The organism is Arthrobacter sp. A5 (assembly GCF_051131705.1).
Lineage (GTDB): Bacteria > Actinomycetota > Actinomycetes > Actinomycetales > Micrococcaceae > Arthrobacter_M.
In genome coordinates this window covers 3,759,799-3,817,251 of record NZ_CP180316.1, presented here as the reverse complement: position 1 = coordinate 3,817,251, position 57,453 = coordinate 3,759,799, and the positions used below count along the sequence as shown (strand labels likewise).

Here is a 57,453-nt window from a genome sequence, read left to right as displayed (position 1 = left end):
CAGGGAGCGGGAAATCCGGCGCATCATCGCGATCGTCCACCCGGACAATCTGCCGTCCCAGAAGGTGGCGGGGAACCTCGGCCTGACTTTGGAACGACAAACGGTAGACGACGGCGGTGCCGTTCAGCTGATCTTCGGCCGGACACTGTAGTCGGGTTTGTCCCGCGGAGCGCGGCCAGCTTCCGGTCGTCGCGTCGTCCCGTCGTCCCGTCGTCGACGAACCGGCCACTTAGTCCAAGGCGTCGAGAATTGGTGCGGCGGCGGCAGCCGCCCAGGCCTGCGGGAAACAGGACATGGGGTACGGCACCGGGACGGGAGCCTGCCGCCGGGAATAGCCGGCGAACAATTCCGGGAGGCGGTAGTTAAACGCTTCCGCCGCATCCAGCAGACCACCGGCAACCCGCCGAGCCGCGTCCACATGCCCGTCCGTGCGGAGCCCGGCCACAATGATGGCAGTGTCATGGGTCCAGACGGACCCGCAGTGGTAACTCAGCGGCCAGTAGCCGGCATTCGTATTGGAGAGGGTCCGAATGCCGAAGCCGGTGAACAGATCCGGCGCCAGCAGCCGTTCGGCCACGGCACGGCTTTCGCCGGCGTTCAGCAGCCCCGTTCCCAGCAGATGGCCCATGTTGCTCGCGGCGCTGGGGACCGGACGTTTCTGGGCATCTAAAGCGAGGGCGGGGAAGCGTCCGGACTCGTCCTCGCACCAGAATTTGTCCCGGAAGCGGCGTTGAAGGTCTGTGCCCCAGGCCCGCCAGCGGGATGCGGAACGGCCGAAAGCCGTCAGCAGTGCCGAGCCCCCCATGGCCGCCTCGTACGCATAGGCCTGGACCTCGCAGAGCGCAATCGGACCGGATGCCAACGCACCATCAGGCCAGCGGACCGCGTCGGCGGAATCCTTCCAGCCCTGATTGGCCAGCCCCGTTCCGGTCGGATCGATGTATTCGAGGAAACCGTCACCGTCGGAATCCCCGTACTCCACCATCCATTCCAGCGCCGCTTCACAGGGATCCAGCAGCACTTCCACCTCATCATCGGGGAGACCGGCCTGCCATGCGTCGTGCAGCAGGCAGACCCATAGCGGCGTGGCATCCACCGTACCGTAGTACAGCGGCGGGAGATGAAGGGCCGCGCCCTGGTGCTCGCTCGGAATACTGAAACCTCCCCGCCGCAGCTCGTGCAGGATTTTCCCCGGCTCCTGCGCCGTGGCGGGATCGTCCGTGGTGCCTTGAAGCGCCGCCAGCGTCCGCAGGGTACCGGCCACCAGCGCGGGATCGCGGGTCAGCAGAAGGCGTGCCGCCCAGAGCGAGTCTCGACCGAACAAGGTGAAGTACCACGGTGCCCCGGCCGCCAGGAACGTTTCTGTGGACCCTGACCCGGCGTGTTCGCCCGGTGCTGCCGGCCTGCGGACGGACAGACGCAGTCCGGCCAGGTCCGAGGAAGCTTGCGCCACCAGCCCGACAAGCCTGTGGTCCGGTTTTTGGCCGCGGTTCTGGCCGGACTCCAGCTTCGGCTGCTGCCAGACCGGTGCCGCCGTAATGGGCGAAAGCGGATCGGTCCCGGTCAGGTGCCAGCCGAACTCCGCGGCTCCGTGCGGCGACAGCGTGATGGAATGGACGACGGCGCCGACACCTTGCGCCACCGGGTTTGCTTTTGCGGTGCCCGGGTCGGCGGCGCGCGTATCCGTCGTACTCGCCGCGCTGGTTTCCGCGGTGACGACGGCCGACGAGCTGACGCCGTCGGCCCTGCTCCAGCGGTGCGTTCCACCGCCGGTTTCGGGCCGGAGCGTCCGGGTTTTCATTCCACCCCGGACGGAGTCCATACCGGCAAGATCCGCGCCGAGGTGCAGCCCCAGTTCCATCGTGACTGCCGTTGAAAGGGCGGACGCGATACGGATGGTTTCGTGGATTCCCTGCGGCGTGACCAGCAGGGACCTAGTCACCTCGCACGGCGGCGACAGGACGGCGGGACCCGTGCCTCGGAACATGAAGCGGGCCTCGATCAGCTGGCCACCTGCCGCCGGCCTGACCTGCGCAGTGATGGCCTCCGGTTCCTGGCCGTCGATGGTCACGATGGCACAGGAGAGGATCCGTGTGTCGCCAAGGTAGGCGCCTTGCGCCGCCGTGGGACGCAGCTGTCCATCGGCACCGAGCCAGAGCTGATACGGGGCGGCGACCGCCGCTACCAGGGTGTGCAGCAGCGGCTGCCGGGAAGGGACGTCGTCGTCGTGTCTGTTGTCGCGACCGTCGTCGTGTCCGTCGTCGTGGCCGTCGCCTCCATCACCGTTCCCGTCATGGGTGCGGTCGTCGTAGCTGTCATCGGTGCTGGCCATAATTCATTCCACCACTTCCATCACGTTTTGACACTTAGGCAGTCTAACTATTAGGCTACCTAAGTATGGGAGACGAAACGCTGCATGTGCTGGCCGGCCGCTACCGGGAGAGCCTTCGCCGCGCCGTGTACCTGATCAGGTCGCTGGACGCCGAGGGGGAGCTCAGCACCGGGCAGGTCAGCACCCTGAACATCGTTGCTGAAGGGTCCGTCCGCGTCAGCGAGATCGCCCGCAAGGCCGGCGTGCGCGTTCCCAGCGCCACGGAGCAGATCATTAGGCTGGAAAACGCCGGTCTGGTCAAGCGGACCCAGGACGTGAAGGATGCGCGCGCTGTCCTGGTCAGCCTGACCGCGGCAGGCCGCGATGCTCTGGAAGCCGCTAACCATGTCCGCAACGCCTTGCTTGGCGCCGGGTTGGCGACGCTAACCCCTGCAGAGCAAGACGCGATTGCCCACGCAATTCCGGCAATGAACAAACTCAATGCGGCCATGACCGGATAGTCGGTGGCCCAGGAACCGGGCGGACGCTGGACGCAGCAGCCGGCAACCGACCGTCCGAAGCAGGGCATTTTGCAGCCCTAAATATTTTGCAGCACTACGCATAAGGAGGAACCGTGGCAGCCAACAGGGCAGCTAACACGACCCAAGGAGTTGGGGAAACAGACGCAACAGACGCAACAGCCGAAATAGAAGACACGCTGCGGGCGGAGAAAACGTCCATGCTCCAACAGCCGAAGGCTGTCTGGGCCGTGGCGCTCGCGTCCGTCTTCGCCTTCATGGGCATCGGGCTGGTGGATCCGATCCTGCCGGCGATCGCGGAAAACCTGCAGGCCACGCCAAGCCAGGTTTCTCTGCTGTTCACCAGCTACTTCCTGGTCACCGCGGTGGCCATGCTCATTACCGGGTTTGTGTCCTCGAGGATCGGCGGTAAGAAAACGTTGCTGATCGGGCTGGGCATCATCGTGGTGTTCGCCGCGCTTGCCGGAACATCCGGAGATGTGTTCACCCTTGTCGGATTCCGCGCCGGCTGGGGGTTGGGCAACGCGCTCTTCGTCGCCACGGCCCTCGCCGTCATGGTCGGCGTGGCCAGCGGCGGCAGTGCCACCGCCATCATCCTCTACGAGGCGGCCTTGGGACTGGGTCTTTCGCTCGGCCCCCTGGTGGGGGCGCTGCTGGGCGGCTGGCAGTGGCGCGCGCCGTTCTTCGGCACCGCCACCTTGATGGCCGCGGCGTTCATGGCGCTGATGATACTGCTGCCCAAGACACCCGCTCCGGCCAAGCGCACCCGGCTGCGTGACCCGCTGCTGGCCCTCGCGCACCCCGGGCTGCGGACCACGGCGGGCAGTGCCCTGTTCTACAACTACGGCTTCTTCACCATCCTGGCATTCACACCGTTCATTCTTGGCATGAATGCGTATGGGATTGGCGCTGTTTTCTTCGGCTGGGGCGTCGCGGTGGCCGTGTTCTCCGTGTTCGTTGCTCCCGTGCTGCAGCGCCGCTTTGGTCCGGTGAAGACTTTGCTGGGTTCCCTCGGCGCATTGCTGCTGGTGCTGGTGGGATTGGGCCTGGCGGCGGGACATTCCGTTCCAACGATTGTGGTGCTGGTGATCATCGGCGGTGCCCTGCTGGGCATCAACAACACTCTCTTCACCGAACTGGCCATGGAGGTCTCGGATTCGCCGCGGCCCGTGGCCAGTGCCGGATACAACTTCGTCCGCTGGCTGGGCGGCTCGATTGCCCCCTTCGCCGCGGCGAAACTGGCCGAGCACTTCGGCGCCCCGGTGATGTTCTACACCGCCGCCGCCGCACTGCTGATCGGCATGCTGATCATTGTGGGTGGCCGCAGGTACCTGGCAGCGCACGCCCCGCACGGGGTGTAGCTCCATCGGGACGGGCCGATAGGTGACGACGGCGGTCCGTTCCGTGCCCGCACACAGAACGGACCGCCGTCGTTATTCCCACTCACGCGGTCAGCGAAATCCGCCGCCGTCACTGGTGCCCTCGCATCGCCTGCCGTAGCGTTAAGGCATGGCTACAGTTGATATCACGACAGAATCATTCGGATCCACCATCGAGGGCAATGACATTGTCCTGGTCGATTTCTGGGCGTCCTGGTGCCAGCCGTGTGTGCGTTTCGCGCCGACCTACGATGCCGCGTCGCAGCAGCACGATGACGTTGTCTTCGCCAAGGTCGACACGGAGGCCGAGCAGCAGCTCGCCTCCGAGGCCAACATCACTTCGATCCCGACGCTGATGGCCTTCCGCGAAAAGGTGCTGGTCTTCTCCCAGCCTGGCGCGTTGAACGGCCCGCAGCTCGATGAGGTCATCACGGCCGTCAAGGCGCTGGACATGAAAGAGGTCCACGACCATGTGGCCCGGCAGCAGGCCGAGGCTCAGGCTCCTGCCGCTGAAGGCGACGGCGCAGCCGCCGGCGAGATCATCTAGGGCTTCCGCATCAGAATGCAGGGCCCCCGTCAGCTTCGGTCGAGCTGCACGGGCTCGGCCAGCAGTGCGCTGAGGGACTCGTTGAGGTCCTGCACGGCGATGCCTTGGCTGTGTTTGTCCAGATCCACCGCCGATTCCCACCGCTCCGTGAGCACAATGCGTTCCTCGCTGTCTTCGGTGATTTCGTAGCGCAGGCAGCCGGGCTCCGTGACGACCTGCTCGATCGCAATCTCCAACGCCAGTTTCATACGGACGTATTCGCCGTCATTGGGGACGAAGGTGGCCGTCAGATCAATGGTTTCACTCATGGAACCAGCCTAACCGGGGTTTCCGATCGCCTCTTGCCGCTGATTTGGACAAGTGCCCTGTGAATGGACAAGTGCCGTGGAAATTCCCACGGCACTTGTCCATTTCCGCGGCGTGCCGCGGAGCAGCCCCCGGGGTTAGTGCCGGCGGTGATCCTGGATCGTCATCCGCGGCCCAAATGCGGGCTTGTGGAATCCACTCAGCCCCAGCATCCGCACCACGCGCTGGCGGTGCCCGCGCCATGGTTCAAGCAGCTCGCACATGCCGGCGTCGTCCACCGGCAGCCCGGTCAGCGCCCGGCCGACGAAAGCCGCCAGATGATAGTCACCGACCGAGATGGCATCCGCGTCGCCGTGGGTCCGTTGGGTCACTTCCGCTGCCGTCCAGATGCCGATACCTGGAATGGTCTGCAGTTTGACCGCGGCCTCGGAAGCGGAGAGCGCGGACAGGCGCTCCAACGACGACGCCACGCGGGTCACGCGCATGACCGTTGCCGAGCGCTGCGGGCCCACTCCCGCCTCGTGCCAGTCCCAGGATGGGATCCGGGCCCACTGTTCCGCGGTGGGGGCGACCATCAGACCGGCAGGAACAGGGCCGTTGACCTGCGCACCTGGCGCGGGTGAGCCGAACTTCTGCACCAGATACCGGAAGCCGTGGCGGGCCTCCTTCATCGTAACCTTCTGCTCCAGCACCGCGGGGATAATGGCATCCACCATGCGGCCGGTGGCCGGCAGGCGCACTGCGCGGTTCCGCCGTCGGGCCTGGGTCACGAGGCGGGGGAGTGTTGCCTGGAAATCCGGGTGGTCGAAGCTTGTCCAGTCATCGCCGGCGCCGAGCAGAGCAGGCACGCTTGCCAGCGCTGGAGCCGCTCCCGGACCCCAGGCCCGCGCCGTCACCGCTTGTTTTCCTGCCCCTTGTGTCCCTACCCCGCTGGACGTGACCGTGAGCCGGATAGTGGCGGCCCCAGTCGGAGTGCCGAAGCCCAGCCACGCAACGCTGCCGGCGAGCATGATCGTGCGGTCCGCGGCGCCGCGCGGGAGTATCCCGAGTGTCTGGCCCAGATCGAATGGACCTTGGGGCTGCCACACCACATCCGGCGCATCGGGCTCCAGAGTGGGGGCTACGGTCATCCCTCCATGGTCGCATGCGCGGCCGGGCAGCGGCGATTTCCGCCGTGCGTCCTGCGGCACTTTCCCTTCGGGATAAAGGCCTTAACAGCGAGGGGCGTCGCGGTCGCAGGCGGAGTTTGCGATGAACGGGTGTGAAGGCCAGGGGGCTGGACGGGCCGTTCAGGCAGGCAGGCCGGCGCTGAGCCAGAGCGAGAGGACCGCCAGTGGAACGACGACGACGACGGCGGCCAGGCCAGCGAGGGCGAACCCGCCCCAGGAGATGCTGAGCCCCAGGGATTTGAGGCGTTCGTGCCAGAGCAGCGTGGCCAGCGAGGCCCACGGCGAAACGAGTGGCCCCATGTTGACGCCGATCAGCAGGGCGGCCAGCCGGACGGGTGAACCCGCCACCGGCTCCAGTGCCAGATAGGCAGGAAGATTGTTGACGCCGTTCGCCGCCAAGGCCCCGATTCCGCTGAGACGGAGCAGGGACGTGAAGCCGTCCCCGTGACCGGACACCTGCGCCAGCAGCGCGGCCAGGCCATGCGTGTGCAGGGTCTGCACCACCATAAACAGCCCGATGGTCAGCAGCAGCGGTCGCCACGGCACCATGCTCCAGCGCACGGCGGCGTGCCGGCGAACGAAGAAGAGGGCCAGCAGGAAGAGCGCGGCGATACCGGACGGGATGAACACCGGGACGCCGGAAACGAGTGCGGGCAGCAGCAGCAGCACGATCGCACCGGCCGTGACCAGCAGCGGGCGGTCGGCGTCCGTCGCTCGGGCCAGCGGACGGTATCTGCCGCGCAGGTCCCGGCGAAAAATCAGCCACAGTATGAGGACCGGAAGCAGGACGCCGACAACGGACGGCGCCCAGACCAGGGCGGCAAAACGCACCGGCGAGGTATCCAGCTGGTGCTGCGCCAGCAGGTTGGTCAGATTGGAAACCGGCAACAACAGGGAGCCGGTATTGGCCAGCCAGATGGTGGTTAGCGCGAAGGGCAGCGGCGGGATCTTGGCATGAATGGCCAGCAGCACCACCACCGGAGTCACCAGCACGGCCGTGGAATCGAGGGAGAGGAACACCGTGCTCAGGGTGGAGAGAAGGACGACGAAGAGCCACAGCACCAGCACCCTGCCCCGGCCGCCGCTGTTCAGCCCACGCAGGGCAATCCACCCGGTGAGCGCGCGGAAGACGCCGGCCGCGTCGGCCAGCTCGGTCACCAGCGTCATTGCCGTAACGAAAAGCAGGATCGGCACGGTCCGTCCGGCCAGTGCCAGGAAATCCGGCCACGGCAGCGCGCCGGAGGCGAGGCAGCCCGCACCGGCCAGAAATACGACGGCGGGGATGGCCACATTGCGCGGGATCGTCACCACGTCACCATTTCACCGCGCCCCGGCTCCGGTGAGCTCCGCGGCACGCTTCAGAACCTCGCGGCACGCCAGGATGGCCGGCCGGCGCCGGCTGGCACTGCGGGCCGACGTGAACACGGTGCGGCGCGGCTGACCGGGAAGCTCAAGCAGCCGGACCGTCGTCTTGCGCCCCGTCCAAACCAGATCGGGCATCAGGGCGACGGCGTTGCCGGACTCGATCAGACGGATCTGGGCCTGCAGGTCGGCAGTCTCGTAACGGACGTCCGGCTCGAATCCCGCCTGCCGACAGGCCTGCTCGGCCCAATGGCGGGAGGCTGCGCCGCGCGGCTCCATCACCCAGGGGAGCGGCGCCGTGTCCGCGAGGGAGCCGATCGCCTCACCGCCCGGTGCCGACGGCGGCGTGGCGAGGCGGATGGCGTCACTGGTGAGGGTGACGCGGTCGAGCTCGGGGTACCGGGGGGCGGCATGGCCGGGATACTGCTCCGCGATCACCAGATCGAAGTCCCTGGCCCATGTTTCGTAGAGGGCCGTCTCCGGCTCCTTCTGCGTCATTTCGATCCGGACGTCCGGATATTCGTGCCGCATGATGGTCAGCGCATCCGGCATCAGCGCCAGCGCCGCGGATTGAAAAACGGCCAGCCGGACGGTTCCGGTCACGTTAGTCACTGATGCCGCCAGATCCGCTTCCGCGCGTTCCAGGGTTTCGAGCAGTTCGGATGTGTGGTCGATCAGGATTTGTGCCTGCGGCGTCAGCTGCACACGGCGCCCCGATTTTCGAAGCAGCTGGACGCCGGCTTCCTTCTCCAGAAGGGCCAGCTGTTGTGAGACCGAAGACGGACTGAAGTTCAGCGCCTCCGCGACCCCTGCGAGGGTTCCCCTGATCTTCAGCTCGCGGAGCAGACGCAGGCGGCGCACGTCGAGCATCGTTGTTCTCAATCCATCGAAGAGGCTAATGATTATTGATTAGAAAAGATCGCTTTTCCTGATTTGATACTAGTCACATACTGGAGGAACGAGCACCTAAAGACACCAGCAGAAGGATCCGATTCCCGCTATGACCAGCTCAACCCAGGAAGCCGCCGTGCCCTCCTCGAACACCGCGGGCTTCCGAGCGGGCAGTTCCGCCGCAGACCCGCAGGAACTCGCGGATGAAACGGTCGCCGTCGTACGACGTTGGCTGACCGACGCCGCAAAGGTGCCGGTGGACGTCTCCGCCAGCCGGCTCGCCGGCGTCCTCAAGGACCCGAACGGGCTGGACTTCACCGTCGGCTTCGTGGACGGCGTGATCCGGCCCGAAGATCCCGCCGTGGCTGGACGTAACCTGGCGGCCCTGGCGCCGAAAGTTCCGGCCTTCCTGCCCTGGTACATGCGCGGCGCCGTCCGCCTCGGCGGGGTGATGGCTCCGGTGATGCCGCAGTTGGTCATCCCGATCGCCCGCCGGGTGCTGCGCGAGATGGTGGGACATCTGATCGTGGATGCCACCGACGCCAAGCTGGGCCCGGCCATCGCCGGGATCCGTAAGGACGGCGTGGATCTGAACGTCAACCTTCTGGGCGAGGCCGTGCTTGGCGGGCACGAGGCGCAGCGGCGGCTGGAGGGCACCCGGAAACTGTTGGCCCGGCCCGACGTGGACTACGTTTCCATCAAGGAATCGTCCACCGTGGCCCCGCACTCGCTCTGGGGCTTTGACGAGGCGGTGGAGCATGTGGTGGACACGCTGACTCCGTTGTACCGCCTTGCGGCCTCCTTCCCGAAGCCCAAGTTCATCAACCTGGACATGGAGGAGTACAAGGATCTAAGTCTGACAATTGCGGTCTTCACCCGCATTCTGGACCAGCCGGAATTCAAAAACCTGGAAGCCGGCATTGTACTCCAGGCCTACCTGCCGGATGCGCTCGGCGCCATGATGCAGCTGCAGGAATGGGCCACCGCCCGGCGCGCTCAGGGCGGCGCTCCCATCAAGGTCCGCGTCGTGAAGGGCGCCAACCTGCCGATGGAACAGGTCGAAGCGTCCATCCATGACTGGCCGCTGGCCACCTGGGGCAGTAAGCAGGATTCGGACACGAACTATAAGCGCGTCATCAACTATGCGCTGACGCCGGAGCGCATTGATGCCGTCCGGATCGGCGTCGCCGGCCACAATCTCTTTGACGTTGCCTTTGCCTGGCTGCTGGCCCAGCGGCGCGGGGTGACTGCGGGAATCGAGTTTGAAATGCTGCTCGGCATGGCCACCGGACAGGCCGAGGTGGTGCGCAAGGATGTGGGCCGTTTGCTGCTGTACACCCCGGTGGTACACCCGGTGGAGTTCGACGTCGCCATCGCCTACCTGATCCGCCGTCTGGAAGAGGGCGCCAGCCAGGACAACTTCATGTCCGCGGTCTTTGAACTCGCCGACAATGAGGCCCTGTTCGAGCGCGAGAAGCAGCGCTTCCTCGACTCGCTGGCCAGCCTCGACGACGCCGTGCCGGCGCCGAACCGCAGCCAGGACCGTAACCGGCCGGCCAGCCCCGCGCCGGCGGACGGTTTCGGGAACACCCCGGACACGGATCCGGCGCTGCCGGCCAACCGGGCCTGGGGCCGGGCCATCCTGGACCGCGTCGCGTCCTCCACGCTGGGCAAGGCGACGGTGCAGGCCGCGACCATCACCGACGCGCAGACCCTTGACACCGTGATCGAGACCGCGGTGCAGAAGGGCAAGGCGTGGGGGGCGCTCAGCGGTGCCGAGCGCGCCGCCGTCCTGCACCGCGCGGGAGATGCGCTGGAGGCCCGCCGTGCTGGCTTGATCGAGGTAATGGCCGCGGAGACGGGAAAAACCATTGACCAGGGCGACCCGGAGGTCAGCGAGGCCATAGACTTTGCGCATTTCTACGCCGAGCGCGCCAAGGAACTGGACATGGTCGACGGCGCCACCTTCGTTCCGGCGAAGGTCACCGTGGTGACGCCGCCGTGGAACTTCCCGGTGGCCATCCCCGCCGGCTCGACGCTGGCAGCGCTCGCCGCCGGGTCCGCCGTCGTTATTAAGCCCGCCACCCAGGCCCGGCGTTCCGGCGCCGTCATGGTGGAGGCGCTATGGGAAGCGGGAGTGCCCCGCGACGTGCTGGCGCTGGTGCAGCTGGGTGAGCGCGAACTGGGGCAGCAGCTGGTGGCGCATCCCAGCGTGGACCGCGTGATCCTGACCGGCGGTTACGAAACCGCCGAGCTGTTCCGGAGTTTCCGCCCGGATCTGCCGCTGCTGGCTGAGACCTCGGGCAAGAACGCCATTATCGTCACGCCGAGCGCGGATCTGGATCTCGCGGCCAAGGACGTTGTCCACTCCGCCTTCGGGCACGCCGGGCAGAAATGCTCCGCGGCCTCGCTGGTAATCCTGGTCGGCAGCGTGGCAACCTCCAAGCGCTTCCATCATCAGCTGGTCGACGCAGTCCGGTCGCTGAAGGTGGGCTACCCCGCCGACGCCACCGTGCAGATGGGCCCGATCATTGAGCCCGCGAATGGGAAACTGCTCAATGCGCTGACCACACTGGGCAAAGGTGAGAGCTGGGCCGTGAAGCCGGGACAGCTCGATGAAACCGGCCGGTTGTGGTCCCCTGGCGTGCGCTCCGGCGTGCGGCGCGGCTCCTACTTCCACCTGACCGAATTCTTCGGCCCGGTGTTGGGCGTAATGACCGCCGCCACGCTCGAAGAGGCCATCGCGATGGCGAACCAGATTGAGTACGGCCTTACCTCCGGGCTGCATTCGCTGGATTCGGCGGAAATTGGCGTGTGGCTGGACACCATCGAGGCCGGTAACCTTTACGTGAACCGCGGGATCACTGGTGCCATTGTCCGGCGCCAGCCCTTCGGCGGCTGGAAGAAGTCGGCCGTCGGTGCCGGCGGCAAGGCCGGTGGCCCGAACTACTTGATCGGTCTGGGCAGCTGGGTTCCGGCCGAGCTTGAGCCCGGGTCCAAAGAGGCGGCTGGGGCTCTGACGGCTGTCGCCGATCTGCCTCCTGTCAGCACGAAACTGTCCGCGGCCGCCAGGGCCGCCGGCAGCGCCCTTTCCACGGAGGAGGCCGCCGCGCTGGCCCTGGCCTTGCGCAGTGATGCGGCGGCCTGGGGCGAGGAGTTCGGCACCAGCAAGGATGTCTCCCAGCTCAGCGCGGAACGCAACATCTTCCGCTACCGCCCGATCCCTGTCACGGTCAGGCTGTCCGAGGGGGAGCCGCTGGTGTCCCTGCTCCGAGTGCTGGCCGCCGGCCTGCTGGCCGGATCGAAGCTCACGGTCTCCAGCGCCGTCGAGCTTCCTGTTTCCGTGACGTCCGCCCTGACAGAACTGGCGGCTGAGCACCTTACCGTGCGCATAGAGGACGACTCCGTCTGGCTGGCCCGTGCGGCACGGCTCGGCGCCGGCCGGATCAGGCTCATCGGCGGCGACAGCGCGGCCCTGAGCGCCGCCACCGGGGGGCGTCCGGACGTGGCCATTTATCCCGGTCCTGTGACGCCCGCCGGCCGGATCGAGCTCCTGCCGTTCCTGCGCGAGCAGGCCGTCAGCATCACCGCACATCGGTTCGGCACCCCGAACCGCCTCTCGGCTGCGCTGATCTGACCCGGGGGCGCCCGGACCAAATCCGCCGAGCGGCTCGGACTCTGAATTCTGGCCACGTTTTGGGAAATTGCGTCGGAAATTTCGGCGGGTCATCCGGATTGCCGGAGTGTCGTCCCCAAAGGTGGGCAGAACACGGAGCGGGGTCAGATTGCGCCCGGAGGTCCAAGGTACCCAGAGGGTAGAGTCTCGTCATGGACATCATCCTGGTTCCCGGTTTCTGGTTGGACGCCTCGTCGTGGTCGGAGGTCACCCCGGCGCTCGTCGCGGCGGGCCACCAAGTCCATCCGCTCACGTTGCCCGGGCTGGAGGCGGTGGATGCACCGCGGGCCGGGATCGGCCTGCGCGATCACATCGACGCGGTCGTGGCGAAGGTCGACGCCATCGACGGGCCGGTGGTCCTCGTCGGCCACTCCGGCGGTGGCGCCGTCATCCACGGCGTCGTCGACGCGCGCCCCGACCGTGTGGCCCGCGCTGTGTACGTGGACAGCGGTCCGCTCGGCGAGGGCGCAGCCATCAATGACTCGCTCCCGGTCGAGGGGGATGACGTGCCGCTGCCGCCGTGGGACGGCTTCGAGGAGGCCGACCTCACCGACCTGGACGACGGGCTGCGGGCCATGTTCCGCGCACGCGCCGTCCCGGAGCCCAGGCTTGTCACCTCCGACCAACAGCACCTCCACGACGAGCGCCGCTATGACGTCCCAGCCACTGTCATCGCATGCGAGTTCCCGTCCGCCGTGCTCGCCGAGCGGATCGAGGCCGGCCACCCTTACGTGGCGGAGCTCGCACGCATCCGTGAAGTGGAATACGTGGATCTGCCCACCGGGCACTGGCCCCAATTCACGAGGCCGGCGGAGCTTGGCGCGGCTCTTCTTGCCGCTGTCGACCGCCGCTCGAGGTGAAGCCTGCTGCCGGCGTCAAACTGTGACCACCTACCGGCGATTCATGCCGGGGTTCCCCGGCGTCTCGGAGGAGGACGCCGAGCTGGCCGGTGCGAAAGGCGCCAAAGCCCTGTCCGGTTAGCCCTGCGGTTGACCAGCCCATAACCTTGGAGTATGAAGTACGCCAACTCCGTCCTGGACCTGATCGGCAACACGCCCCTGGTCAGGCTGAACAAAATCACCGAAGGCCTTGCCGCCACCATCCTGGTCAAGCTGGAATACATGAACCCGGGCGGCTCCGCGAAGGACCGGATCGCGGTGAAGATGCTTGACGAAGCCGCCAAGGAGGGCCGGATTGCCCCGGGCGGGACCGTCGTCGAGCCGACCTCCGGCAACACCGGCGTGGCCATGGCGATGGTCGCCCAGCAGCGCGGCTACAACTGCGTTTTCGTGGTCCCCGACAAGGTGGGTGAGGACAAGCGCGCGGTGCTTCAGGCCTACGGCGCCGAGGTTGTGGTGACCCCGACGGCGGTGGCCGCGGACAGCCCGCAGTCCTACTACGGCGTCTCCGACCGGCTGGTCCGCGAGATTCCGGGGGCCTACAAGCCGGATCAGTTCTCCAACCGGAACGGCCCGCTGAGTCACTACGAGACCACGGGCCCTGAGATCTGGCGGGACACCGACGGCAAGGTAACGCACTTTGTCGCCGGCGTGGGCACGGGAGGAACCATTACCGGCGCCGGCCGCTATCTGCGCGAGGTCTCGGCGGACCGCGCAGAGCACGACGGCGGCGAGGTCCGGATCATCGGGGCGGACCCGGAAGGCTCGGTCTACTCGGGCGGAAGCGGGCGCCCATATTTGGTGGAGGGAGTCGGTGAGGACATCTGGCCGGCGTCCTATGATCCGGCGGTCCCGCACGAAATCATTGCGGTTTCGGACGCCGACAGCTTCGCCATGACGCGACGGCTTGCCCGCGAAGAGGGTTTGCTGGTCGGCGGCTCCAGTGGCATGGCGGTGGTGGCCGCGCTGGAAGCCGCAAAGGGGCTGGGACCCGATGACGTCGTCGTCGTTCTGCTGCCGGACAGCGGCCGCGGCTACCTGGCTAAAATCTTCAACGACAAGTGGATGCAGTCGTACGGCTTCCTCAAGATCCACGAGGAGCCGGCGATCGGTGAGGTGCTGCGGAGCAAGAACGGGCAGTTGCCGGCGCTGGTGCACATCCACCCCAACGAAACCGTCCGCGACGTGATCAACCTGATGAGCGAATACGGTGTCTCGCAGATCCCGGTGCTGACGCAGGAGCCGCCGGTGGTGATGGGTGAGGTGATCGGGGCCGTGGACGAGCGGACCCTCACCGGCAAGCTGTTCCGCGGCGAGGCCAAACTGACGGACAAGATCACCGAACACATGCAGCCGGCGCTGCCGATCATCGGTTCACTGGAGCCGATTTCCGCCGCGCGCAGCAAACTGCAGGACGTGGACGCGCTGATGGTGACCTTTGTCGGTGCGCCGGTTGGCGTGCTGACGCGGCATGATCTGCTGAACTACCTCAACGACTAAGGCAGGAACGAAGATGAGTCAAGGATTTAATACCCGCGCCGTGCACGCCGGCCAGGAGCCGGACGCCACGACGGGTGCCGTCGTGCCGCCGCTGTACCAGACCTCGACTTTCGCGCAGGACGGCATTGGCGTGCTGCGCAATGGCTACGAATATGGCCGCGGCACCAACCCGACGCGGGACTCGCTGCAGACGCAGCTCGCGGCGCTGGAGGGTGGGGAGCATGCGTTCAGCTTCGCGTCCGGGCTCGCCGCCGAGGATGCGCTGATCCGGGCCGCGTTGGTGCCGGGGGACCATATTGTGCTCGGCAACGACGTCTACGGCGGAACCTACCGGCTGATCAACAAGGTGCTGTCCGTGTGGGGGATCAGCAACGCAGCCGTGGACATGTCCGACCACGACGCGGTTCGGGCTGCCGTCGGGGCCGGCGGCCGCGACGGCAAGACCAAGATGATCTGGGTCGAGACGCCCTCCAACCCGATGATGAAGATCACCGATATCGCCGTGCTGGCACGGATCGCGGACGAGGCCGGGGCGGTGCTGGTGGTGGACAACACCTTCGCCTCCCCGTACCTGCAGACCCCGCTCGCTTTGGGAGCTGACGTCGTCGTGCATTCCACCACCAAGTACATCGGCGGCCATTCGGATGCCAGTGGCGGTGCCGTGGTGCTCAATGACGCGGCTCTGGCGGAGAAAATCGGCTTCGTGCAGTTCGCCGTCGGCGCCGTGTCCGCGCCGATGGAGGCCTGGCTGACCACCCGCGGGCTGAAGACGCTTGGCGTGCGGATGGACCGGCACTGCGAGAACGCGCAGCGGATTGCCGAGTGGCTGCTGACCCGACCCGAGGTGGAGCGCGTGCTGTACCCGGGTCTGCCCGATCATCCCGGGCACCAGCTGGCGGCAGGCCAAATGCGGAAGTTCGGCGGCATGATTTCCGTGCAGTTTGCCGGCGGGGAGGCTGCGGCACGCACCGTGGCCGAGTCCACGCGGGTGTTTACGCTGGCCGAGTCGCTGGGCGGGATCGAGTCGCTGATGAACTATCCGTCGGAGATGACGCACGCCTCGGTCAAGGGCACCGAGCTGGCCGTCCCGGAGAACCTGATCCGGCTCTCCGTCGGCATCGAGGATATTGAGGATCTGCTGGCGGATTTGGAGCAGGCCCTCAACCTGCTCTGAGCCGCCTCCTGTATCGATATCGATGGGTATGGACGGGGCGGGGGTCAGACCGAGCGCCGGTACGCGCGGAGGGCGCGCATCGCCACCCATGTCTGACCACGGCCAAAGCCGCCAGAAGCCCCAGATGGACGCCAATACGGGGCGACCTGCCTAGCCTGCCGCCCGACGATGACGACCCATTCGAAAGGGATATTAGCCGCCACATTCTGCACCCATTGCGTCGAAAGCCTCGTGTCCATGAAGGGATGCGGGGCCCGGCGCGGTGGGCAGCAGGCGTCGATTGGATGCCTGGGGACCGCACGGTGCACGCTGATTGTCGACTGGCGCACGGATGGGCACTTGGCGTGAGGGAGCTCCCTAGATCATCCAGTAGCCGGTTTCGTCACGAGAATATAACAATCTGGTCATTTTTGTATCGATTTGGCATCGGCCCCGGGGTGCTTTACCGTGGAAGAAGCCCTTCGGGGACGGCGGCACCACGAGGTGCGCCAAGAAAACGCCCGGGTCTGCCCTACACCGCACGCCGTCATGACGGCAGGCACCGGAAGTAACCTCCATACCAACAGGCTCGACGGCGACGCGAAGAAGTCCGGGGACGGGCGGAGTGCAGGTGGCCTTCGGAGCACCACTTATGAAGAACACTAAATTTGGCCGCAATGTGCGCCGTGGCGTCGCAGTTGCAGCAATCGCCGGTGCAGGCCTGGCTATTTCCGGAACGGCTGCCCAAGCGGCGCCGGAGAGTACCTGGGATGCGCTGGCCCAGTGTGAAAGCGGCGGCAATTGGAGCATTAACACTGGGAACGGCTTCTCCGGCGGCCTGCAGTTCACGCCGAGCACCTGGGCTGCCTACGGCGGAACGGGTGCACCCGAGAACGCGTCCAAGGCTCAGCAGATTGCCGTGGCCGAACGCGTTCAGGCCGGCCAGGGCTGGGGCGCTTGGCCCGGCTGCTCCGCCAAGTTAGGTCTCTCGGGTGGCGGCGGCGCGCCGGCGGCGGTTCCGGCACCTGCGCCGGTTCAGGCCCAGCCCGTTGCACCGGTCACCGTGCAGTCCGTAGCCGAGGCCCCCATTGCCCAGGCTCCGGTGGCCCCCGTGGCCCCCGTGGCTCCCGTGGCTCCCGTGGTCCAGGTTCCGGTTGCGCTGAGCGGGGAAACCTACACTGTGGCCTCCGGCGACACGCTTAGCACCATTGCAGAAAAGGTGGGCCTGGCCGGCGACTGGGAGGCCCTGTACAGCGCCAATACCGGCACGATCATCCATCCGGACCTCATCATGACAGGCCAGGTCCTGCAGCTTCCCGCTTAGCAGGCAATGCGGCATCGCCGCGGCCGTAACCATCACCACGGACGCAGCGGTGGATAAAAGTGTCCCGCCCGTCGAAAGCGCCCCGGTTCCATGAGAATCGGGGCGCTTTTGTGCCGTATTCAGGTTTCTGCCCGCTCTTGCAGCAGTCGCCGCCAGGTCTGGTTGCCGGCGTGCCGACGGCGGTAAGGGTTCAGCAACGTGGTTAATGCAAAGACGCGATGGAGGGGAATCCATGGAATCTCATGACGCGCGAAGTCAACAACCGGATCCGGGCGACTCCCTCCCGCGGTGCTACGGTCCCAGCGAAGGCCCCGTCCGGATTGTAGAAGTCCACGGCCCGGAAGCAGTGCAGGACCGGGAGCTGGCGGAGCGTCAAGGGAGCGATGTTCCAGCCTGTCGCCGTCCAGACGTTCGCCGTCGGACTGGCAACGATCTCAGCCACCATGGTGCTGGAAGCCGTTCGATGGGACCGCCGCCGTTCCGGGCGCCAAGTCAGTCCCGCTAGCCCGAAGTTACGTGGGTGGTGACGTGGGAAATCCCCGCCGTCCTTGACTTCCGGCGGGGATTTCGTGGTTTTGGGGTTTCTTCCTTCTGTCTACTTCAGGTTCAGCGGGAGGGTTTGGCCGATGAGTTCGAAGGCACGGCGCTGGATGGGTGTGGGCGCCGCGAGCGTCGGGACTGCGGGCATCGTGGTGTCGGTGCCGTAACGGATGTCGTTGCGGGTCAGGGTGGCGAGGTGTTCGAGCAGGGCCCGGAAACTGTAGGCAGGGGCCCCGTCGGCGGTGGTCCGCCGGCTGGCTTTGGTCTGCGCGGCGGTGGAGCGTTGTGCGGGGGCGACGGGGTCGGCCGGTTCGGGGCGGTGTTCGTCGGTGAAGGTCAGCGGCGCCCACGCTTTGCGGAGGTGCCAGGTGAGGTAGGCGGCGAGCATGCAGATGAACACGTGCGCCCGGACCCGGGTTTCGGTGTGGTGGTGGATCGGGCGCAGGGCCAGGTCGATGGCCTTGATGGAGCGGAAGTCACGTTCGACGTTGGCCAGGGACTTATACGTTGCCACGACTTTGGCGGCGTCCATCTGCTTGTCGGGGATGGTGGTGCGGATGATGTAGATCCCGTCCAGGGCCGCCTCGGCGGCGATGTTCTCCTCGTTGCGGGCGTAGGTGAAGGAGGTATCGGTGATGTCGAGTTTGTAGTGCTTTTCCATGTTGTATTTCCCGACGACTTTCCCGGCGCGGATCCCGATGCGCCCGGCGTCCTTGAGCCTGCCCGCTTGGGTGGCGGCGGTGATTTTGGCCAGTTCCTTATCGGTTGCGGCGAGCAGGTCGCCGCGTTTGCGTGAGCGTTCGGCCGCGAGGGCGGGGTTGCGGCAGGCGATCAGCCGTTCGCCGGGATAGTCCGGGTGGCTGATCTCGGCCAGGTTCGTTTCATCGAACAGGGACATCTGCAGGGGCCCGTCGTCGGCGGCCGGCGCCTGGATCGCCGGGGCCCGCAGCGCGGTGACCCAGCCGAGGCCGCCGAGTTCCTTCAGCGCCTCGATGCGGGCACTGGTGATCATGCCGCGGTCCCCGACCATGACCATCTCCTGGAGTCCATACCGGGTTTTGAGGTCCTTCGCGAGGGCCTCGAAAGCGGTCGGGTCCGCCGTGTTCCCCGGCACGACCCGGACGGAGACGGGACGGCCTTCCGGGTCGGTGAGCAGGCCGTATTCGATCTGCGGCAGTCCCTTCTTCCCGTCCCGGGAGTAGCCCCGTGCGGCCAGCGGGCAGTGGTGCCCGGTGACCCAGGAGGAGGACAGGTCGAACAGGGCCAGCCGGTCCGGGTTCGCCCCCGGGGACAGGTGTTTTTTGGCCAGGGCCTTTTCGATGCTCTCCTGCCGGGTCTCGAGCCAGTCCATCGCGGCGTAGACCTCGTCGGTGCCGGCTGCGGTGAGGCCGAGGTCCACGGCCAGGGTGGTGTCGGCCCACCATCGTGTGGTGGCCAGTTTCGAGCCGGGCCGGCAGACCCGGGCGATCACCAAAGCCAGGGCCAGGTCCCGCTGCGGGCAGGCGGGCCCGAGCAGGGCCGGCAACCCGAGGGCCTTCGCCTGCGCGGTGACCGCGGCGACGTGCCCGTGCGGGCGGGAGCGCAGGATCGTGGCCGCGGCATCGGCCGGGACCAGGTGCTGGCCCTTGAGTCCGGCCTCGATCAGGTCTACGACGTGGTCGGGCAGGGCCGAGAGGTTCGCCACCGTCTCGTTGCGGACCTTCCCGCCCTCCCGGAAGCTGCGGCGCAGATAAGCCGAACGGTAATCGCGTTCCAGGCCGTGCTTGTCAGTGTGGGACTTCCTCACTCTGACTACGTGAACCGGCTTCTCCTGCTGACTCGTACCAACAAACTACACCCGTGTGTGGTCAGCACCGGTAACGACATGCCGAATATTCTGTCTACAGTTATTGGCCGAAAATGGACCTTTCGCCAGGAAACTCAAGGAATCAGAGCGAAAGGTCCACGTAACTTCGGGCTAGCGGGGAGGGCTAGCGGGGAGCGACCGCTCCCTGCCGGGTTTCGCCGTCGTACTTGTAGACCTGCTTCCCACCGATCCAAACCCTCAGCGCCCGCTGCATAACGTCGAGCGGGTCGCCGCTCCACAGCACCAGATCCGCATCCTTGCCCTGCGTCAGCGAGCCGATCCGGTCCGCCAGCCCCAGCACCTTGGCCGGGTTGATGGTGATGGCCCGCAGCGCCGTCTGCCGGTCCAGCCCTTCCTTGACTGCCAGCGTGCACTGGTGCACCAGGAAGTTGACCGGCACAACCGGGTGGTCGGTGATGATGGAGATCTCGACGCCGGCTGCGGCCAGCTTGCCCGGGTTCGCCAGCGAGCGCCCGCGCAGTTCCACCTTGGATTTGGTGGTGAACAGCGGCCCGATCAGCACCGGGATGCCCCGCTCTGCCAGCACATCGGCCAGCACATGCGCCTCCGTCCCGTGGTCCAGCACCAGCTCGTAGCCGAATTCGTCAGCCAGCCGCAGCGCCGTGGCAATGTCATCGGCCCGGTGGCAATGCTGACGCCAGGGGATTTCCCTGCGCAGCACCATGGCCAACGCGTCCAACTGGGGGTCGCGGGCGTTCTTGTCCGCCTTGGCCATGTAATTCTGCGCGTCGATGAAGGCCTTGCGGATCACCATCGCGGTGCCCAGCCGGGTGGACGGCGTCTGTTTTTTGTCCCCGTAAACGGTCTTCGGGTTCTCGCCCAGCGCGGATTTGAGTCCGCTGGGGGAGCGGAGCACCATCTCCTCGATGTAGCGTCCATGCGTGTGCAGCGCCACGGCCAGGCCGCCGATCGGGTTCCCGGAACCGGGATTGATGTTGACGGAGGTGATGCCGCCGGCCAGCGCATCATCAAATCCGGGGTCAAAGGGGTCGACGGCGTCAATGGCGCGGACCGCAGCCATGTTCGGGTCTGTCATCTCGTTGACGTCGCTGGTGGAGCCTACCTCGCCCTCCGGATGCATGCCCAGGTGAACGTGAGCGTCGATGAATCCGGGCAGCAGCCAGGCGCCTTCGGCATCCAGAACCTCGGCTCCGGCGGGAATCTTCACCTTCGGCCCCAGCGCGGAAATCCGGCCGCCCGTGATCACCACAGTCCCCTCGAATGGCTCCCCGTCGATGGGGACCACATGGGCATTGGTGACGGCCAGGGGCTTTCGTTCGCGCGGTCTGTTGCGGGAGACTGGAGCTGTGCTCATGGAAGACCCTTTCGCCGGGGTTCGTGACTGTCTTCCAACCTACCCCGTGACCCCGACAACGATGGCGGGGGACGGCGCTCGCCAGGCGCCCGGTGCCCTCTGTCGGCGGCTGGACTGCCACCCCTCCGGCTCCGAGGAGCCCGCGGCGGAGCAGAATGGCGGAATCGGCCGCTGAAAGAGCACCTCAGATGTTCGATGGGGCGGATTAAGGGACGTCCGTCTGCGCGGTTATGCTGGCTGCATGCCTGAGAGTATGGAACGGAAAACCGCACTGGTCACCGGCGTCGGCCGCACGGCGGGCATCGGCGCCGCCGTTGCCCGCAGACTCGCCACGGACGGCTGGGATCTGCTGTTGAGCTATTGGCAGGACTATGACGCGCGGATGCCATGGGGCGTCCAGCCGGACGACGTCGGCATCCTTACCGCCGAGCTGCAGGCGTCCGGTGCGACGGTCAACTCGTTTCCCGCCGACTTTGAGGACCCAACCGGAGCGGACGGGCTGATGGCACGGGCCGCCGTCGTCGGACCGCTCAGTGGACTGGTGCTCTCACACTGCCAGTCCACCGATTCGTCCATTCTGGACACCACGCTCGAGAACTTCGACCGTCATTTCGCCGTCAATACCCGTGCCAGCTGGCAGCTGATCGCCGCCTTTGCCCGGCAAATACCAGGCGACGGCGGCGCCATACTTGCGCTGACCAGCGACCATACCGGCCACAACCTGCCATACGGCGCCTCCAAGGGAGCACTTGACCGGATTGTCATTGCCGCGGCCCGGGAGCTGGGGCCGCTGGGGATCAGCTCCAACGTGCTCAACCCCGGACCCGTCGACACCGGCTGGATGGACGACGCTACCCGGGCCGAGCTGACGTCATTGCAGCCGACCGGACGGCTCGGTATGCCGGTCGACGTCGCCGGCGTCGCGGCTTTCCTGCTCTCGCCCGCGGGGCGCTGGGTCAGCGGACAACTGATCAAGGCCGACGGCGGTTTCTCCGCCGATCGCTAGCATATTCGGTCCGCCTCTGGTCCGCGCGTGCTCCATATCTGAGGTGCCCATGATGGGTCCGTGGGTGATGAACTGCCCCAGGAAGCGCACCTCTGATGTGTGGGTAACGGGGGGGCTCTCAGATATGGGGGAGGCTCTCAGGCGCGGGGGAGGTCCTGCGGCGGGCCACGACCAGGGGATGAGGATGGGGAAGCGGTGTCTTAGTCAAGTTTGTCTAATCATAAACTGACTAATACCATGATGTCCGTGCCCAAACGCTCGCCCATCGCCCTCGCCGTTCTTGCCCTGCTGGCGGAAGCACCCATGCACCCCTACCGGATGCAGGCGCTGATAGCGGAGCGAGGCAAGGACGAGGTCATCAATGTCAGCCAGCGGGCCAGCCTGTACAACACGATCGACAGACTGGGCAGGGATGGTCTGGTCCGGGTGCGGGAAACCATTCGTGAGGGGCATCGGCCGGAACGATCCGTCTATGAGATCACCGCTGAGGGCCGCGAAGCCGCGGCAGCGTGGATGGGCGAAATGCTATCCGCTCCGCGGCGCGAATACCCGGAATTCCCGGCGGCGCTGGCACATTTGCCGCTGCTGGAACCTGCCAGCGCCGCAGAGTATCTGCGCATCCGGCGCGCAGCGTTGGGCGCCGACGTGGAGCGGCTGAGCGCGGGAATTTCCGCTGTCGAGGACACGATTCCGCGGTTGTTCCTTTTGGACGCGGAGCTGAACCTGCAGGTCAACCGCACGGAGCTCGCTTGGTTGGACGGACTGATTGACGATCTGACGACAGGCGCGATGACATGGAGCCGCGAGTCTCTGCAGGGCTTTGCCCACAAATTGGAAACACCGAAAGATCTTGAGTCACGAAAACCAGAGGACCACGAATTATGACACGAATTTTCCTGCCGGTGGCGCTTCTCTGCGCACGCGGGCGCACCCGGCTGCTGCCCGCGGAGCTGGCCCAATGAGCGCGCTGCCCACCGGTCGGGCCCGGTCTTTTGCCCTGATCTCGCTTTTTCTTGCTTCCTTCATGGAGCTTCTCGACGCGACCATTGTCAACGTCGCCCTGCCCCAGATCGAACAATCCCTGAGCGCCCACAGCAGCGAACTGCAGTGGATGGTGGCGTCCTACACGCTGGCACTGGCAATCGGCCTGATCACCGGCTCGCGGCTGGGCGACATCTACGGGCGCAAACGGCTCTTCGTCGTCGGACTGGTTCTGTTCACCCTCTCCTCCGTGCTCTGCGGGCTGGCGATGAATCCTGAAATGCTGATTGCCTCCCGGGGACTGCAGGGCTTCGCAGCGGCGGCGATGATTCCGCAGGTGCTCTCCAGCATCCAGGTCATGTACAAGCCAAGCGAGCGGGCCGGTGCAATGGCCGGATTCTCCGCACTTGCCGGAGTCGCCGCGGTGTCCGGCCCGATCCTTGGGGCCGTCCTGACGGATGCGGATCTCTTTGGCTGGGGCTGGCGGACCATCTTCTTTGTGAACGTTCCGGTCGGAATCTTCGCCGTGCTGTGCGCCATCCGGTTTATCCCCGAATCCGCCGCCCCGGTGCGCCACCGGCTGGATATTCCGGGCGTGCTGATGCTGGCCGCCGGAATACTCGGCGTACTCTACCCGCTGACCATGGGCCGCGAGCAGGACTGGCCACTGTGGACCTTTTTGATGATGGCGGCCGGGGTGCTGATCCTGTTGGGATTCGTCGTCCTGCAGCGGCGTGAGGAACGCGGCGGCGGCGAACCCCTGGTGGCAGTTTCGCTGTTCAAGAACCGCTCCTTCGCCGCAGGCATGGCCCTGATGATGCTCTTCTTCATTCCAATGAACGGCTTCTTCCTGATCCAGACCCTGTTCCTGCAGCTGGGGCTGGACTACCCGATCCTCAAATCCGGGCTGACCATGATCCCGTTCTCCGTGATGGTGCCGATTCTGGCTGGCCTCTCTGCGGCGATCCTGGCCCGGAAGATTGGCAAGGTGGTGCTTCAGCTGGGTCCGCTGGTGATCGCCGCCGGCTTTGTGGTCCTCATCTTTACCGTCCAGGCGGCCGGTGCCGGTGTCACGCCGTGGCAGCTCATTGCCGGGCTGGCACTCGGGGGCGCGGGCTTTGGCATGGTTGTGGCCCCGGTGGGAATCTTCGTGCTCTCCGAAGTTCCGGTGAAGAGCGCCGGTTCGGCGTCCGGGCTATTCAACACCACCACCCAGCTCTCCGGAGCCCTCGGTGTGGCGATCATCGGCACAATCTTCTTCAACGCCCTGGACGCCGGCACCGGCACCAGCAGGCCGGCAGTCTTTGCGGGCGCCTTCACCAGCACCATGTGGATCATGGCTGGCGGCATGGTCCTGGCCGCCGTCGCCGCGTCCTTCCTGCCGCGCTGGGCACCGGAAACCGATCCGCTGGAGTCAATCGAAGCGGATCCCACGCCCGCAGAGTCCCGCACGTAGACCCTGTCCCGCCCCGTCACCCCACCCGCCCCCGCCCCGTCGCCCCAACCGCCCCGCCCCGTCACCCCACCCGCCCCACCCATCCCGCCCCGCCTCATCCCGGCGAGGCCACCCTGGTGAGTGCGTCATGGGGGCCTGGCGGTACCGTCGCGGCGGGCCTCAGTTAGGATGGGCCGGTGACCACCGGAACCCTGCTCGCCGTCTGCCGCGTCCACGAACTGCGTCCGGACCTTGGCATCGGCGTGACCGCCATTGATAAACGGCCGGTGGGGGTCGCAGTGAAGGTCCGAACGTTGGGGCTGTACGGCGATGTCCAGGTGGACCGGAAGCATCACGGCGGGGCGGACAAGGCGCTCTACGCCTACTCTCAGCAGGAGGCGGAATTCTGGGCTGCGGAGCTCGGCCGCGAGGTGCCGCCCGGGATGTTCGGGGAAAATCTGCGCACCGCCGGGATCGAGACCACGCGGGCAGTGATTGGGGAACGCTGGAAAATCGGCGCCTCCGTCATTGCCGAGGTCACGATGGCCCGCACACCCTGTGCCACCTTTCAACGCCGTATGCGCGAGCCGCGTTGGGTCAAGCGGTTCACCGACGTGGGGCTGATCGGCACATACCTGCGGGTGGTCACCAAGGGCGAGATTCAGGCCGGCGATGATATCACCGTGATTTCCAGACCGGCACATGGCATCACCGTTGGAAAGTTCTTCAGCAGTCCGACGGCGGATGACGTAAGGACACTGACGAAACTGCACGACGACGGCGAGCTGCAATTGGCGCATGCGCTCCGTCCGTATTTCGAAAACATCCTCCGCGCGGACTCCTGACGTGCCGGCGCTCGACAGCGAATCCTGACTCGCCGGTAACGGGGGAGGCATGTGCGCAACCTCACGGTGCACCCACGGGCTTCGGGGTTTGCCGCCGTGACACCATATAGTACACTTGAAATATCCCCCACTCCGGTATCTCCTTTATCTTTCTGCCCAATTCTTGAGGCAGAAGTCGCAGTGTATGGGTCCCGCAAGCAGCAAGCGGGGTTGTTCAGTTCATTAGGGGATCGCCGGCAAAGAAAACGCCATACGGCATCAGCTCACAGCTGTTGCCCGTCACCGCGCAAGCGGTACGCAGCTATGGCGAGAGGTCCTGCCACGGGATGGTTATGGCGGCTGGATTTCTTTGTAATGCGGCATCCAAGCCGTCTGGCCCTATGTGAATGAGGAATCTTCCCCATGCCCGAAAACTTGCCCGAAACCACCGCCACCAGCAACCCGGTCGTCAGCGTGAACACCGAGTCGGATGAGCACGAAATGCGCTTTGCGGACATGGGAATTGACTCCCGCGTTCTCGCCGCACTCAGCGACGTCGGCTACGAAAAGCCCTCTGCCATCCAGGCAGCCACCATTCCGGTGCTGCTGGAAGGCCGCGACGTCGTCGGCCTGGCGCAGACCGGAACCGGTAAGACCGCAGCGTTCGCCGTCCCCGCACTGTCCCGGATGGCCGATCTGATGGCCATCAACGGTCCGTCCAAGGCCACCCAGATCCTGGTGCTGGCACCGACCCGCGAACTGGCCCTCCAGGTCGCCGAGGCCTTTTCCTCCTACGCCGCGCACCTGGACGAATTCAGTGTGCTGCCGGTCTACGGCGGCTCCGCCTACGGCCCGCAGCTGGCTGGCCTGCGCCGCGGCGCGCAGGTCGTCGTCGGCACGCCCGGACGCGTCATTGACCACCTGTCCAAGGGTTCCCTGGACCTGTCCAACCTGCAGTACCTGGTCCTCGATGAGGCCGATGAAATGCTGCGGATGGGCTTCGCCGAGGACGTCGAGCAGATCCTCTCGCAGACCCCGGAGAACAAGCAAGTAGCGCTTTTCTCCGCGACCATGCCGTCAGCGATCCGCCGGATTGCCAAGAAGTACCTGAACAACCCCGCAGAAATCTCCGTCAAATCCAAGACCACCACGGGCGAGAACACCCGCCAGCGCTACCTGCAGGTCATGGGGCCGCACAAGCTGGACGCGCTGACCCGCGTGCTTGAGGTTGAGGAGTTCGACGGCGTCATCGCCTTTGTGCGCACCAAGATGGCCACCGAGGAACTCGCGGACAAGCTCAAATCCCGCGGCTTCCTGGCCGCCGCCATCAACGGCGACATCCCGCAGCAGCAGCGCGAGCGCACCATCGAGGCCCTGCGCGACGGCAAGATCGACGTTCTCGTGGCCACCGACGTCGCGGCCCGCGGCCTTGACGTCGAGCGCATCAGCCACGTCGTCAACTACGACATCCCGCATGACACCGAGTCCTACGTGCACCGGATCGGCCGCACCGGCCGCGCCGGCCGCAGTGGAGATGCGATCCTGTTCATGACGCCGCGGGAGAAGTACCTGCTGCGTTCCATCGAAAAGGCCACCCGCCAGCCGGTGGAGCAGATGCACCTGCCGAGTGCGGAGACCATCAACGGTCTGCGCCTGGGCAAGTTCGCGGACAAGATCACCGAGACGCTCTCCTCCAAGGACGTCTCCAAATTCCGCGACCTGATCTCACGCTACGAGGAAGAGCATGATGTCCCCGCAGCGGAGATCGCCGCCGCACTGGCCGTGATGGCCCAGGGCGGTCAGCCGCTGTTGGTCAACGACCTTCCGGCAGCACCGGAGTACCAGCAGCGTGAGCGCTCCAAGGACGGCTTCGGCTCCCGCGGACCGACACGCACACTGACCGCGGGCAACGCCACGTACCGGATCGCCGTCGGACGCCGCCAGCGCGTCATGCCCGGCTCCATCGTCGGCGCCATCGCCAACGAGGGCGGCCTGTCGTCGGCACAAATCGGCGGCATCGATATCCGCTCGGACCACACCCTGGTCGAGCTGCCCGCCGAGCTGAGCGCCGACCAGTTGCGCGCCCTGAGCCGGACCCGCATCGGCGGCGAGCTGATCCACCTCGAATTGGACAAGGGCCGCAGCCCCCGGTCGGAGCGGGAAGGCGGCGGCGGTTACAAGGGGCGCAGCCAGGGCGGCTATCAGGGTGGCGGCGAGCGCAACGACCGCGGCCAGGGTGGCTTCAAGAAAAAGTACGACGGCGACCGCAGCTCCGCTCAGGGCGGTTACCAGGGTGGCGGCGAACGCACCCACAACCGCACCTCCGAGTCCGGCTATGCCGGGCACACCGCGAACGGTGCCGGCGACCGCAAGCCGCGCCACGGTGGTAAGGAAGCCGGCGCTGCCGACTTCAACCGCAAGGGCAAATGGTAGGACGCAACAGCTCGGCGAGCTATGCAGTTCGGGTGAGCTAAGCAGTTCAACGATTTAGGGTCCGGAACCGTCAGGTTCCGGACCCCATCCTTTAAAGGTGTGTCTCTTAAGTTAAGGTATGTCTGTTAACGCGCGCTGCTGAAGGCTGTCAGTCGACCTTGGCGCTGCGGCCACAGGTGAGCGAGAGCAGCTCCTTGTAGTCGGTCGGGAAGACGCTGTGCGGCGTGCCGGCGGATGCCCAGAGCACCGGGTAATCCGCAAGCGTCTCGTCGACCACCGTTTCAACTCGTACCGGATGGCCCACAGGCGCCACACCCCCGATGGACTGACCCGTCGCCGCACGCACTTGCTCCGGAGTTGCGCGGTGGATCTTTCCCCGTTCGAGCCTGGTCGCCAGTGCCTTGGTGTCCACCCGATGGCTGCCGCTGGTCAGCGCGAGCAGCGGGCCGCCGTCGCACATAAATACCAGTGAGTTCGCGATGGCGCCAACCTCGCAGCCCAGAGCCTGCGCAGCCTCCACCGCCGTGCGGGTGGAGTCCGGAAGCACGCGCACCTGCCCCAGCGCCCCGGCCTCGCGGAGCGCATCCGCAACGCTTTGACTGCTGTGTGAGAGCCGTTCCTTGCCCATCGGTCCTCCCTATGAATAGCTAGTGTAGTGTCTCAGTTTTGTTTTGTGGCTTGGAGGGCTACGCGTCCGCGGCGGACTTTTTCGATGATGGAGTCGGCGGTCGCTGTCCAAATCAGCGGCGTGGGGTTCTCGTTGTTGACGCGGATGTAGGCTTCGATTTTCTCGATTAAATCCGGCACCGAGTGGAAGACCCCGCGGCGCAGTGCCCTCTCCGTGAGGTCCCTGAACCAGCGCTCCACCAGGTTCAGCCAGGAGGAGGAGGTTGGGGTGAAATGCAGGTGAAACCGCGGGTTCTTCTCCAGCCATGCTTTCACGTTCGAATGCTTATGGGTCGCATAGTTGTCCACTATGAGGTGGATTTGAAGGCCCTTGGGGACCTCCTTCTCGATGGTTTTTAGAAACCCCAGGAATTCATCGTGCCGGTGCTTGGGCACGCAGGATCCCAGGACCTTTCCCGTGGCGACCTCCAAGGCCGCGAAGAGCGTGGTGGTTCCGTTGCGCTTGTAGTCATGCGTTACGGTCTCGGCCCGACCCCTGACCATCGGCAGGGACGGTTGGGAACGGTCAAGAGCCTGGATCGAGGTCTTCTCATCCATGCAGAAAACCATCGCGTTCTCCGGCGGATTCAGGTACAGCCCGCACACATCAATGAGCTTCTCGTCAAAGTTCGGATCGGTGGAGAGCTTGAACGTCTTGATCAGGTGCGGCTTCAGCCCACGTGCCGCCCAAATCCGCTGCACCTGCGCCGGAGACACACCGACACGTGCCGCCATGGACCGCACCGACCAATGCGTCGCACCCTCCGGTTTGGAAAACCGCGTCAATTCAACGATTTCGGCGATCTTCGACTCCGGGATCGCCGGCTTGCGCCCCCGCCCCTCCTTGACCTTGCCGAACTCCTTCAGCCCTTCCCCTACGAACCGGGCACGCCAAGCCCGCACCGTCGCCGGGCTTACACCCACCACCCGGGAGATCCACTCGTTAGCCAGGCCCTCGGCAGCCATCAGGAGAACCTGCGCCCGCTGCACCTCGCGATGTGAAGCAAGCCGAGACTTGGACAGGGCCTCCAAGACCTGGTGCTGGGCGTCGGTGAGGGTCAATGCGGGAGCTGGATTCGACATGTTCCCAGCTTAATCCACAAGTCATAAACTATTTTGGAGACACACCACTAGCCCCCTTGACGGAACCTAACACGTCGCGGCGGACCACGCATGGTGGCTCTGGAGACCTTCTGGCGGAGATGACGCCCATCCCCGCCAATGACGGCGGCGTCCCCTCGTCATTGGCGGGGACGGGCGTCATAAGTGGCCGGGCCCGAGCTGCTTGCAGTGAAGAGTGCATCGGCGTGGGAAGCCACTGCCGCCTGGCCATGCGTCTGTGACCCGCGAGCGGACGTCTTGAGGCGGCTATCACGCAGTAATCGTCCTGCCCGTTGGCGGTGTCAGTCACGCGACGTACGATCGGGTTAGGTCACGACGAGGGCGTAGTCGTCTGGTCCCGGCGCACTCCTGGCTTGCGCTGAACTGCTCAGTGAAAGGTTCATCCGATGGGTTTTCTGGAAGACGCAAAGAGAAAGGTGAAGGACGCGCTGAATCTTGGAACGGAGGGTCCTGCGGTGGAAGGCAATGACGAAAGCCGGGAAAGCGATCCCCATGACACGTCGACCCCGTCTTCCCTGGAGCGCTCGGGCGCCGAAGCGGAGGGCGGAGCCCTTCCCAGTAGAAACAACAACGACGTCGGTAAAAACAACGAGAATGTTGTCGAATATAGGGATGACGTCAGCACGGGTTTCGGACCCGGCCGCGAACGGCAAGCATCGCCGGCAGGTGGTGGCGCCGGCGTCGAACCTCTCCTTGGACCGGCCGATCCCACCAGATCCGCGACGCCCACCGCGACGGGACGTACGATGGAAGCGGAGAATGCGGACAGACACGGTGACTAAGACCCTGTGTCACGGGCGGGTGCTTCCGTGTGGATTTCGCAGTTGGGAAATCCGCTGGTAAAGTTTTCTTTCGTTGCCCCCCTAGCTCAGTGGTAGAGCGCGTTCTTGGTAAGAACGAGGTCACCGGATCGATTCCGGTGGGGGGCTCTGAATGAGAGGCTCGTGTCAAGGCGGTTTTGGCCGGCTGGCATGGGCCGCACTCATTTACGGCGGTGTAGCTCAGTTGGTTAGAGCGCACGACTCATAATCGTGAGGTCGGGAGATCGAGTCTCCCCACCGCTACAGAAAAGAACCCCCGGAAGCCGCGTGATTCCGGGGGTTTTTCTGCGTGTTGAGTCGCATTTTCTGCGGCAGGGGCACTTCCCAATAAAGTTAAGACCGTGACGGCGGATGCAAATCTAAGACGGCGGACGGTGTTGCTTCCCACCGTAGAGTATCCCGAAATCCGGAAGGCGAACTTTCCATGAGCAGCAGCCCGGCGTTGGCGCGCAGACTGGGAACGGTCGATGCTGTCATGATCGGGCTGGGGTCCATGATTGGTGCCGGCGTCTTTGTGGCGTTCACCCCGGCTGCGGAATCGGCCGGGTCAGGTCTGCTCATCGGACTGGCCGTTGCTGCCTTCGTGGCGTTCTGCAATGCAACATCCTCGGCGCAGCTCGCGACGGTATACCCGGTATCGGGCGGCACCTATGTTTACGGGCGCGAGCGCTTGGGACCGTGGCCCGGGTTCCTTGCCGGCTGGGGGTTTGTGATCGGCAAAACAGCCAGCAGCGCGGCGATGGCGCTGACCTTTGCTGCGTATGCTGCCCCGGTAGGCTGGGAGCGGCCGGTGGCCATTGCCGCCGTTGTGCTGCTGGCCGTGGTCAACTACCACGGAGTGACCCGCACCGCCGCGCTGACGCGCGTGATCGTCGTCGGCGTTCTGATCGCGTTGGCCGTCATTGTGGCAGCGGTCTGGGCGTCCGGTGCGGGGGATGCGTCCCGAATCACTGGCGGCGGGCTCCTCTCCCACGGCTGGTACGGGATCCTGCAGTCAGCAGGCCTGCTGTTCTTTGCGTTCGCGGGTTACGCCCGCATTGCCACGATGGGGGAGGAGGTCCGTGAACCGCGGCGGACCATCCCGCGGGCGATCGTCATTGCCTTGGGGATCACCGTCGTCGTCTACGCCGTGATCGCCGTTACGGTGCTGTCCTCGCTGGGCACGGCGGGTGTGGCTGAATCGCCGGTGCCACTGGCTGCCGCGGTTTCTTCCGGTACGTGGTCGGGCGTGGCTCCGGTGGCGCGAATCGGAGCGGCACTGGCTTCTCTCGGCGCCTTGCTGGCGCTGATCGCCGGGTTGGGCAGAACCAGCCTCGCCATGGCACGCGAATCCGACCTGCCGCGCTGGCTGGCCGCGGTCCATCCCCGCTACAAGGTCCCGCACCGGGCGGAAGTCCTGCTCGCCGTGGTGATCTGCGCCGTCATCCTTGTCACGGATCTGCGCGGCGCCATCGGGTTCTCCTCCTTCGGAGTACTGGTCTACTATCTGGTGGCCAACATCGCCGCCTATACGCAGCCGCGGCAGGACCGGTGCTATCCTAAGGCCCTGCAGGTCGTGGGCGCGCTGGCGTGCGTAGTATTGGTGGCTACGCTGCCGCTGATCTCGGTGAGTGCCGGACTGACCATGTTCGCCGTCGGAATCCTTTACCGCGTCCTGCGGTTGTGGGCGCTGAAGGTGCGATGACTGTTCAGGCGAACCGAGGGGCCGGTGGACCTGCAGAACGGCCGGGATGACCGAGGTCAGCGAACTTGGCGGTTTTCACGGCGCCGGTGCACGACCAAGGGGGCGGGCCGCGAGCCGAGCGTGGATAGCGCCGCTTATTCGGGCCGGAAGTGCCGGCGGAGTCATAATGTCAGTGGCTGGTGGCAATGTTGAGTTATGGACGGTTCAGCAGGAGCACCGGGCACACCGGGCGGGTCAGAAGCGCAGCCGACGACGGCCGTGCTGCTCGCCGCTCTGGTCCTGCCGGAGGGCTTCGAGTCTGCGCTGGGCGCCCACCAGCCGTATCCGCCCCATCCGGGCTATCCGGAGCGCCGGCGGGGCTCCGGGGTTTTGAATCCGGATTTCGAGGCCGGCGTCGCTGCCGCGGACGAGTGGCTGAGCGCGGAGGAAGCAACCTACAACGGTTCCGTGGATGCGCTCATCCAGTGGGGGCGGCTGGAAGCCCGCGTTGCGGCCGGGAAGGCGCGTGAGATTGAGCGTCTCGATGCTGCCAGCGATCGGATCAGCAGGGGGCTGGGCCTGGACTGGTGGCAGCGGCAGGAGGCTGCGGCGTCCACCGCAGCCGAGCTGGCCGCCGCGCTGTGCATCCCCGAAGCCGCCGCGAACGCGCTGCTCTCGGAGAGCTTCATTTTAGTTCATGAGAGGCCCCGGACTCTTCAGGCGCTGGCGGCGGGGGATCTGTCATACCGACATCCCGAGGTCATTCTCGATGAGGTTGGGTCCCTGACAGCTGCGGCGGAACCCGGCATCCCCGCCTGCGTGGCAGCGGAGTTTGAATCCCGTCTGCTGGCCTTAGCCCCGGGACTGACCGTGCCGAAGTTTAAGGCCAAAGCGCGGAAGTGGCGGGAACGGGAGCACCCGGAAACGATGGTTTCCCGGCATAAGGCCGCCGTGACGCAACGCCGGCTTCAGCTGACGCCGGACCGGGACGGGATGTCATACCTGTCCGCGTATTTGCCTGCCCCTACTGCCCAAGGTATCTGGAACCGGGCTACCAGAGCTGCCCGCTCTGCACAGGGTCCCGAGGAACCCAGAACACTGACTCAGTTACGGGTGGACATTGCTGCTGGTTGGATGCTGAACGGTCAAGGCTCACCGGCGGCTCCGATAGCTGCTGACGGCACAGCTGCCGATGGTTCAGCCGTTGGTAGCGCAGCCGACGAGGCAGATAACGACGATCTCGATGATGCGAATTCGGGAACCGGGAGCCCTGACGGGTGCCCTTCTCCCCAGGCGCAGATCCTGGTTACCATCCCCGTCTTCGCCTTGATGGGATTGACCGATGAACCGGCCGAACTCGAAGGCTACGGCCCGATCCCCCCGGATCTGGCCCGCAAACTCGCCGCCGAATGCCCCGAAATCATCAGGCTCCTCATCCACCCGCACACAGGGGAACCCCTCGCCATCGGAAGAGACCGCTACCGGGTTTCGAAACGGCTACGGACTTGGTTGCGTGCCCGGGATCAGACGTGCACGTTCACCGGCTGCAACACTGTAACTGCCGATACACAGCTCGATCACATCACCGGCTGGGAACACGGTAGCGGGACGTCTGAAGATGAGCTCACGGATGAGTGTAAAAAGCATCATCTGATCAAACACTTCAAAGACGGTAAGGACTGCCACGGCAAAAGGAAAGGCAAGTTCGTAACGTGTGATGGAACATCAGCCGATGGGGAAACCGGCGTCGGCGATCCGCCCGGACAGCGCATGCGGGGTTGGACCCCGTCGATGACTAATACCGGTCAAACGGCGTGGACGTCACCGGCCGGGCGGTTCTACCCGCCCCCGCCACCGGACCACCACCCGCCGCGGCTTCCGGAACTCATGGCCCCCTCGACGCAATCATGGGACGTGGCGCCGCCAGGAACGGCACCGCCATGGGATCCGTGTAACGATGCCGGGTACCGCGCCTTGTTTCTCGTTGATTCCGAGGTGCCTGGTGATCCTGAGGGCCGCGGACCTGTCGTAGAAGGCGGGTACTGATCCTGACCGCGGCCGGCGCTCCGTACAGAGTAACTTTGTAGTGGCCGCTGGCATCGTCTGAGCCAGCAGCCGACTAATTCCACCCGACCCGGGAAGGCGGCACTGTGGAACAGCTGGCGCTCATAGTTGGACTGCTCTTTGCCACGGTTGTCGCCGTCGGCCTGGGGGACCGGCTGCGGCTTCCCTACCCGGTGCTGATGCTGATTCTTTCCGCTGCGCTCACCTTCATACCGGGCTTTCCCGATCTGCAGATCGCCCCGGAACTGATCCTGCCGATCTTCCTGCCGCCGCTGCTTTTTGCCACGGCGCAGAAGAGTTCCTGGGCCGTGTTCCGGATCCGCTGGCGGACGCTGCTGCTGATGGCGGTTGCCCTCGTCGTGGTGTCGACCGCCGTGGTGGCCGGAGCCGCCGGGCTGCTGATCCCCGGGATCGGGATTTCGGCTGCCATCGCGCTCGGCGCCATGGTGGCCCCGCCGGATCCGGTGGCCGTGGAATCAGTATCCGCCCGCGTGCACATGCCCCGCCGGCTGAACACCATCCTGCAGAGCGAGGGTCTGTTCAACGACGCGGCGGCCATCGTGATCTTCCAGGCTGCCGCCATGGCCACCGTCGCCGGATCGAAAATCGGACCGGACGTCGCCCTTAAGTTTGTGCTCGGAGCCGCCATCGCCGTGGTGGTCGGTATGGCGATGGGCTGGATCACGGCCCTGATGACCCGGCTGATCCAATCCACGGTGGCGCGCAGCGCGGTAACCCTGGTCGTTCCGTTTGCCGCGTACATTCTGGCCGAGGAGGTGCATGCGTCCGGCGTGATCGCGGTCGTCGTCACCGCGCTGGAACTGAAGCGCCACGCCCGGGCGGAGGACGCGGCGGAACGGATTACCCGTGCCGCGTTCTGGGATGTGGTGGAACTGCTCGCGACCGGGCTTGCCTTTGGACTGGTGGGCCTGGCGATCAAGCGGGTGATCGATGAGGAAGGCACCGCGGTTTTCGCCATGGCCGTGCCAGCCGTCGTGGTCTGCGTGCTGGTGATCGTGGTCCGCGTGCTCTGGCTGACGATGGTGGCCCAGATGATCAAGAAGCGTGGCACTGAGCTGTCCAGGGTTTCCTTCAAGGATGTGATCGTCCTGTCCTGGTGCGGCATGCGAGGGCTGGCCACGCTGGCGCTGGCTTTGGCCCTGCCGCTAACGCTGGACGACGGAAGCGACTTCCCCGCGCGGCACGAGATCATCGTGATCGCCTGCGCTGTGCTGCTGGCCACGCTGGTGCTGCCTGGGCTGACCCTGCCGTGGCTGATGCGCGTCTTGAAGGCGTCCGATGATCCGTCGGTGCAGCGCGACGCGGCCCGCATTCTGGCCCGCCGGGCACAATCCGCGGCAAAGGCGGCGTTGAAAAACAATGCACTCGTGAAGGAACTCCCGCCGGAGAAGGTCAAACTGGTCCGGGAGCGGATGACGCGGCTGTATGGGGAGCTGACGGACGGCTCGGGGGCCCAGGCGACTGTGGCCAATGACGGCGGCAAGCTGGACGAGGCCGCGGCGCGGGAGCTGCGCGCGCGCAGCCGAGAGCTGGTCGTGGCCGTACAGACCATAGCATTGGACGCCGCCCGGCAGGAGATCATCGAGGCACGGAATGAGCCCGGCACGGATCCGGAAGCGGCGGACCACGTGCTGCGGCAGCTGGATCTGCGGACCATGATCATGCCGGAGTAGGTAGGCGCCCGCGTTGCTGTGAAGCGCGAGTTAATTTGCACGTACGGATCGGACGTGATTCCGGTCTCGGCGGATCACGCAGGAGCACCGGCTGGTCTATTCATTCGACTCCTCGCAGCTGATCATCTGGCAATGCCGTTACCACTACTGACCGTGTGGCTACGGGGTGCGCCGTCGAGTGTGTGCAACGCACTCAGGCCCGCGGTGAGCGAACGGCGGGAACACCGTCGAGCCCTGGCCATGTACCGTGAAACGCAGCTAAAATAACAGTTTCGGAACCCTCTCTCCCAGGAATTCTCATGTCTTTTGACGCCAGCACGCAAACCGGCGCGCCCGCAGCCGCAACTACGAAAATGCCCAGGGAATCCGTCGCGGTGATTGCGACGCTTCTGGTGGCGACGTTTGTGGTGATCCTCAACGAAACCATCATGAACGTCGCACTGCCGCGCCTGATGGACAACCTGAACGTCTCCGCATCCACCATCCAGTGGCTCTCCACCGGCTTCATGCTCACCATGGCCGTTGTCATTCCGACCACGGGCTTTGTGCTGCAGCGGCTGACTACGCGGACCGTGTTTCTGCTGGCGATGGGCGCGTTTTGCACCGGCACGGCGCTGGCGGCACTGGCGCCCGGTTTTGAGGTACTGCTGCTGGCCCGGGTGATTCAGGCGGTGGGGACGGCCACCATGCTGCCGCTGCTGATGACCACGATTCTGACTCTGGTACCGCTGGAACGGCGCGGCTTGGTGATGGGCAATGTGACCATCGCCATTTCGGTGGCGCCGGCACTGGGCCCGACGGTTTCCGGGTTGATTCTGCAGGTGCTGTCCTGGCGGTTCATGTTCATTTTCGTACTGCCGATTGCCCTGCTGGCCCTCGCCATTGGTGCCAAATACCTGACGAACATCGGCGAAAAGGAAGTCAATAAGCTCGACGTTTTCTCGGTGGTCCTCACCATGCCGGCGTTCGGCGGCGTGGTCTACGGCCTGAGCCGGATCGGCGGCCAGGGCGACGGCGGATCCAACGTCCCGGCGCTCGCCGCCTTGGTCGTCGGCATAGTGTGCCTGGTGGCCTTTGTGCTTCGCCAGCTGAGCCCGCAGAAAAGCGGAGCCCCGTTGCTTGATCTGGCAGCGTTCAGGTTCCGGATGTTCACCGTCTCGACCGTGCTGATGGTGGTGGCGATGATGGCGCTGTTCGGTAGCGTGATTTTGCTGCCCATTTACCTCCAGCAGGTCCACCACCTCGAAAGTGTCACCACCGGTCTGGTGCTTCTGCCGGGTGGTTTGGCGATGGGGTTGCTGGGCCCGGTGGTGGGGCGGCTTTACGACAGGATCGGACCGTTGCCGCTGACCGTGTCCGGGTCGGTGCTCATGGTGCTGTGCCTGTGGCAGTTCTCCATGCTGGCGGCGCAGACCCCTGTCTGGTGGATCGTGACGGTATATATGGCGCTCAGTGCCGGTCTGGCGCTGCTGTTCACTCCGGCCTTTACCTCCGGCCTAAATCCCCTCCCGCCGCATTTGTACTCGCACGGCTCGGCGATCATGAGCACGCTGCAGCAGGTGGCCGGGGCTGCGGGCACGGCCCTGCTGGTTTCCGTCTTTGCCCTCGCCACCCTTGCCTCCGGCGAGGAAGCCGGAATCCGCACGGCGTTCCTGGTAGCCGCCGTCATCGCCGTTGCCGCCGTCGTCCTCTCCGCGATGATGCGCAAGGAAAAGCCGCGGACGGCGGAGTAGCCCGCCACGTGTGGGAGGCGCCCCCACCACACGGGCGCGGAATAGTCGCCGCGGCCCCGGCGGATATACGGTAGATCTATGTCTTCCACCGTCGGCAACACCGCCCCTCCCGCCAATAATGTCCGTTCCCGCAATATTCCCGCAGACATCGCCAGGTCCTGGCTCCTGGTCCCGGCGACCAAGCCCGAGATCTTTGACGATGCGGCGTCGTCGCGGGCGGATGCCATTGTGCTTGACATCGAGGACGCCGTTGACCCGGTCAACAAGCCCTCGGCGCGGACGGCGGTCATCGATTGGCTGCGCAACGGCGGGCAGGCATGGGTGCGGATCAATGACGTCCACTCGGATTTCTGGGCTGACGATGTGGCAGGTCTGCGCAATGTTCCCGGGCTGCTGGGGGTCATGCTCGCCAAGACGGAGAACGCGGAGCAGGTCAAGGAGACCTACCACCGGCTGGACGGTAAAAGCCGTGTGCTGGCGTTGGTGGAATCCGCAGTCGGGATCGAGGAAGCGAATCACATCGCGCGGTCGGAGGGCGCATTCCGGTTGGCCTTCGGTTCCGGTGACTTCCGCCGGGACACGGGGATGAGCGCGGACCGCGAAGCGATGGCCTATCCCCGCGCCAAGCTGGTGGTGGCGAGCCGAGTCGGGAACCTTCCTGGTCCCATCGACGGACCCACGGTGGGCACCAACCACCCGATTCTGCGCGAGCAGTCTGCCATCACTGTCGCGATGGGGATGACGGGGAAGCTCTGCCTGGCCACGGATCAGACCACGATCATTAACGAGGTCATCAGCCCTACCCCCACCGACGTTGCCTGGGCTTCGGACTTCATGGCGGATTTCGATGCCCGCGGCGGCGTGATCCGGGATGGTTCGGATCTGCCGCGGCTCGGGCGTGCCGAGAAGATCATCAAGCTGGCCGTAGCCTTCGGCGTCCAGCCGGCGGTCTGATCAGGCGTGGCCGTCGGGCCAGTCACAGTGGCCGCGCCCGCCGCGCCCGGCCGGGTGAGTGGTGGCATCTGCCCTTGGAGCGGTGGTTGAAGGGCCAGATGTCCCGACTCGACGGAGTGGATCTGGGGTTCGCGGTGGTGGCATGCTGATCCGCGGGGTGGTGTGGGACGCAACCGGACCATCGCTGTCCTGCACAACGGACGACGGCGATGCTGCCGTCCCGTTGTCGGCCGGCCAATGGCTGCGGTTCGGTGTTCACAACGGGCCGCGGCAGTGCGTGGGCTCCTTTGTCGTGCAGGGGCCGACGGTGTCCGTGCATTGTCGCTGTCCGGAATCGGCCGCCGCGGAGCGGAGCTATCAGTGCGGACGGTGTTTTGCCCGCGATGATTTCCGCTATATGCATGACTTTCACCGCAGCGGCATCGCGCCCGCCGGGCTCAGGGCGTACCTGGGCCAGCCGCACTGGCTTTACATTGCGACCTTTGCCGACGGGGCCACGAAGGTCGGCACGGCATCGCAACGCAGCAAATGGAGCAGGCTCGCGGAGCAGGGTGCGGTGCTGGCGCAGTACGTCGCACTCGCTGACGACGGCCGCATCGTCCGGCAGCTGGAAGACCTGGTCACCGCGAATCTGGGGCTGACGCAGCACATCAGATCCGCGGCGAAGGCGGCGGCGCTGCTGGAGCCGTTGCCGGCCGCTGAACTGGCCGCAGTCAACGGCCGCCACGCCGGTGCCGTCAGGGAAATTCTGCGGGGCGTCGGGATGGCGGGCTTCCAAACCGTAAGGGAAGGCTGGGACCGGCCGGCTCTCGCGGCCGGACTGGCCGATCCGGGCGCCGCGCCGCGGGAGCGTCGGCACGCTTATCCGTCGACCTTGGACGACGGCGGGCACGGGCTGTTGATCAGGGCCATGCTGGGCGGTTACGTGCTGGCCGGTATGGATGGCATCGATTCGGACTTCGTGGCCAACCTGGGCCAGCTCAAGGGCAGACGCATCACCCTTGGCCACCACCGTTCCGCAGTCCCTATCGTCCAGGATTCCCTCTTCTGACATCTGAGGTGCCCGCGTTGGGGCCATTTTGCCGAAACGCCCCAACGCGGGCACCTCGGATGCAAGGGCTAAGCTGGTGTGCGTGCTCAACGAATTTTGGGAAACCTCCGGCCGGCTCTACAAGGTCCTGGTCTTCGGCGCCATGGGCGCGATCGCCGTCGGCCTGGTGCTCACCGTCGTCGGGGCGAACGCTCATGATCCGGCCAGGACGTACCTTGGGCTGCCGTTCATTGGCCTGGGCCTGATTCTGCACATGGTGGGTCTGGTGGTCCGCGGCCAGCACGTCCGGAAGCTGCTGCGCAGGAAATAACCGCATGCCCACGTCACTGATGCTTCTCCCCAGCCCGCTGCTGGGCCCGTCCGTGTGGCAGCCGGTGGCGCAGGTGCTGGATGACCGTGGCTGGGATGTCGTGACATGCCCGGTATCCGCGCCGCCGCAGACAACACAGGACGTTCTGGACGCTTTCCTCGCTGCGCTGCCGCTGGACCGGGAGCTTGTGGTGATACCGCACAGCAACGCTGGCGCCTACGTCCCGGCGCTGGTGATGCAGCGGCGGGTTGTCGCCTCCATTTTCGTTGACGCCGTACTCCCGCCGGACCGCGGGCGCGTTCCGCTTGCGCCAGCGGCATTTCTGGATTTCCTGCGGGGGATCGCGGACAAGACCGGTCTGCTTCCGGTTTGGACCATGTGGTGGGACGAGGCCGACGTTGCGTCCTTGTTCCCGGACGCCGTTACCCGGGCGCGGGTCGAGGGGGAGCAGCAACGCCTTCCGCTGTCCTATTTCGAGGGGTCGCTGCCGGTGCCGGAGGGCTGGGCTTCTCGGCCGGGGGCGTATCTGGCTTTTGGTGATATCTACGCCGCGGAGCGGGACGAAGCCGCGCGGCGGCAGTGGCCGGTGCGCACGTTGCCCGCCACCAACCATCTGCACCTGTTGAATGATCCGGTACAGGTGGCCGGCGAGTTGGAGTCCCTGCTTGGCAGGCTCGGGCGCGTTCGGCACTAGACTGTTCCGGCTGGACAGTGGGTCAGCCGACGACTTCAAGGACAGGCGACGACGAGGACGTCTGCCTCTCGCCACCCGGCGGAGGGTGAGCAGTGACATGGCGGCGGCTCCGGGCATCAGCACCAGCCCGACGGCGGACACCAGGCCCGCCCCGGAGTCAAAGGCCTGCCGGGCCGAGGCCAGGAGTTCCGCGGCCGGCACGTCCGTAGGCTTCTGCGCAGGAAAAAGCGCCAACCATGCGCCCGGGTCAACATGCGCAGTACCGGCCGGGCTGCTGATGCGCAGACGTTGACGGCCTGGCCAACGTTGACGGCGGGTGACGGCGGGTGACGGCTGACGGGTAACGGGCGACGACGGCGGCAGATGGCCGCCGCCGTCGTCGTCAGCCTCTCGCCACCCGGCGGAGGGTGAGCAACGACATGGCTGCGGCGGCGAGCATCATGGCAAGCCCGACGGCAGCCACCACGCCGGCACCGGAATCGAAGGCGCGCTGGGCGGAGCCGATCAGCTCCGCGGCCTGGCCGGGCGGCAGCGAGGCTGCGGCGTTGATGGCCCCGCCCAGCGTCTGACGTGCGCCCTCGTGTGCCTGGGCCGAGAGAGAATCCGGCACGGAAACATGGAACCGGTATGCGGCTGCCAGAATGCTGCCCAGCACCGCGGTTCCCAGCACGGAACCCACCTCATAAGCCGTCTCCGATATGGCGGATGCCGCACCGGCCTTGGCCGCCGGCGCCGTCGCCAGAATCAGGTCATTGGAAATAGTCTCCGCCATGCCGACTCCTGAGCCAAGGAGGACAAAGGCCAGCAGTAGTCCGGATTCGGATCCGGAGCCGTTCAGCAGCACGGTCAGGTACCCGGCCGCGTTGAGCAGCAGCCCGGTGGCCACCAGAAAGGCTGGTCGGATGCGCCGCGCCAGCCGCACCACCAGCAATCCGGTCACGATCGACATGACCAGTCCGGGAAGGAGGGTCAGCCCGGCCCGGGTGGGGGACTGCCCGGCCACCAGCTGCAGGTGCTGCGAGACAAAATACAGGAAACCCACCAGCGAGAAAATGCTGAGCAGATTTGCCGCCACGGCCCCGCTGAACACGGGGTTGGTGAATAGCCGGACGTCCAGCATGGGCGTCCTTTGCCTCAGTTGACGGTGAACGAAGACGACCCCCAGGACAACGCCGACAAGTCCAACCAGCAGCGGCAACAGTGAACCGGGGCCGGGGGCTTCCGTTGCGAGCGCCTTGATGCCGTAGATCAGCGGGACCATCGTCCCGAAGGAAAGGGCGATGCTCGCCGTGTCAATCCGCCCGGGGGCGGGGTCTTTCGATTCGGGGACACACAGCGGGGCCAGGATGGCCAGCGGGATGAGCATCGGGACGGCGAGGAGGACGACCCCGCCCCACCAGAAGTTCTCCAGCAGCAGCCCGCCCAGCAGCGGCCCCAAGGCCGCGCCGCCGGAGAATGCCGCGGCCCAGATGGCGATCGCGGTGCGGCGCTGACCGGCGTCTGTGAAGATATTGCGGATCAGCGACAGGGTGGAGGGCATCAGCATGGCTCCGAAGAGTCCCAGCATGGCCCGGCACCCGATCAGGGCGTTGGCGCTGGGCGCAAAGGCGGCAACCACGGACACGGCGGTGAAGCCCAGACTGCCTACCATGAGCATCCGGCGGCGGCCGAAGCGGTCGGCCATGCTGCCCATCGGGACGAGCAGGCCCGCCAGGATCAACGGGTAAATATCGATGATCCAGAGCAGGCCTGTGGCGGTAGGGTTCAGTGCCAGTGAAATGGCCGGGACGGCAAAGCTGAGCACGGTATTGTCCACGGCGACGAGCAATACCGGGAGCATCAGCACTGACAGGGCCAGCCATTCACGGCGGCCTGCCCTGGTACCGGCGGGTGCCGTACGCAAGGTACCCGCGGCCATCGGGGCGGCGGAGTGACGGGCAGTGCTGGCTGACATGATGCGGCATTCCTTAAGTGGTAAGAGGTTCTACGATACTATACCGTCTGGACTGTTTAGTAAACCGTCCAGCCGGTATAAAGAGACCGCTGCTTAGGTAGGATGGGTGCCATGCCCAATCAGCCCTCGGCCCGGGACCGTATCCTGCTTGCCTTCGAGAACCTTCTGATCAATGAGGGTGAACGCTCGGCCACGTTAGATGCGGTGGCCGCGGCCGCCGGGGTGTCCAAGGGTGGGCTGCTCTACCACTTCAAGAGCCGGGACGCGCTGACCTCGGGGCTGATTCAGAAGCTCGGCGAACTCGCCGAGGTGGACTTTGCCAGGATGCGTCAGGCTCCGGAGGGCCCGGCGGACTATTACATCCGCACGTCCGTCTTCTCCGAAACCACCTTCGACCGGACACTGGTGGCGGCGACGCGGCTGGCCCAGAGCCAGGATGTCCAGGTCAGTGAGGCCTTCACAGCGATGCAAAGCAGATGGCTGGAACTGATCCGGGAAGAAGTCCAGGACGCCGCCGTCGCCCGTGCCATTCTGCTGATCGGTGACGGCCTCTACTACAATGCCGCGCTATTCGGCGGACCGCAGGGACAGCAGGAACGCTTCGGGGCCGAGGCCACCGGGAAACTGCTTCGTGTTGTCGGCATGCTCAAGGAGCAAACACCCGCTGCCGGGAATCCCTAGACTTTAATTTCGCTGGCAAGGTAGTCGGCAAAGCCACCCTGGACGAAGCTCGTCGTCCGCCCAGAGGTCTGGACACGGCAGGCATCGGTGGCGCGCATCCGCAGTCCCGCGGCAGCGGCAGCGAGGACAAAGCCGCGGTCCTCATGCAGCGCCAGGCCCTGGAAACCGCCCAGCCGTTCATAGGCATCGGCACGGAAACCCAGGTTTGCGCCATGGATATGGTTATGCCCGTCCCGCAGGCTGTGGGCTGCAAACCAACGGTCCAGTTGCGCCTCGGTCAGATCCGACGTCTCCGGCTCGACCGTACCCACCATGACATCCCAGCCCTCTTCCGCGGCCTCGGCCTGGGCCAGCAGCCAGTTTCCCGGCACGAAGCTGTCCGCGTCGGTATTCGCTATCCACACGGCGGCGGGCAGCAGCCCGCAGGCCCGCAATGCACTGCGGATGCCGAAATTCCGTGCACGGCCGACGTTGCCCGCCCCGTAGCTGAGTGCGGTGGCTAGGGTGTTCCGTTCGACGATGGCTGCGGATGCATCGTTGGTCCGGTCAAGCACCACCGTCACGCTCACTTCCAGCCCCGGACGGGTGCGCCGCAGGACCCGATGTGCCTCGTCGAGGGCATCGAGGCAGCGGGGGAGCAGGCGCTCTTCGTTGCGTGCCGGGACGACGACGGCCAGTTGCCTGAGCGCGGATGTCATGATCCGTCCTGCGGCACCGTGAAGACCTCCAGGATGAAATCTTCTTCGGTGTAACGTCCACGGGGTCTGAGCCGCCCGTCGCCGCGCAGGAATTCATGCACCTCGTCGCCGCGCAGCGGCCAGCCGCTGATCTGGTGCCGCCAGTGGCACGCCAGCAGGGTTCCGCCGGGCAGCAGCGAGCCGAGCATCAGCTCCAGGGTCTGCTGCAGTGATTCGTGGTCCAGGTAGTATCCCACCTCGGACAGGACGATCACGTCGAAGGATCCCTCCGGCCAGTGCCCGGGCACGGCCAGCTGCAGAGTGCGTACGCCGGGGATCCCGGCCGTCCGTCGGGCAGCGGTTTTCACCGCTTCGGCGCTCAGGTCCACGCCCAGCACTCTGTCGCAGCGTCTGGCAAGGTCGCGGGTCAGTACCCCGGTGGAACAGCCGATCTCCAGCGCGGAGACATAGTGCCGCGCCGGCAAGGCGGCCAGCGTCAGCAGCCGCTTGCGTTCTTCGTACCAGGCCTCCGGCGCGGACCACGGCTCGGCCAGATTGCGGTGAACCGCGTCAAACTGGGCCTGCGCCCAGCTCAGCCGCTCATCGCCGTCGGGCACTATGGACCCGGCGGCATCGATGAAGATTTCAAACGGTCGGCTGAAATGGCTGATCATCGCCGCGGACAGCAGGGTCTCGTCTCCGGGCAGGTCAGAGAGCGGCGCATTCTGGCTGAAGTGGCAGTTGATGGCCTGTTCCCTGCGTGCCATATCCGGGCCGTCCAGGGTCAGCCGGCGCATGGACGCCCACGGCACCGATGGATCGTCCGGGGTGCCCCAATGCCAGAGCCAGACCGGGTATTCCAGCAGCGGGTTCCCGCTTTCCAGCGCGGCCGCTGCCGCGGCTTCCCCCGCCGCGTCGTGGTCGGCATGCCCGTCGGAGCGCCACGGCGCCACGATCAGGGATTCGCCGGGTTCGGGGCCGCATTCGGCGAGGATTGTCCGTCTCAGCTGGTCGCGGCCGACGGCGACGCGGCCGTCGGGAATGCCCAGGTGGGTGATCAGCGCCGCCGGGGCAACGGTACCAACGGCGTGTACGAGTTCCTGGCGTCGGATGACGGCCAGCTGTTCGGGGGTATGCGTGCTGGAGCCGGGGTGGGATGCCTCACCATCCGTGGCCACCACCAGCCGGACCTCCAGCCCGTGCCGGGTGGCCTGCTGCAGCAGGCCCGCGGCGGCCAGCGTTTCGTCGTCGGGATGGGCCGCAACGAGCACCAGTCTGGTGTAGCTCCCGAACCGAAGGTTCAGCTCCGGTGTGTCCGCAAGCCGTGTCGAGTCGCGCCACAGCTGCTCGTCCGTGCCGTGGTCCAGATGGCTGAACGTCACCATGGAAGCTGCGATTGTGCGAGGATCTGCTGGCCGATCGATGCCACGGATCTCTCCGCGTGGTCCTGGCGCAGATAGAAGGCAAGATCGGCGGTACGCCTGGCATGATGGATATCGAAGGCCAGCGGTTCCGGACCCATAGCATGGCCGGCCAGCTCCAGTATCGACTCGCTCGCATGAGCGACGGCGGCCCGGGCACGTGCCGCCGTCAGCGCATCGGGGCCTGCGCGCCTGGTGCCGTCGGCCCGCCGGGCCGCAACCGCCAGCGCATTGCGCCCGGCCGCCAGGTGGCCGTCTATCAGCCCAAGATGCATGAGGGAAATCTGATCCGGCTCCCGGCCCCTGCCATGCGCGTAGACCCTGCGGGCCACAGCCGTGGCGGCACCGAACCAGATCGCCGCCACACCTGCACCGCCCCAGGAAAACCCGGGGCGCGAAAAATACCAGCCTGTCCCGCCGATCGGAGTCGCCGGCACATGGTCAAAGGACACCGGGCCGCTGGTGACCTCCGGCAGGCCGAGGGCCACCCAGCCGACATCGGACGAACTGACCCCAGGATCCTTCAGGCTGACCGCAAAGGCCCGCCGTCCGCTGTCCGTGCGGGCGGTGACGATGGCGTGGGTGAGATGAGTCGCCAGGGAACACCACGGCTTTGTCCCGGTGAGGACCCATCCGTCGCCATGACGGTGGGCCTTCAGATGATGGTCCTTGCCCTCGGCGGCAAAGACACCCCAACAGCTGTCGTCGGCCTCCACCACGGCGTCGAGCTCAACAGACGGCGCCTGATGAATGATGCTCAGGGCATCCAGATGCGGCTCGATGGTTCTCGCAACGGTCAGGTTGCAGGCGCCAAGTGTGGCAAGGGATTCCCATAGATGCATGGTCCGGCCCTCCATCGGGTGCGGCAGTTCCTGCCCCAGGCTGACTGCCAGCGTGAGTGCCGCGCCGACGGCGCCGTTGCAGGCCAGCGCACGGTCCGCCAGGCCGCCGAGTTCGGCTACCCCTGCGGCCCGGCGGCTTCGGTCCGGTTCGAGCCGGACCGGGTCCATCGCGGCGGTCTTGTGGCCGGCAGGGCCAGACCCAGGGGCATGGGCAGGACCAGAGCCAGGCACATCGGCGGGAGCGTGGGTGAAGGTGCGGGCGGGTTCGGCATGGGCTGGGGGCTGCGGCTGGTCGGTGCTGGTCATGGCGTCCTCACAATGGTCATTCACACAATGGGCGGCGGCAGGTAATCAACGGTGGGTGGTCACGGTGCGGGTGGTCACGGGGCGGGCTTTCGGCACCCGGCCGCCGGCATTACGCGCCCTGACGCTTTGCCGACTTCTTGGCAGCCGGTTTCCTGGCCGAAGGCTCGTCGGCCGGCGGCTTGTGCGCAGTTGTTTTCCGCGCAGGCGTGGACCCTGACCTGGACGCTGCAGTGGCCGGTTTGGACTTGCGGTTTCGTTCCACACTGCGCTTCAACGCCTCCATCAGATCGAGGACCTGGCCCGTACTGCTCTCGTCACTCTCTCCGAAGGTGGCTTCGGTGTCCAGCGCATCACCCGTGGCCAGCTTGGCGTCAATGAGGGTGCGCAGCTGCACCTGATACTCGTCGGTGAACTGTTCCGGCTCGAAGTCACCGGAGAATGAATCCACCAGAGCGGCGGACATTTCCCGTTCCTTGGCGGAGATACGGACGGATTCGTTCAGCGCCGGGAAGCTGGCTTCCCGGACCTCGTCGTCCCAGAGCAGGGACTGCAGCATCAGGACATCCCCGCGCACCCGCAGGGCTCCGAGCCGGGTTTTCTGCCGCAGCGCGAACTGCACGATGGCGGTGCGGTCCGTTTCCTCCAGCGTCCTGCGCAGCAGTACATAGGCCTTGGCCGACTTTGAATCCGGCTCCAAGAAGTAGCTCCGGTCAAACATGATCGGATCCAGCGCGGCGCTGGGGACAAACTGGACCACATCGATCTCCCGGCTGCGTTCCTCCGGCAGGGAGGCGAGATCCTCGTCCGTCAGCACGACTGTCCTGTCGCCGTCGTCGTACGCCTTATCAATGTGGTCATAGTCCACCACATCCCCGCAGATCTCGCAGCGCCGCTGGTACCGGATCCGGCCGCCGTCCTTGTCATGGACCTGATGCAGCGCGATGTCGTGGTCCTGGGTGGCGCTGTAGACCTTCACGGGGACGTTGACCAGGCCAAAGGCAACCGCGCCCTTCCAGATAGCTCTCATCTGCCCAGTGAACACCACGGCTGCTGAACAAAGCTAGCTTTCGCCCCGGAATCGGATAAAACTGGGGGCATGACACCGTCGGAGGAGCCCGGGCGGGATAAACAGACCGTCACCGTTGCCGGGCGCCGGCTGACGCTGAGCAATCTCAACAAGGTGCTGTATCCGCATTCCGGCACCACCAAGGGGGACGTCATCTCCTACTATTCCGCGGTGTCGCCGCTGCTGATCTCCGCCGCGAAAGACCGGCCGGCGACGCGCAAACGATGGGTCCACGGCGTGGGGACCGCCGAACACCCGGGGCAGATGTTCTTCCAGAAGAATCTCGACGGTTCAGCCCCGGACTGGGTGCCGCGCGGCAGCATCGAGCACAAGGACCGCACCAACGACTACCCCCTGGTCAACGATCCGGCGACTCTGACGTGGCTGGGGCAGATTGCCGCGTTGGAAATACACGTGCCGCAATGGCGTTTCGGCCCGGATGGTAACGCGCTCAATCCGGACCGGCTGGTGCTGGACTTGGACCCGGGGGAGGGCATGGGGCTGCCCGAGTGTGTGCAGGTCGCGCACCTGGCCCGGGCGATTCTGACGGATATGGGGATGCTGCCGGTGCCAGTGACCAGCGGCAGCAAGGGGATCCATCTCTATGCGGGGCTGGACGGGATGCGCTCGTCGGATGAAATTTCCGCGTTTGCCCACGAGTTGGCGAGGGCCTTGGAAGCGGACCATCCGGATCTGGTGGTCAGCGACATGAAGAAGTCTCTGCGTCGGGGGAGGGTTCTGGTGGACTGGAGCCAGAACAACGCGGCGAAGACCACTGTGGCCCCGTATTCGCTGCGTGGTCGGTTGGAGCCGATGGTGGCGTTCCCGCGGACCTGGCGCGAGCTGGCTTCCCCTGCGCTGGCGCAGCTGGATTACCGGGAAGTGCTGCGGCGGATCAAAAAGCGGAAGGATCCGATGGCGGCGCTGACCGGGCAGTTCGGGGGCATCGGGGCCAAGGCGAAGGACAGCACTGCCAATGACGACGACGGCGGCGTGGACCGGCTGGTGAAGTACCGCAGCATGCGGGATGCGGGCAAGACTCCTGAGCCGGTGCCCGCGGCACGCGCCGGTCCTGCGGAGGGGCGGAGTTTTGTTATCCAGGAGCATCATGCGAGCCGGCTGCACTGGGATTTCCGGCTGGAGCGCGACGGCGTTTTGGTCTCCTGGGCGCTCCCGAAGGGCGTGCCCGAATCGACGGGGAAGAACCATCTGGCCGTCCAGACCGAGGATCATCCGCTTGAATACGGGACGTTCGCGGGGTCCATTCCGCGGGGGCAATATGGTGCGGGCGAGGTCACGATCTGGGACGCGGGCAGCTACGAAGCGGAAAAATGGCGGGACGGGAAGGAAATCATTGCCACCCTGACCGGCCGCCCCGAGGGGGGCCTGGGAGGCGTGCGGAAGTACGCCCTGATCCACACCGGCGGGGATGGCCGGGCCGAGAACACCTGGCTGATCCACCTGATGAAGGACCAGCCGGGTGCCAAAGGCGCCGGCAACGGGGCGAGGGAAGAGGCACCGGCCGCCGCAAAGGCTTCGGCCAGGGACGGATCAGGCGTTCCATCGATCATGCCCATGCTGGCGACCGTTGGCTCTCTGCAGGATCTGGACGCTGACGAGGATTGGTTTCTGGAGATGAAGTGGGACGGCGTGCGCGCCATTGCCGCTGTGCAGGACGGCAAAGTCACGCTGACCAGTCGGAACGGCATTGATATGACCGCCGTCTATCCCGAGCTTGCGGAGCTGTCCGACCTTGTGGCTGCCCGCGACGCGGTGCTGGACGGCGAAATCGTTGCCCTCAACAAGGCCGGGAGGCCGGACTTCGGGCTCCTGCAGAGCAGGATGAAACTCACCCGTCCTGCAGATGTTGACCGTGCCCAAAAGGAGGTGCCGGTTCACTTCATGGTCTTTGACCTGCTCTTCGTCGATGGCGAACGACTCACCGGAGCGGACCTCTCCGCGCGCCGGCCTCGGCTGCAGAGCGCGCTGTCACCGGACCGGGACGGCCGCATTCAGCTGTCCCCGCTGCTGGACCTCACGGCGGAACAGGCGCTGGCGAGCAGCTCGGAGCTGGGCCTCGAAGGCGTTCTGGCCAAAAAGGCCACCAGCCGCTATGAGGCCGGAAAACGGAGCCCAGGGTGGATAAAAATCAAGCATGAGCGCAGCCAAGAGGTAGTCGTGGGTGGCTGGCGTCCAGGCAAGGGGCAGCGTGAGGGAATGGTCGGATCCCTGCTGCTCGGTGTCCCGGACGGCGGCTCGCTGAACTATGTGGGCCGGGTCGGCACCGGTTTCAGCGAGCGTGAGTTGGTGGAGCTGACCACGGAACTGGCACGCATCGAGCGCCGAACTACACCGTTTGACGATGTCCCGCGCGCCGATGCGGCGGACGCCAGTTGGGTAACTCCGAAGCTGGTGGGCGAGGTGGCCTTTTCGGAATGGACAGGCACCGGACGGCTGCGGCATCCGGTGTGGCGCGGCTGGCGGCTGGACAAAAATGCGCAGGATGTGGAACGCTCTCCCGGTTGATTCGAGCCGTTTCCACTCCACCTCAGCCCAGGTGGCTACGTGGTCCGCCGATTTCCGTGCCGCGTTAACTTCCGTGCTCCGCAGATTTCCGTGCTCCGCTAATGTTGAAGCATGAGTATAAATCCGGACCTCCAGGGCCGCAGCTACCCCGCCGGGGCCGTCTATGAGGTCGGCCGTGAAAAGATCCGCGACTTCGCGCTCGCGGTCAAAGCCACCCACCCCGCGCATTTCGAGATTGAGGCGGCCAAGGCTCTCGGGCACGCTGATCTGGTGGCTCCGCCTACCTTCGCCATCATCGTGGCACAGCGGGCCGACGCCCAGCTGATCAGCGATCCGACCTCGGGAATCGACTTTTCCCGCGTCGTGCATGCCGAGCAGCGCTTCACGCACCATCGCCCGATCGTGGCCGGCGACCGCCTGATGGCCGCACTGCACGTGGACAGCGTCCGCGCCATGGGCGGGGGCGCCATGATCACCACAAGGGCAGAAATTTCGACGACGGAGGGCGAGCCGGTGGCCACAACCACGTCCGCCATCCTGGTCCGCGGGGAGGGGCAGTAATGCATATTTCCGCACTCACCGTCGGCCAGGAAGTCGGTTCACGCCGGATCGCGGTGACACGGCAGGATCTGGTCCGCTACGCCGGCGCCTCCGGCGACTTCAACCCGATTCATTGGAATGAACGGTTCGCCCGGGAGGTGGAACTGCCCGGCGTGATCGCGCACGGCATGTTGACAATGGGTGCCGCCGTCCAGCTGGTGACCGATTGGGTCGGGGATCCGGGAGCCGTCGTGGATTATCAGACCCGTTTTACCCGGCCCGTGCCGGTCCCCGACTCGGAAACCGGAGCCGAGATCGCCGTCGTCGGCGTTATTGGTGCCCTTGACACAGAGAAATCCACTGTGCGGGTCGATCTTACGGTAAGCGCCGAGGGTCAGAAGGTCCTGGTCAAGGCTCAGGCCGTTGTCCGGCTGGCGTGAATGAATTCCCGCCGCGCTCCATCCTTCTGTGTTCCATCTTTTAGGGTTGAACCCCTCTGCCAGCGAGGCAGATAGGCTGGAAGCGTGACACAGCAAAAGCTCCTGAGTTCCCTGACCACACTGGGCACCGGCGGGGCCGCCGGAAACTTCATCGAGGCCTGTTCGGAACAGGAGATCATCGAGGTGGTGCGTTCGGCCGATGCGGCCGGCGATCCGCTGCTGATCATCGGTGGCGGCTCCAACCTGGTGATTGCCGATGCAGGCTTCGCCGGCACGGTGCTCAGGATCGCCAGCACGGGCTACACCATCAACTCGGAGGATAGCTGCGGCGGCGTGTCCGTCGTCGTCCAAGCAGGCCATAATTTCGACGACCTGGTTCACACGGCGGTGCTTCATGCCTGGAGCGGGATCGAGGCGCTCTCCGGCATTCCGGGTCTCGCCGGAGCCACCCCCGTACAGAATGTGGGTGCCTACGGCGCTGACGTGTCACAGACCATTTCGGCCGTCAGGGTCTGGGACAGGCAGCGGAATGTGCTGCAGACGTTCACCCATTCAGAGCTGAAATTTGGGTATCGCGATTCAATCCTTAAACAGACGACGACGGCGGGTTCGCCGCGCTACGTGGTGCTGACGGTCGAGTTCCAACTGGCACTGGGGCGGATGAGCGCACCCATCAGGTACGCCGAGCTGGCGCGGGTACTGGGCGTCGAGGTGGGCAAACGGGCCTACGGATTGGACGTGCGCCGCGAGGTGCTGGCCCTGCGGGCAGGCAAGGGCATGGTGCTGGACACCGAGGACAGGGACACTTGGTCCACAGGCTCCTTCTTCACGAACCCGATGGTGACAGCGTCCGTGGCTAGGTCGTTGCCGGCGGAGGCGCCGAAGTACCCTGCGCCAGACGGCGGATTGGTGAAGCTCAGTGCCGCGTGGCTGATAGACCGCGCGGGCTTTACCAAGGGTTTCGGGCTGCAGAGCGGCAGCGTCTCCGGCGCGCGGGCGTCGCTGTCCACCAAACATACGCTTGCCATCACTAACCGCGGGTTCGCAACCACGGAAGACGTGCTGGCGGTGGCCCGGGCGGTGCGCGCCGGCGTCGACGCCAAATTCGGTATTTCGCTCCAGCCCGAACCATTGCTGATCGGCTGCGTCCTCTGATGTTCGGTCCGGGTTCTTGAAGCGCCGCCGCAGCTAATGCGTCATACCATACGCCGGTAGGGGGGCAAGACCACTCCACCGTGTGATGCGCCGGCGGGTACCGGCTCCGTAGTGTCGAAGAAGATCAAGAATTAAGTCTTCGAAGGGCCTTCACATGTCATCTGTAACACTCCAGAGCCCGATCCGCACGGCTCGCCCGGCGCGGGACCGCCATGTCACCGATTTCATTGCGCTGGCGGAGACAGTCCGGGCCGCTGGCCTGATGAAGCGCGACATTAGCTGGTACACCTGGCGAATGATCAGACTGGGCGTAGCTTTCGCCGCCACAGGCGTCATGTTTGTGACGCTGGGACAGAGCTGGTGGCAGATGTTGACCGCCCTCATCTTCTCCTTCCTGCTGGGCCAGGCCGGCTTCCTGGCCCACGACGCCGCGCACCGGCAGATCTTCGCCTCCGCTAAGAAGAACGAGTGGACCGGACGCATCGTCGGGAACCTCTTCGTCGGACTGAGCTACGGCTGGTGGATGAACAAGCATGGCAAGCACCACGCCAACCCGAATAAAATCGGCAAGGATGATGACATTGCCACCGGCGCCGTAATTTTCAACCCGGAGGACGCCGGCCAGCGCAAGGGCTTCGGCAAATGGTTCGCCGCGCACCAGGGTACGTTCTTCTTTCCGTTGCTGACGCTGGTGGCGCTGGACCTGCACATCTCGGCGCTGCGCCGGGTCTTCAACAAAAATGAGATCGTACCGTCCCGCAAGGCCGAAATCGGGTTCTTGGCCGTGCGCCTGATCGGACTGCCGGTCGCCGCCTTCATCGTCATGGGTCCCTGGATTGCCCTGGCGTTCATGGTTGTTCACCTGGCCTCCTTCGGCGTGTATTTTGGCGGCGCCTTCGCTCCGAACCACAAGGGCATGCCGCTGGTGCCCAAGGACGTCAAGATCGACTTCATGCGCCGTCAGACGCTGATGAGCCGCAACATTTCCGGCGGCTGGTGGGTGGACAAGGGCATGGGTGGCCTGAATTACCAGATCGAGCACCACCTGTTCCCCACCATGTCCTCCAAGAATCTGAAGCTGGTGCAGCCGATGGTCCGTCAGTACTGCGCCGAGCGCAACATCAAGTACACGGAGACCACGCTCGGACAGTCCTACATGATTGTGATGAAGTACCTGAACCGGGTCGGCTTGGGTCAGCGCGATCCCTTCGAGTGCCCGATCACCGCGAACATGCGCTCCGCCCGCTGACCCCTCGGGGAATCGTGCCGCGGGTCGCCGAGGACCGATGAAATTGCGCCGGTTCCGCGTTTGTAGCAGGATCGGCTCATGGAACCCACTGCCGAAGACCTGCGGACCGTCATCGATGATCTGATGGGTCGCTTTTCTGGAATCCCCGATGATAACTGGCAGCTGAATGCCCATGAACTCGACTGGAGCTGCAGGGAAACGGCCGCGCACATTCTGGATGATTTCGGTTTTTACGCCATGCAGCTTTCCGGGACCAAACCACCGCAGGAATCCTATATCGAGTTGCAGGATCCGCCGCCTTGGCGGGATGGTGGCCCGCAACTCCTCTTCTACCCGGATGCCGGCACCGGGACGCCTGGCATTGTCAGCTGCCTCGACGCAGTGGGCGGCCTGCTCGTTGCCGTCGTCGCTGCCGCCCCGGCCGACCGGCGCGGATATCACCCCGCCGGACTCTCCGATGCCTCCGGTTTCGCCGCCATGGGCATTGTCGAAGCCGTCCTGCACTGCCACGACATACTGACCGCCCAGGGCGTCGACTACCGGCCGGACGATGCGATCACCGACCGGGTCCTCGCGCGGCTGTTCCCCGACGTTCGCCGGACGTCCGATTGCTGGCAGGATCTGCTGCGTTCCTCCGGCCGCACTGCTGAGACCCGGGGCCAGCACTGGCGCTGGGATTCGGCGGTGCGCACCGGCCGCTAGATCCCCGGCCCTGCTCCTTCAGCTGAGGTGACCGTGATGAGGCCGTTTCCCTAAGCGTCCCCACTATCGGCACGTCAGTTTTGCGTTCGGGGACCGTCGCCTATGATGCACCACATGACACATCGCGTTACGCCGGCCATGCTGGCCCGACTCCGGCTTTCCAGCCAGAGCCTGGTGGGCAGCTCCTTTGCTGGCCCCGTCGAAGTGGTGCGCTGGATGACGGCCATGCAGGGCCAGGACCTCCCCGGGGCGCTCTGGTCGGTCGGGCTGCGGGCGCCGGGCACACGCCGGTCCGACGTGCAGGCCGCCTTGGACGCCGGAGAGATCGTCCGCTCCTGGCCCATGCGAGGAACACTGCACCTGACAGCGGCCGAGGATTTGGGCTGGATCATGGCACTGACTTCCACGCGCATGCTTGCCGGTATGGCCGGCCGGCACCGCCAGTTGGAAATTACGACGGCGGACATCGACGCGGTCCGCGATGTTGCGGTCACGCTGCTGGCCGCCGACAATGCCTCGGCGTCCCGTGACGAATTGTTGACCGCCTTCCGGGCTGCCGGCCAAGCGACGGAAAACCAGCGAGGTATCCACCTGTTGTGGCTGTTGAGCCTGACCGGCATGTTGGTCCAAGGTCCCAGCGACGGAAACGCCCAGCGGTTCGTGTTAATGGACCGGTGGATCCGCAGTCCACGATCGATGGACCGGGACGAGGCCCTGGCCGAGCTGGTGCTGCGGTATATGCGCAGCCACGGACCTGCCACACTGAAGGACTTCTGTTGGTGGACCAAACTGACCCTCAAGGACGCCCGGACGGGACTGCAGCAGGTGCAGAGCCGGCTGCTGGAGCTTCAGGTCGACGGCACTATGTACTGGATGTCGCGGGAAACCGCCGATCTGCTCACCTGGCGGGATCTGGATCCTGGGAAGCAGCTCCCGGGATCCAGATCCGTGCTGCTGCTGCCGGGGTTCGACGAGTTCCTGCTTGGCTACACCGACCGCAGCGCAGCACTTTCCCCCGAGTATGCCGCGCTCACCGTGCCGGGCAACAACGGAATGTTCAAGGCCACCATCCTCGCCCGCGGCGAGGTGGTGGGGACCTGGCGCCGAAAGCAGAACACGACGGCGAACGCCCGGCCGGGCGCCGCCGTCGTCGAGCCGGTTCCGTTTGTGGCACTCACCCCGGCCCAACAGCGCGGCTTCGCCAAGGCAGCAGAAGCTTACGCTGCATTCCTGGCCCCCGCCAGCGTCTGACAACGGGGCTTTCTCGCGAATGTCGGCGCTCCCTTGGCCCGTCAAAGCGGGGTCGGCTCGCGACGAAGGGGCTAGCCCGCGATGACGATGTTGCGCGTCATCGCTTTCGCGGGGCAGCCCCTTCGTCGGTGGCGGGGCGGTATGCGCACCGGGACGGCAGAGCTCGGCTGCGGGTCAGAGCTCCCCGATGGCGATGTTCAGCATGCGGCGCAGCGGTTCCGCTGCGCCCCAGAGGAGTTGATCGCCCACGGTGAACGCGCTGATGTACTCCGGGCCCATCTCCAGCTTCCGAATCCTGCCCACCGGGATGTCCAACGTGCCGGAAGCAGCGACAGGCGTGAGTCCGCGCATGGACGCTTCCTTCGTGTTGGGGATCACCTTGACCCACGGGTTGTCCGCGGCAAGCAGGGATTCAATCTCTGACACCGGCAGATCTTCGCGCAGCTTCAGCGTTAGGGCCTGGGAATGTGAGCGCATCGCCCCGACCCGGATGCACAGGCCGTCCATCAGGATGCGGTCTGCGCCGGAGGTGCCCAGGATCTTGTTGGTTTCCGCGCCGTTCTTCCACTCTTCCTTGGACTGGCCGTTGCCCATGTCCGCGTCGATCCAAGGGATCAGGGAACCGGCCAGCGGGACGCCGAACTGGGCAGAATCCAGTTCCGGGTTCTGCTGCTCCGTCAGCACCGCGCGGTCGATCTCGAGGATGGCGGACGAAGCATTTTGCAGCTCGGAGGCCACGGCTCCATGCAGCGCCCCGAACTGGTTCAGGAGTTCGCGCATGTGGCGGGCGCCCCCGCCGGATGCGGCCTGGTAGGTCATCGAGGTTCCCCACTCGACCAAGCCGTTGCGGAAGAGGCCGCCCAGGCCCATCAGCATGCAGGAAACGGTGCAGTTCCCGCCAATGAAGTCGCGGACGCCGCCGGCCAGCCCCGCATCGATGGCTTCCCGGTTCACCGGATCCAGTACGACGATGGAGTCGTTTTTCATCCGCAGGGTGGAGGCCGCGTCGATCCATAGTCCGTCCCACCCGGCTGCGCGGAGCCGGGGATGTACATCCGAGGTGTAGTCGCCGCCTTGCGCCGTGACAATGATCGGCAACTTGGCCAGTGTCTCAAGATCGAATGCATCCGCCAGTGAACCGGCGCCGTCGGCGAACCCCGGAGCGGCAGCCCCGGCATTGGAGGTCGAAAAAAAGACCGGGTCAATGCCGGCAAAGTCATCCTCGTCCTGCATGCGCTGCATGAGAACGGAGCCGACCATGCCGCGCCAGCCGACAAAACCTACACTTTGTGTCATGGGCCAAGTTTAGACGAGGGATCAGTGAGCACCGTCCTCGTCACGTTACGCGTCGCGTTGCCCGCGGCAATGACATTGCCCAGTTGGTAGACGAAGCCCGGCAGTACCGCCCGGGTTCCCTCCGGGACCAGTACCAGAACATTGAGGTAGGCGGGTATGACGCCCCAGGCTCCCTGCACCATGAATTGAACGAGGAACGCGCCCACGCCCAGCCAAATCGAACCGGAGGCAAAGGCCCACAGCGGGATGCACGGCAGGGCCAGGGCCGCAAAAAATAATGATGATTCGTTCGCGGCCATACCGTTCGGATAGCGTGCCGGCCAGCAGGCCGCCAAACAAGTACCCCAGGGGATATCCGGCTTGGAAGAGACCGGATGTGAAACTACGTGCGTGCCGCGGGATGCTCTTCAATCGACCACCGGCTGGGGTCCGCCAAAAAGGGCAACTGGGGTATCCCTTGGCCCCGCCCGGAACTTTTCCAGCCGGGGTGCCGGGTGTCAAGGCTTCGCTGGAGCCTGCTCCGCACGGAAGGCAGGACGGAAGGAAGGACGGAAATCAGGACAGTTCAGCCAGTTCAGCCACTTCCGAGGCTGCCGTCAGACGTCGTCGGAAGTGAACTCGGAACTACCCTTGGCCCACAGTGTGTAGCGGTACTGCGTCCCGTTTTTCCCGGTATGCCAGCCCTCCACCGGTGTCCCGCCGCGGAAGGTCCACTCCGGCCCGAGTTGCGGTGCGCCGGTATCGCCCTCGGTCTCGGAATCGATCACGGTAATCGCTGCGACGTTGGCATGCTCCAGCGCCTGGCCATAGACCTGGCCGCCGCCGATGATCCAGACCTCGTTGCCGCCGGGCCTGAACTGCGCCTCCACCAACGCGTCTTCGAGGGAATGAACGACGATGGCGCCCGCGGCGTCCGGTGTGTCGGCCCAGTCCTGCCGCCCGGTGATGACGATATTGGTCCGCTCCGGGAGCGGGCGGAACTTCGGGGAAAAGGATTCCCAGGTGCGCCGGCCCATGATGACAGGATGGCCGGTGGTGACACGCTTGAAGTGTGCCATGTCCTCCGGCAGTCGCCACGGCATTCCACCGTCCTTGCCGATGACGCCCTGCCGGGTCTG

The 57,453-nt window shown here is 65.6% G+C and carries 49 protein-coding genes and 2 tRNA genes (2 of these 51 cut by a window edge); 34 read left to right on the top strand and 17 right to left on the bottom strand.

Annotated features, from left to right (window positions below; genetic code table 11):
• Positions 1-151: the end of a GNAT family N-acetyltransferase gene (locus ACLLJI_RS18080; protein WP_283558887.1), read on the top strand. It extends 347 nt beyond the left edge of the window; only the last 151 of its 498 coding nucleotides appear in the window; its start codon lies beyond the left edge, outside the window; the stop codon is at positions 149-151.
• A 78-nt stretch (positions 152-229) separates the two neighbouring features.
• Here ACLLJI_RS18080 and ACLLJI_RS18075 read toward each other — a convergent pair whose 3' ends face one another.
• On the bottom strand, positions 230-2,332 hold the full coding sequence (locus ACLLJI_RS18075; RefSeq protein WP_434615184.1) for a glycogen debranching N-terminal domain-containing protein: 2,103 nt from the start codon (positions 2,330-2,332) through the stop codon (positions 230-232).
• Between the two features lie 65 nt (positions 2,333-2,397).
• Here ACLLJI_RS18075 and ACLLJI_RS18070 point away from each other — a divergent pair, with 65 nt between their 5' ends.
• The 3 genes from ACLLJI_RS18070 (at position 2,398) to ACLLJI_RS18060 (ending at position 4,776) form a co-directional block, all read left to right on the top strand.
• Entirely contained in the window at positions 2,398-2,832 is a 435-nt protein-coding gene (locus tag ACLLJI_RS18070) for a MarR family winged helix-turn-helix transcriptional regulator (protein ID WP_434615181.1), read from the top strand.
• A 113-nt stretch (positions 2,833-2,945) separates the two neighbouring features.
• Positions 2,946-4,211 carry an MFS transporter gene (locus ACLLJI_RS18065; protein WP_434615178.1) on the top strand — a complete coding sequence of 422 codons (1,266 nt, stop codon included), beginning with the start codon at positions 2,946-2,948 and terminating at the stop codon, positions 4,209-4,211.
• A gap of 148 nt (positions 4,212-4,359) precedes the next feature.
• Positions 4,360-4,776 (top strand): thioredoxin family protein, encoded by a 417-nt coding sequence (locus ACLLJI_RS18060; RefSeq protein ID WP_283558883.1) that lies wholly within the window; start codon positions 4,360-4,362, stop codon positions 4,774-4,776.
• A 29-nt stretch (positions 4,777-4,805) separates the two neighbouring features.
• On the opposite strand, the gene ACLLJI_RS18055 is transcribed toward ACLLJI_RS18060, so the two are convergent.
• The 4 genes from ACLLJI_RS18055 to ACLLJI_RS18040 form a co-directional block, all read right to left on the bottom strand.
• Positions 4,806-5,084: a putative quinol monooxygenase gene (locus tag ACLLJI_RS18055; RefSeq protein WP_434615174.1), complete on the bottom strand. Its 279-nt coding sequence runs from the start codon at positions 5,082-5,084 to the stop codon at positions 4,806-4,808.
• A 135-nt stretch (positions 5,085-5,219) separates the two neighbouring features.
• On the bottom strand, positions 5,220-6,212 hold the full coding sequence (locus ACLLJI_RS18050; RefSeq protein WP_434615171.1) for a DNA-3-methyladenine glycosylase family protein: 993 nt from the start codon (positions 6,210-6,212) through the stop codon (positions 5,220-5,222).
• A 159-nt stretch (positions 6,213-6,371) separates the two neighbouring features.
• Complete coding sequence (locus ACLLJI_RS18045) at positions 6,372-7,562, bottom strand: SLC13 family permease (protein ID WP_434615168.1); 1,191 nt, start codon at positions 7,560-7,562, stop codon at positions 6,372-6,374.
• 9 nt (positions 7,563-7,571) lie between these two features.
• Positions 7,572-8,483, bottom strand: coding sequence for a LysR substrate-binding domain-containing protein (locus tag ACLLJI_RS18040; RefSeq protein WP_434621645.1), 912 nt, complete (start codon positions 8,481-8,483; stop codon positions 7,572-7,574).
• Positions 8,484-8,613: 130 nt separating this feature from the next.
• Here ACLLJI_RS18040 and ACLLJI_RS18035 point away from each other — a divergent pair, with 130 nt between their 5' ends.
• The 5 genes from ACLLJI_RS18035 (at position 8,614) to ACLLJI_RS18015 (ending at position 17,056) form a co-directional block, all read left to right on the top strand.
• A complete protein-coding gene (locus ACLLJI_RS18035; RefSeq protein WP_434615165.1) occupies positions 8,614-12,141 on the top strand; it encodes a bifunctional proline dehydrogenase/L-glutamate gamma-semialdehyde dehydrogenase in 3,528 nt (1,175 codons plus the stop codon).
• Positions 12,142-12,332: 191 nt separating this feature from the next.
• Entirely contained in the window at positions 12,333-13,040 is a 708-nt protein-coding gene (locus tag ACLLJI_RS18030) for an alpha/beta fold hydrolase (protein ID WP_434615162.1), read from the top strand.
• A gap of 153 nt (positions 13,041-13,193) precedes the next feature.
• Positions 13,194-14,579 (top strand): cystathionine beta-synthase, encoded by a 1,386-nt coding sequence (locus tag ACLLJI_RS18025; protein ID WP_283558876.1) that lies wholly within the window; start codon positions 13,194-13,196, stop codon positions 14,577-14,579.
• Positions 14,580-14,592: 13 nt separating this feature from the next.
• On the top strand, positions 14,593-15,753 hold the full coding sequence (locus tag ACLLJI_RS18020) for a cystathionine gamma-synthase (RefSeq protein WP_434615159.1): 1,161 nt from the start codon (positions 14,593-14,595) through the stop codon (positions 15,751-15,753).
• Positions 15,754-16,384: 631 nt separating this feature from the next.
• Positions 16,385-17,056 carry a transglycosylase family protein gene (locus ACLLJI_RS18015; protein WP_434615156.1) on the top strand — a complete coding sequence of 224 codons (672 nt, stop codon included), beginning with the start codon at positions 16,385-16,387 and terminating at the stop codon, positions 17,054-17,056.
• 595 nt (positions 17,057-17,651) lie between these two features.
• Here the strand turns inward: ACLLJI_RS18015 and ACLLJI_RS18010 are convergent.
• Positions 17,652-19,382 (bottom strand): IS1634 family transposase, encoded by a 1,731-nt coding sequence (locus ACLLJI_RS18010; protein ID WP_434615153.1) that lies wholly within the window; start codon positions 19,380-19,382, stop codon positions 17,652-17,654.
• A gap of 184 nt (positions 19,383-19,566) precedes the next feature.
• Positions 19,567-20,778: an amidohydrolase gene (locus tag ACLLJI_RS18005; protein WP_434615150.1), complete on the bottom strand. Its 1,212-nt coding sequence runs from the start codon at positions 20,776-20,778 to the stop codon at positions 19,567-19,569.
• A gap of 241 nt (positions 20,779-21,019) precedes the next feature.
• Here ACLLJI_RS18005 and ACLLJI_RS18000 point away from each other — a divergent pair, with 241 nt between their 5' ends.
• The 5 genes from ACLLJI_RS18000 (at position 21,020) to ACLLJI_RS17980 (ending at position 27,457) form a co-directional block, all read left to right on the top strand.
• Positions 21,020-21,784 (top strand): SDR family oxidoreductase, encoded by a 765-nt coding sequence (locus ACLLJI_RS18000; RefSeq protein ID WP_434615147.1) that lies wholly within the window; start codon positions 21,020-21,022, stop codon positions 21,782-21,784.
• A 237-nt stretch (positions 21,785-22,021) separates the two neighbouring features.
• Positions 22,022-22,669: a PadR family transcriptional regulator gene (locus ACLLJI_RS17995; protein ID WP_434615144.1), complete on the top strand. Its 648-nt coding sequence runs from the start codon at positions 22,022-22,024 to the stop codon at positions 22,667-22,669.
• Positions 22,670-22,742: 73 nt separating this feature from the next.
• Complete coding sequence (locus ACLLJI_RS17990; RefSeq protein ID WP_434615141.1) at positions 22,743-24,221, top strand: DHA2 family efflux MFS transporter permease subunit; 1,479 nt, start codon at positions 22,743-22,745, stop codon at positions 24,219-24,221.
• Between the two features lie 176 nt (positions 24,222-24,397).
• Entirely contained in the window at positions 24,398-25,045 is a 648-nt protein-coding gene (locus ACLLJI_RS17985) for an MOSC domain-containing protein (RefSeq protein WP_434615138.1), read from the top strand.
• 402 nt (positions 25,046-25,447) lie between these two features.
• Positions 25,448-27,457 (top strand): DEAD/DEAH box helicase, encoded by a 2,010-nt coding sequence (locus tag ACLLJI_RS17980; RefSeq protein ID WP_434615135.1) that lies wholly within the window; start codon positions 25,448-25,450, stop codon positions 27,455-27,457.
• Between the two features lie 148 nt (positions 27,458-27,605).
• Here ACLLJI_RS17980 and ACLLJI_RS17975 read toward each other — a convergent pair whose 3' ends face one another.
• Positions 27,606-28,085, bottom strand: a complete 480-nt coding sequence (locus ACLLJI_RS17975) for a YbaK/EbsC family protein (RefSeq protein WP_434615132.1) — start codon at positions 28,083-28,085, stop codon at positions 27,606-27,608.
• Between the two features lie 32 nt (positions 28,086-28,117).
• Positions 28,118-29,206, bottom strand: coding sequence for an IS630 family transposase (locus tag ACLLJI_RS17970; RefSeq protein WP_434615129.1), 1,089 nt, complete (start codon positions 29,204-29,206; stop codon positions 28,118-28,120).
• A gap of 425 nt (positions 29,207-29,631) precedes the next feature.
• Here ACLLJI_RS17970 and ACLLJI_RS17965 point away from each other — a divergent pair, with 425 nt between their 5' ends.
• The 12 genes from ACLLJI_RS17965 to ACLLJI_RS17910 all read left to right on the top strand — a co-directional run bounded on the left by ACLLJI_RS17965 (position 29,632) and on the right by ACLLJI_RS17910 (position 40,229).
• Positions 29,632-30,027: a hypothetical protein gene (locus ACLLJI_RS17965; RefSeq protein ID WP_434615126.1), complete on the top strand. Its 396-nt coding sequence runs from the start codon at positions 29,632-29,634 to the stop codon at positions 30,025-30,027.
• Between the two features lie 75 nt (positions 30,028-30,102).
• Positions 30,103-30,174 (top strand) — tRNA-Thr (locus ACLLJI_RS17960).
• A 61-nt stretch (positions 30,175-30,235) separates the two neighbouring features.
• Positions 30,236-30,309, top strand: a tRNA-Met gene (locus ACLLJI_RS17955).
• A 181-nt stretch (positions 30,310-30,490) separates the two neighbouring features.
• Positions 30,491-31,750 carry an APC family permease gene (locus tag ACLLJI_RS17950; RefSeq protein WP_434615123.1) on the top strand — a complete coding sequence of 420 codons (1,260 nt, stop codon included), beginning with the start codon at positions 30,491-30,493 and terminating at the stop codon, positions 31,748-31,750.
• 195 nt (positions 31,751-31,945) lie between these two features.
• A complete protein-coding gene (locus tag ACLLJI_RS17945; RefSeq protein WP_434615120.1) occupies positions 31,946-33,775 on the top strand; it encodes a DUF222 domain-containing protein in 1,830 nt (609 codons plus the stop codon).
• A gap of 104 nt (positions 33,776-33,879) precedes the next feature.
• On the top strand, positions 33,880-35,487 hold the full coding sequence (locus ACLLJI_RS17940) for a Na+/H+ antiporter (RefSeq protein ID WP_434615117.1): 1,608 nt from the start codon (positions 33,880-33,882) through the stop codon (positions 35,485-35,487).
• Between the two features lie 73 nt (positions 35,488-35,560).
• On the top strand, positions 35,561-35,638 hold the full coding sequence (locus ACLLJI_RS17935) for a type II toxin-antitoxin system YoeB family toxin (RefSeq protein ID WP_283562257.1): 78 nt from the start codon (positions 35,561-35,563) through the stop codon (positions 35,636-35,638).
• Between the two features lie 148 nt (positions 35,639-35,786).
• A complete protein-coding gene (locus tag ACLLJI_RS17930; protein WP_434615114.1) occupies positions 35,787-37,220 on the top strand; it encodes a DHA2 family efflux MFS transporter permease subunit in 1,434 nt (477 codons plus the stop codon).
• A 78-nt stretch (positions 37,221-37,298) separates the two neighbouring features.
• The gene (locus ACLLJI_RS17925) at positions 37,299-38,174 is read left to right on the top strand and encodes an HpcH/HpaI aldolase/citrate lyase family protein (protein WP_434615111.1); all 876 of its coding nucleotides are present in this window, start codon (positions 37,299-37,301) and stop codon (positions 38,172-38,174) included.
• 142 nt (positions 38,175-38,316) lie between these two features.
• Positions 38,317-39,225 carry a DUF2797 domain-containing protein gene (locus tag ACLLJI_RS17920; protein ID WP_434615108.1) on the top strand — a complete coding sequence of 303 codons (909 nt, stop codon included), beginning with the start codon at positions 38,317-38,319 and terminating at the stop codon, positions 39,223-39,225.
• 82 nt (positions 39,226-39,307) lie between these two features.
• Positions 39,308-39,535, top strand: coding sequence for a DUF3188 domain-containing protein (locus ACLLJI_RS17915; protein ID WP_283559797.1), 228 nt, complete (start codon positions 39,308-39,310; stop codon positions 39,533-39,535).
• Positions 39,536-39,539: 4 nt separating this feature from the next.
• Positions 39,540-40,229 carry a hypothetical protein gene (locus tag ACLLJI_RS17910; RefSeq protein WP_434615104.1) on the top strand — a complete coding sequence of 230 codons (690 nt, stop codon included), beginning with the start codon at positions 39,540-39,542 and terminating at the stop codon, positions 40,227-40,229.
• Positions 40,230-40,611: 382 nt separating this feature from the next.
• On the opposite strand, the gene ACLLJI_RS17905 is transcribed toward ACLLJI_RS17910, so the two are convergent.
• On the bottom strand, positions 40,612-42,147 hold the full coding sequence (locus ACLLJI_RS17905) for an MFS transporter (RefSeq protein WP_434621642.1): 1,536 nt from the start codon (positions 42,145-42,147) through the stop codon (positions 40,612-40,614).
• Positions 42,148-42,294: 147 nt separating this feature from the next.
• Between ACLLJI_RS17905 and ACLLJI_RS17900 the strand changes: the two genes are divergently transcribed.
• Entirely contained in the window at positions 42,295-42,864 is a 570-nt protein-coding gene (locus ACLLJI_RS17900; RefSeq protein ID WP_283559795.1) for a TetR/AcrR family transcriptional regulator, read from the top strand.
• Here ACLLJI_RS17900 and ACLLJI_RS17895 read toward each other — a convergent pair.
• The 4 genes from ACLLJI_RS17895 to ACLLJI_RS17880 all read right to left on the bottom strand — a co-directional run bounded on the left by ACLLJI_RS17895 (position 42,861) and on the right by ACLLJI_RS17880 (position 47,137).
• Entirely contained in the window at positions 42,861-43,562 is a 702-nt protein-coding gene (locus ACLLJI_RS17895) for a glycosyltransferase (protein WP_434615101.1), read from the bottom strand. The genes ACLLJI_RS17900 and ACLLJI_RS17895 overlap by 4 nt on opposite strands.
• The gene (locus tag ACLLJI_RS17890; RefSeq protein ID WP_434615099.1) at positions 43,559-44,926 is read right to left on the bottom strand and encodes a PIG-L family deacetylase; all 1,368 of its coding nucleotides are present in this window, start codon (positions 44,924-44,926) and stop codon (positions 43,559-43,561) included. Before ACLLJI_RS17890 ends, ACLLJI_RS17895 begins: the two co-directional genes overlap by 4 nt.
• A complete protein-coding gene (locus ACLLJI_RS17885) occupies positions 44,920-46,110 on the bottom strand; it encodes an acyl-CoA dehydrogenase family protein (protein WP_434615096.1) in 1,191 nt (396 codons plus the stop codon). Before ACLLJI_RS17885 ends, ACLLJI_RS17890 begins: the two co-directional genes overlap by 7 nt.
• 109 nt (positions 46,111-46,219) lie before the next feature.
• Complete coding sequence (locus tag ACLLJI_RS17880) at positions 46,220-47,137, bottom strand: Ku protein (RefSeq protein ID WP_434615093.1); 918 nt, start codon at positions 47,135-47,137, stop codon at positions 46,220-46,222.
• A 69-nt stretch (positions 47,138-47,206) separates the two neighbouring features.
• Here ACLLJI_RS17880 and ACLLJI_RS17875 point away from each other — a divergent pair, with 69 nt between their 5' ends.
• The 7 genes from ACLLJI_RS17875 to ACLLJI_RS17845 all read left to right on the top strand — a co-directional run bounded on the left by ACLLJI_RS17875 (position 47,207) and on the right by ACLLJI_RS17845 (position 55,039).
• A complete protein-coding gene (locus ACLLJI_RS17875; protein WP_434615090.1) occupies positions 47,207-49,702 on the top strand; it encodes an ATP-dependent DNA ligase in 2,496 nt (831 codons plus the stop codon).
• Positions 49,703-49,813: 111 nt separating this feature from the next.
• A complete protein-coding gene (locus ACLLJI_RS17870; RefSeq protein WP_283559789.1) occupies positions 49,814-50,263 on the top strand; it encodes an FAS1-like dehydratase domain-containing protein in 450 nt (149 codons plus the stop codon).
• Entirely contained in the window at positions 50,263-50,682 is a 420-nt protein-coding gene (locus tag ACLLJI_RS17865) for a MaoC family dehydratase (RefSeq protein WP_434615087.1), read from the top strand. Before ACLLJI_RS17870 ends, ACLLJI_RS17865 begins: the two co-directional genes overlap by 1 nt.
• Before the next feature lie 84 nt (positions 50,683-50,766).
• Positions 50,767-51,837, top strand: coding sequence for a UDP-N-acetylmuramate dehydrogenase (locus ACLLJI_RS17860; RefSeq protein WP_434615084.1), 1,071 nt, complete (start codon positions 50,767-50,769; stop codon positions 51,835-51,837).
• A gap of 154 nt (positions 51,838-51,991) precedes the next feature.
• A complete protein-coding gene (locus ACLLJI_RS17855; protein WP_434615081.1) occupies positions 51,992-53,086 on the top strand; it encodes a fatty acid desaturase family protein in 1,095 nt (364 codons plus the stop codon).
• Positions 53,087-53,164: 78 nt separating this feature from the next.
• Positions 53,165-53,788: a DinB family protein gene (locus tag ACLLJI_RS17850; protein ID WP_434615078.1), complete on the top strand. Its 624-nt coding sequence runs from the start codon at positions 53,165-53,167 to the stop codon at positions 53,786-53,788.
• A 114-nt stretch (positions 53,789-53,902) separates the two neighbouring features.
• Positions 53,903-55,039 (top strand): winged helix DNA-binding domain-containing protein, encoded by a 1,137-nt coding sequence (locus tag ACLLJI_RS17845; protein WP_434615075.1) that lies wholly within the window; start codon positions 53,903-53,905, stop codon positions 55,037-55,039.
• 174 nt (positions 55,040-55,213) lie between these two features.
• On the opposite strand, the gene asd is transcribed toward ACLLJI_RS17845, so the two are convergent.
• From asd to ACLLJI_RS17830, 3 genes are all read right to left on the bottom strand, one after another.
• Complete coding sequence (gene asd, locus ACLLJI_RS17840) at positions 55,214-56,335, bottom strand: aspartate-semialdehyde dehydrogenase (protein WP_434615072.1); 1,122 nt, start codon at positions 56,333-56,335, stop codon at positions 55,214-55,216.
• Positions 56,332-56,634, bottom strand: a complete 303-nt coding sequence (locus tag ACLLJI_RS17835) for a hypothetical protein (RefSeq protein WP_434615069.1) — start codon at positions 56,632-56,634, stop codon at positions 56,332-56,334. Before ACLLJI_RS17835 ends, asd begins: the two co-directional genes overlap by 4 nt.
• Positions 56,635-56,931: 297 nt before the next feature.
• Positions 56,932-57,453, bottom strand: partial view of a dihydrofolate reductase gene (locus ACLLJI_RS17830; protein WP_434615067.1) — the 3' portion only. Its footprint extends 114 nt past the window's final position; 522 of the gene's 636 nt are visible here — the last part of the coding sequence; its start codon lies beyond the right edge, outside the window; the stop codon is at positions 56,932-56,934.

Excerpts from the sequence above, each read along its gene's own strand:
- ACLLJI_RS18015 (WP_434615156.1), top strand. The coding sequence starts at position 16,385 with ATGAAGAACACTAAATTTGGCCGCAATGTGCGCCGTGGCGTCGCAGTT.
- ACLLJI_RS17880 (WP_434615093.1), bottom strand. The coding sequence starts at position 47,137 with ATGAGAGCTATCTGGAAGGGCGCGGTTGCCTTTGGCCTGGTCAACGTC.
- ACLLJI_RS18055 (WP_434615174.1), bottom strand. The coding sequence starts at position 5,084 with ATGAGTGAAACCATTGATCTGACGGCCACCTTCGTCCCCAATGACGGC.
- ACLLJI_RS17890 (WP_434615099.1), bottom strand. The coding sequence starts at position 44,926 with ATGGTGACGTTCAGCCATCTGGACCACGGCACGGACGAGCAGCTGTGG.
- ACLLJI_RS18070 (WP_434615181.1), top strand. The coding sequence starts at position 2,398 with ATGGGAGACGAAACGCTGCATGTGCTGGCCGGCCGCTACCGGGAGAGC.
- ACLLJI_RS17870 (WP_283559789.1), top strand. The coding sequence starts at position 49,814 with ATGAGTATAAATCCGGACCTCCAGGGCCGCAGCTACCCCGCCGGGGCC.
- ACLLJI_RS17975 (WP_434615132.1), bottom strand. The coding sequence starts at position 28,085 with ATGGGCAAGGAACGGCTCTCACACAGCAGTCAAAGCGTTGCGGATGCG.
- ACLLJI_RS17995 (WP_434615144.1), top strand. The coding sequence starts at position 22,022 with ATGATGTCCGTGCCCAAACGCTCGCCCATCGCCCTCGCCGTTCTTGCC.
- ACLLJI_RS17930 (WP_434615114.1), top strand. The coding sequence starts at position 35,787 with ATGTCTTTTGACGCCAGCACGCAAACCGGCGCGCCCGCAGCCGCAACT.
- ACLLJI_RS17905 (WP_434621642.1), bottom strand. The coding sequence starts at position 42,147 with ATGGCCGCGGGTACCTTGCGTACGGCACCCGCCGGTACCAGGGCAGGC.
- asd (WP_434615072.1), bottom strand. The coding sequence starts at position 56,335 with ATGACACAAAGTGTAGGTTTTGTCGGCTGGCGCGGCATGGTCGGCTCC.
- ACLLJI_RS17850 (WP_434615078.1), top strand. The coding sequence starts at position 53,165 with ATGGAACCCACTGCCGAAGACCTGCGGACCGTCATCGATGATCTGATG.
- ACLLJI_RS17965 (WP_434615126.1), top strand. The coding sequence starts at position 29,632 with ATGGGTTTTCTGGAAGACGCAAAGAGAAAGGTGAAGGACGCGCTGAAT.
- ACLLJI_RS17885 (WP_434615096.1), bottom strand. The coding sequence starts at position 46,110 with ATGACCAGCACCGACCAGCCGCAGCCCCCAGCCCATGCCGAACCCGCC.
- ACLLJI_RS18005 (WP_434615150.1), bottom strand. The coding sequence starts at position 20,778 with ATGAGCACAGCTCCAGTCTCCCGCAACAGACCGCGCGAACGAAAGCCC.
- ACLLJI_RS18025 (WP_283558876.1), top strand. The coding sequence starts at position 13,194 with ATGAAGTACGCCAACTCCGTCCTGGACCTGATCGGCAACACGCCCCTG.
- ACLLJI_RS17910 (WP_434615104.1), top strand. The coding sequence starts at position 39,540 with ATGCCCACGTCACTGATGCTTCTCCCCAGCCCGCTGCTGGGCCCGTCC.
- ACLLJI_RS17970 (WP_434615129.1), bottom strand. The coding sequence starts at position 29,206 with ATGTCGAATCCAGCTCCCGCATTGACCCTCACCGACGCCCAGCACCAG.
- ACLLJI_RS17990 (WP_434615141.1), top strand. The coding sequence starts at position 22,743 with ATGAGCGCGCTGCCCACCGGTCGGGCCCGGTCTTTTGCCCTGATCTCG.
- ACLLJI_RS17925 (WP_434615111.1), top strand. The coding sequence starts at position 37,299 with ATGTCTTCCACCGTCGGCAACACCGCCCCTCCCGCCAATAATGTCCGT.
- ACLLJI_RS17900 (WP_283559795.1), top strand. The coding sequence starts at position 42,295 with ATGCCCAATCAGCCCTCGGCCCGGGACCGTATCCTGCTTGCCTTCGAG.
- ACLLJI_RS17945 (WP_434615120.1), top strand. The coding sequence starts at position 31,946 with ATGGACGGTTCAGCAGGAGCACCGGGCACACCGGGCGGGTCAGAAGCG.
- ACLLJI_RS17980 (WP_434615135.1), top strand. The coding sequence starts at position 25,448 with ATGCCCGAAAACTTGCCCGAAACCACCGCCACCAGCAACCCGGTCGTC.
- ACLLJI_RS17865 (WP_434615087.1), top strand. The coding sequence starts at position 50,263 with ATGCATATTTCCGCACTCACCGTCGGCCAGGAAGTCGGTTCACGCCGG.
- ACLLJI_RS17855 (WP_434615081.1), top strand. The coding sequence starts at position 51,992 with ATGTCATCTGTAACACTCCAGAGCCCGATCCGCACGGCTCGCCCGGCG.
- ACLLJI_RS18020 (WP_434615159.1), top strand. The coding sequence starts at position 14,593 with ATGAGTCAAGGATTTAATACCCGCGCCGTGCACGCCGGCCAGGAGCCG.
- ACLLJI_RS18050 (WP_434615171.1), bottom strand. The coding sequence starts at position 6,212 with ATGACCGTAGCCCCCACTCTGGAGCCCGATGCGCCGGATGTGGTGTGG.
- ACLLJI_RS18000 (WP_434615147.1), top strand. The coding sequence starts at position 21,020 with ATGCCTGAGAGTATGGAACGGAAAACCGCACTGGTCACCGGCGTCGGC.
- ACLLJI_RS17920 (WP_434615108.1), top strand. The coding sequence starts at position 38,317 with ATGCTGATCCGCGGGGTGGTGTGGGACGCAACCGGACCATCGCTGTCC.
- ACLLJI_RS18060 (WP_283558883.1), top strand. The coding sequence starts at position 4,360 with ATGGCTACAGTTGATATCACGACAGAATCATTCGGATCCACCATCGAG.
- ACLLJI_RS17835 (WP_434615069.1), bottom strand. The coding sequence starts at position 56,634 with ATGGCCGCGAACGAATCATCATTATTTTTTGCGGCCCTGGCCCTGCCG.
- ACLLJI_RS18030 (WP_434615162.1), top strand. The coding sequence starts at position 12,333 with ATGGACATCATCCTGGTTCCCGGTTTCTGGTTGGACGCCTCGTCGTGG.
- ACLLJI_RS17845 (WP_434615075.1), top strand. The coding sequence starts at position 53,903 with ATGACACATCGCGTTACGCCGGCCATGCTGGCCCGACTCCGGCTTTCC.
- ACLLJI_RS17875 (WP_434615090.1), top strand. The coding sequence starts at position 47,207 with ATGACACCGTCGGAGGAGCCCGGGCGGGATAAACAGACCGTCACCGTT.
- ACLLJI_RS18075 (WP_434615184.1), bottom strand. The coding sequence starts at position 2,332 with ATGGCCAGCACCGATGACAGCTACGACGACCGCACCCATGACGGGAAC.
- ACLLJI_RS17950 (WP_434615123.1), top strand. The coding sequence starts at position 30,491 with ATGAGCAGCAGCCCGGCGTTGGCGCGCAGACTGGGAACGGTCGATGCT.
- ACLLJI_RS17895 (WP_434615101.1), bottom strand. The coding sequence starts at position 43,562 with ATGACATCCGCGCTCAGGCAACTGGCCGTCGTCGTCCCGGCACGCAAC.
- ACLLJI_RS18035 (WP_434615165.1), top strand. The coding sequence starts at position 8,614 with ATGACCAGCTCAACCCAGGAAGCCGCCGTGCCCTCCTCGAACACCGCG.
- ACLLJI_RS18040 (WP_434621645.1), bottom strand. The coding sequence starts at position 8,483 with ATGCTCGACGTGCGCCGCCTGCGTCTGCTCCGCGAGCTGAAGATCAGG.